Origin of the sequence: Klebsiella sp. CN_Kp066 (genome assembly GCF_040065135.1) — a bacterium.
Classification (GTDB): Bacteria; Pseudomonadota; Gammaproteobacteria; order Enterobacterales; family Enterobacteriaceae; genus Klebsiella; species Klebsiella oxytoca.
Genome location: NZ_JBEAIU010000040.1, coordinates 171,970 through 214,602, shown reverse-complemented (window position 1 = coordinate 214,602; position 42,633 = coordinate 171,970). Strand labels below are relative to the sequence as shown.

Below are 42,633 nucleotides of genomic sequence, written 5' to 3'. Positions count from 1 at the left end.
TGTTTTTGCCCGTCAGGGTCAGCAGCGGGCCGAAGGTGCTGTCCAGCGGGCCGCGCGGACCGGCTGCCTGCTGGTCAATGACCGGCTTTTTATCCTTACCCGGCAGATTTTTCGCCGTCCTCACCAGGGAATCAGAGATAGCCTCCCCCTGCTCTCCGGTCTGCCCCTGCCAGGCCAGGGTGTTCATCAGCGCAATCAGCGGCGACTGGCGGACATCGCCGGTCAGGGTGAGCTGGTCGGTGACATCGGTGATGTTGTGCGCCGGATTCAGCCGGATGCTGTTAAGGAAGTTCAGCCACGCTCCGGCAAAATCGGTAAAGTAGCGGTTCGTCAGCCGCTGTTTCAGCGCCTCCGGCGAGACATCCGTGGACACGGTGTTACGGTTGTCGCTCAGCACCCAGTCGATTTCATCGCGCCGCGAGGCCACGGCGGCGTCGATGGCGTCCTGAATCCCGCCTTCCCACGCCTGGCGGGTGAACATTCCCGGCACCACCTCGCCCGTGCTGAACAGACGGCGGGCGTCGGTCTGCGGCCTCATGTCCTCAAGCGTCATATCGGCATAGTTGCGCCGGACGGCCGTCAGCATGTTCTCATAGAGCGTGCTTTCGGCGTTGCGCTGGCCTGCCTGCTCCAGCAGCACCCTGCGCACCTGCGCCACCAGCGCCGCATCCGGCGTGATTTTCCAGGACGGCAGCGCGGGCAGGCTCTGCATGTAAAAGGTGTGCAAATCCGGCGCCATCTCCTGCCACAGCGCCGGGGACAACCCCGGACGGGACGGTTCGGCGGTTTTCATCACCTGCGCAAAAAACGCGGCGTCCGCCTTCTCCGGGTGCGCCATCATCAGGTACGCCTTCAGCTGGTCGTAGCCCCGCTTCGCCCGTTTCTCGCGCAGCGGACTGCGCGGCGGCAGGTCTGCCAGCGCGTTCAGCTGCTTTGTGAGCGCCTGCGCCGCCGCATCGCGTATCAGCCGGTTATTCGCCTGCCCGTACCACGGCATCAGGGCCGCCAGCAGCGGGGCGTTATGGTCCAGCCCGAAGCGCTGATACCAGGGCGCGCCATGCGCCTGCTGGTGCTGTAACCGTCCGATATCGTTACGCAGCGCCTGCAGCGCCATCAGCTGTTCATCATTCACCGCGGGAGAGCTCACCAGCAGCTGCGCCGCGCTGACAATATGCTGGCGGTTAACGGCGAAGGAGACCAGACTGCCCGCCCCCCACAGGGCCATCAGCGACAGGGCGATAACCCCCGATGTGCGCTGCCAGGGCAGACCGGCCCGCACGCCCCGCGCCTGAGCGCAGTCCGCCGTCACTCCCTGCCAGGCCGCCGGAGCGGACCAGCGGTGAGGATGTGGCGCTTCCCCGGCGGTCGTGTCCGGCGCCAGCGGCGGGCTGAACATCAGGCCGCGCAGCGGAACGCGCTGCAGGCGCTCCGTCAGCCAGGGCGTCAGCAGCGTACGCCAGCGGGCAATGCCGCTCCCCTCAAGCGTGCGCCCCAGGCGCAGCAGATAATCATGGGCCGGGTCGGCGCACAGCTGCTGCATTCCCCTTTCCCCCAGGGACGGCAGAATGGCGCGGAGTTGTTGCGCCACCCCCTCCGGCGTGGCGCCGGGCGGGAACAGCGCCCCCACCGTCTGACTGATGCGGGTATCCTGCGGCCAGGCGCTGTCAGTCACCTGCCACAGGTACACCGGCGGCTGCCAGCGCAGGGCCTCCCCGACCTGCTCGAGGGTGCGAAGATGGTTATCCAGGCTAGCGCTGGTCGCCTGCGCCTCATCAAGCGCCAGCACGATGCCGTCCAGCGGACGGCTGCGGCGCAGCTTGCGCAGGGCGGTCAGGCGTTCAGTATCCGGCGCCGATGACAGAGTGCCGCCGTAAATCAGCACCGTGCGGTGGCCTTCGAGCCACTGCTTTTCCGCCAGACCGGGGGCGATGGCGGCAATGTGCGCGGGTTCACCGGCCACCAGCAGCAGGCGGACTTTGTGGCGCCAGAAACGGGTATAGCGGCGGCGGAGATGGGTGGCTATTTCTTTCGATAGCATCGGGCGTTTCAACGCCAGCGTCTTTGCTGATGTACTCTGTCCAGCCGCTGATGAACGCCTGGCTCGACTGATGATCCAAAGATGTATCGCCAGAAAAACCAGAGATACGACACATACCAGCACAATCCAGAGAAGACCGCACACCAGCAGAATCGGATAGATAACCGACCATTTTGCAGCATGGTCACCTATGAAAAACCAGTACGCCAGTCCCCCCAGTAAAATAAGGAACGTGATCGCCACGGCTGTAAGTACCACCGTGAACGCAGCAGAAATAGTTTCTTTCTGATTTTTATCTGTTTTCATGAGGTTTAACAATTCCAAGCGCCAGGGGGTGTAAAGGATCAGTGGCTATCCAGCCGCAGGGTTGCGACTGGCTTTGTGCGAAAATGGCAGCAAGTGATATCACAACAAGCGCCTCAAGTTTTCCCGTATTACCCCAAAAATTGTCCTGCAAATGATGAGTAACGTTCCAGCCGCTGCCTGCCAGTTCAGATTGTTGCGGGTGAGAAAAAAGAATGCAGGCGTCAGGTGCTGAGTCAAGTTCACTTTGCTTCTGTGCTCGTTCACAGACATCCTTCAAATATTCCGTTGCCGATGGGGAAAAATATTCCCCCTGTGAGAGCAATACAGCCCCCTCAGCACTCACAAGCCACAGGGCAGCGGCTTCTCCGGCAGGCAGCAAATCCTCTGCCGAGGGGACTTCAGACTGGCACCCAGCCACCAGAATTTGCGTGCCATCGCCCTCTGAATCCAGAAAGGCTGCAATATCTGACAGTGAACGTTCTCCCTTCCACATAATCGGTAATTCAGGCAGCACAATGCCTGGAAAAGAGTCCTTTATCTGTGCAACAAACGCCTGCCATACGCTCTCGCTCCCCTGCCAGTAAAAGCGCTGCGGCGAGAGCAATTTTTTGCCTTCGCGCTGCCGTTTCCACTGTAGTACCAGCATACGAGCCAGTTGATTTTCACGTTCCGTCGCATCGGAAGAAAAAGAACGCGCCACACGCAGCGCTTTACCGTTTGCCTCCTGACGTTCTGCTGGCGCTTTTTGCTTACGCTTAAGCAAACGCAACCAGTCCATCATCTCCGCCCCGGCAGGGCCAATCAGCACCACATCCTCCAGGGAAAACTGCCGACGATGCTGATACCACCAGTGACTTTGTACCTGTGCCACCTCCGCTTTCCAGGTGGATGAGTGGTGAATTGAAAACCGGTAATACAGCAGAGAAAGAAGCCAGAAAAGCCCCATGACGGTTAACGTGAAAAGCATCGCGGCAAAAACGATCCCGGAGCTTGCATCTGTTCCCCGTAATAACGCACTCGCAGCGCCGACCGCCGGGACCAGTAATGCTCCGGCCCCCAGCCAGCGTTTTGCCGCAGGCGGTTTAGCGGTGCGATAATCAGGAAAATCAGGTAGCGGTCTCACTGTGCAATACCGCAGTCGGGAAAAGAACTCACCAGCGTACAGCCACAGGCGCAGCGGTGTCCGTGAAGAGCGACGGGCTGACCATCCACTTTTGACAGCGAACTGCCTTCAATAATCGTGGTCATACCATGCTTATTGCATTTTACCGGATCGCCTTTAGTGGCAATGCCTTTTCCAAAACACAGATAATGTCCGGCCAGAACTTTACCGCCATACTCCCGCAGGGTATCGCCTTCGCGTATTACCTGTTTCATATTTATTCCTTGTATTATTTACACAGGCATCCGTATATCAGAACGCCATTTCGTTATGGCCACAGTGAGGCTATCGCCGCTTTCGTACTGGCCAGTTTTTCCGCTTCCCGCGATTGTTGCTGCCAGGCGATTAATTCCGCTGGCTCGTTTGTCAGCGCAGGTTGAAGGGGAAGATCGGACAACATGGTAAGGGGAATATCCGCAGAGCTGTTTACCACGGATATTTTTTGTTTTATTTCAGGCGGGGAGTTTTCACCCATAATAGCCCCTCCTTTCTCAGCTCGCTCGATAATAAAATCAACGCCAGGAACCGTATCTTTAAATCTCCCCTCAATAAAGCGCCCGTATTTCACAAGAGGTGTAATATTTTTACTCATCAGCTCACCGAAATAGATCATCCGGTATAAAAAGTAACTTCCCCACGGTTCCCTGGCATCAAGCGTCGCCTGCATAAACCAGGCCCTGGAATCATGAACCTGATCGTCAAATAATGCTCTGACCAGCCCTCCGGGTTGTTGCTCGTTGCTGCTTTCCCCCTGAGGAGGAAAGAGCATTGAATATTTTTCATTGGCCTCTTTTTTTATCTTTATATATTCGCCACTTACATCATCATCGCTGAAGGTATAAACCAGGTTACTCAGTTTATCCATTCCCTTATATATCCAGTTTCCGGTTACGGCACGCTGTTTTAGCTGATAGTCCTCGCGAAATTCTTCCGCAGCCTGGCGCAGCTGCGTCTGCCCCAACGCGGGATCAAAATCTTTCGGCCCCGGCGGATAGGGGATATAGGTATCTTTTTCAGCAGACTCCTGCATTTTACGCCGTGTTTTCTCTACTTTCCGCTGTTTTATATCTCGCGCCTGTTCGGAAGCCTCTCTAATTTTGGGGTCGCTGTCTTTATCCATGCCGTTTGCGGCTGCATCAATATAAAACCGCTGTTTTGTATAGTTGCCACTCGCATAGCGACCGATACGCCAGGCGGTTATCCAGGTGATTTGAACTTCCAGCGCGGTAATAACGTTGACTGATGCACGTACAGGTTCGTATCTGGCAGCATTCTCATCATTTATTTTTTCCAGAGATGAGGGAAGGTTTAATGTTAATTCACGCCAGGCGTTGAAACTATTTATCAATGTATCAGCAACCATAAATTCTGAAATTAAGTTACCTGGCATAACACGCCAATTATCTGAAGATATTGTTGAGGGAAGTGAATCTTCAGGAACTTTCAGAGGAGCACCAGCATCAAATGCTGTAGCATATAAATCATGCAAGGCAATCTGCGATAATAAATAGCCGTCGTCATCCGCCGTTGCTTTCCCCTGTTCACCGGGCATATAACCACCACCAATATCCGAATGCATACCGGGATACACCATCTCTCTGGCATAGGACGGATAGATTCCGTCATGGCGGCAAATCGAATCCAGAGGAAAACAGAGCCGCTGCTCGTGGGCAGAAACCAGATGCACGCAATTTTTAATCAGGCCGTTATCGGGCAGCTCCATTGCATTATCGGCCCAGCCCATATGTCCTTCCGCAAGAGGGGCGATATGCGCCACGCCAACAGAGGCCACCGTATCCAGCAATCCCAGAAATTCGACGCTCAGCGGCACCTTCCAGTTAGCGCCTTCCAGCGTCAGACAGAGATCCGGCTTCGTTCCTTTTCTGAAAGAATTGGGCAGCAGTTCAACCAGCCAGTTGACAAAAGCCCTTGCCGCCGCCGCTCCGCGTGAAAAACCGTATACATACAGCTTAATCCCCAGCAGTTTCGGTTTACCGGGTTCAGGCTGATTCAGCGCCAGCTTCAGGTCGGGTTCCAGATCTTTTAAAAGCCGCCGGAATACTATTTGACGTCGGTATTGACCTGAAGTCCCGAAATCTTCTGTACGAGAGGTCATGTCTTTCACCGCTTTCCAGCTTTCATTATCGGATAAAGCAGGTTTGCCCAGCGTGCGTCTTAAGGCATCGATAATGCGAATAAGCGCCCAGTTAATTCGTTCTTCGCCATAGGTGGCAAAGGCCATGCCGGGCGTGCTGTAATTCAGATCCGACACTTCCGGAAAGGGGGTGCCGACGCCAGGGATGTAGTACTTGTAATATTTATTACCCGACGTCCCTTCCATATCCACCAGTTCCCCGGCATGTCCCTGGACGCCACCGGCGTAACCCTGGCCAATGGTTGCGCGAAAAAGACGGGCAATATTGGTGGGATGTTTAGGAACGTCGATATAAAGATCGTTGTTCAGATTATTACCGGTCCCGTCGAAAAACAGGCTGATATGCAGCGTCTTACAGCACGGCGGTTCCACCAGTCGACCCGCCGCCTGGCAAAGTTCATTGCGGTAAGCCAGTTCATGGCTGTCCTGCTGCTTACAGTTTTGTCCGACTAGCGCCGCTTGTGTGGGTAATCGTCCGTTACCTGGAAACTGCGGAGGATACCAGACTACATCAGGTTTCATTGTGGACATATTTGGGGTTCCTCCATTTTGATCGGATCTTTAATCGGATAATTTGGGTTACCGTAGTCGTAGCAGCTGGTGGTGACTTTTATTTGATCGCAGGGTAAAAAGTGGATCTTTATTCCGCAGGTTTTTTGTCCGGAATAATCGGGAACAGGGACTATTTTTGTATGCACTTTATTCAGTGCCTTAATTTTCTTATACCACTCTTCCTTTTTATCGGAATATGCTTGCCATACTTGGTAAGAGGCTTTCGTATCAGGACGTTTCGGCTCAGGGATTTCAGGTACATCATCGGCAAAAGCCACACCCGTTTCCCACTCAACTTTCACCCTCATCCCCGGTTTCCATTTCGTCGGCACGCCGTAACAGCAGCCACCGCCGCCCCCCTGCCAGGGGCCGATAATATCCAGCCCTGACTGCCCGTCTACGCTGAAATAGTTTATCGCCCAGTGGGTATGGTTAACCGCTTCTATGGTGCCGCTACCGCCACTGATGCTCTCCTCTTTCGCGGGTCGATCGCAACCTGTCAGCAATATCGCCACAGTGATAAAAACAAGGCGTGTCAGCCATCGGCCCAGTGCTGGAAATTGCGGAGGATACCAGACTACATCAGGCTTCATTGTGGACATACTTTGGGTTCCTCCATTTTGATCGGATCTTTAATCGGATAATTTGGATTGCCGTAGTCGTAGCAGCTGGTGGTGACTTTTATTTGATCGCAGGGTAAAAAGTGAACCTTTATTCCGCAGGTTTTTTGCCCGGTATAATCGGGAACAGGGACTATTTTTGTATGCGCTTTATTCAGTGCCTTAATTTTCCTATACCATTCTTGTTTTTCATCAAAATACACTTGCCATACTTGATAATAATTTTTCTCGTTCATCCCGGAGGTATCAGGTCGTTTCGGCTCAGGAATTTCAGGTACATCATCGGCAAAAGCCACACCCGTTTCCCACTCAACTTTCACCGTCATTCCCGGTTTCCATTTTGTCGGCACGCCGTAACAGCAGCCACCGCCTCCCCCTGCCAGGGGCCGATAATATCCAGCCCTGACTGCCCGTCTACGTTGAAATGGTTTATCGCCCAGTGGGTATGGTTAACCGCTTCTATGGTGCCGCTGCCGCCGCTGACACTTTCCACTTGCGCCGACTGATCGCAACCTGCCAGCAGTGTCGCCACAGCAATAAAAACAAGGCGTGTGAACCATTGTCCCTGCTTCGGAAACTGCGGAGGATACCAGACTGCATCAGGCTTCATTGTGGACATACTTTGGGTTCCTCCATTTTGATCGGATCTTTAATCGGATAATTTGGATTGCCGTAGTCGTAGCAGCTGGTGGTGACTTTTATTTGATCGCAGGGTAAAAAGTGAACCTTTATTCCGCAGGTTTTTTGCCCGGTATAATCGGGAACAGGGACTATTCGGCTATGCTCCCGATGACTTTCTTTTATTTTTTTTCCCATTCCAGATATTTATCCCAATGTTCATATCCTGGAAAATCATCTGTGGAAGCTTCTCCGGTTTGCCATTCCACTTTCACCGTCATTCCCGGTTTCCATTTCGTCGGCACGCCGTAACAGCAGCCACCGCCTCCGCCCTGCCAGGGGCCGATAATATCCAGCCCTGACTGCCCGTCTACGCTGAAATGATTTATCGCCCAGTGTGTATGGTTAATCGCTTCTATGGTACCGCCGCCGCTAACACTCTCTTCTCTGGCGGGTCTGTCACAGCCTGCCAACAATATCGCCACAGCGATAAAAACAAGGCGTGTGAACCATCGTCCCTGCTTCGGAAACTGCGGAGGATACCAGACTGCATCAGGCTTCATTGTGGACATACTTTGGGTTCCTCCATTTTGATCGGATCTTTAATCGGATAATTTGGATTGCCGTAGTCGTAGCAACTGGTGGTGACTTTTATTTGATCGCAGGGTAAAAAGTGAACCTTTATTCCGCAGTTTTTTTGCCCGGTATAATCAGGAACTGGGACTATCCGGCTATGTTCCTGGTTCTGAGCTTTTATTTTTTTTCCCATTCTAAATATTTAGCGTCATCTCCATATCCTGGAAAATCCATTGAATAACCGACACCCGTTTCCCATTCCACTTTCACCGTCATTCCCGGTTTCCATTTCGTTGGCACGCCGTAACAGCAGCCGCCACCGCCCCCCTGCCAGGGGCCGATAATATCCAGCCCTGACTGCCCGTCTACGCTGAAATGGTTTATCGCCCAGTGGGTATGGTTAACCGCTTCTATGGTGCCGCTGCCGCCGCTGACACTCTCTTCTCTGGCAGACCTGTCACAACCAGCCAGCAACATCGCCACAGCGATAAAAACAAGGCGCGTCAACCATCGTACCTGCTTCGGAAACTGCGGAGGATACCAGACTGCATCAGGCTTCATTGTGGACATACTTTGGGTTCCTCCATTTTGATCGGATCTTTAATCGGATAATTTGGATTGCCGTAGTCGTAGCAGCTGGTGGTGACTTTTATTTGATCGCAGGGTAAAAAGTGAACCTTTATTCCGCAGGTTTTTTGCCCGGTATAGTCAGGAACCGATACTGTCTGGCTATGTTTCCGGTTTTGAGCTTTGATTTTTTTTTCCCATTCTAAGTACTTATCTGTATTAGCAAATCCAGGAAAACCTTTAGACCCTCCCACACCGGTTTCCCACTCAACTTTCACCCTCATCCCCGGTTTCCATTTCGTTGGCACACCGTAACAGCAGCCACCGCCGCCCCCCTGCCAGGGGCCGATAATATCCAGCCCTGACTGCCCATCTACGCTGAAATGGTTTATCGCCCAGTGGGTATGGTTAACCGCTTCTATGGTACCGCTGCCGCCGCTAACATTCTTTTCTCTGGCAGGCCTGTCACAACCAACCAGCAATATCGCCGCAGCGATAAAAACAAAGCGTGTCAGCCATCGTCCCTGCGGTGGATACCAGCCTAAATCAGACTTTATTATAGACATATCTCAGGTTCCCTTATTTTAACCGGATAAACAGGGTTATCATTAGATTCAACCGTCATCTAATAGCCGCTTATTGTTTGGTCTTTTTTTTCCAAATATTTTTTGAATCCATGTCAGAGCCACAATGGGGACATTTATCGAATTTATAGTTAACAAAATTCATGCATGATGAACATCTGTATATGTGTCCGGTATGTTTTGGCCAACGCTTATCAGGAAAAAACACAGCGGTAAAAACACTAATAACAGGAAATATAAAATAAAAAGAATTTTCCGGCTCTCCCCAGGATAATAGCATAACTATCGCTAAAAACATCATAGACGCTTTGATAAACAAAACACAAAACACCAGAGCAATAAAAAAGCTTTGTTTTTTCCAGACAATGATTCCAACCAGTAATATTACCGCTCCAGAGATAATAACTTTTGTATCACTATCCAAATACATACCCCCTCCGATGTAAGTAGCTATGATCCCTATTGAAAATACCACTCCTGATGACTTTATAGATTATTGACACCAGAACCGCATTCATCAGAATAAATTTTATTTTTAAGAATATACTCAGCCACCCACTCATTACGTTTATCTTCGAAAAGCACACCTTCTTTTGTCGCAGCCAGCATAGCCTTAAAGCAAGCAGAAAATTCACTTTCTCTGTTCATAAAAAGGTTCTTCGGTAATGGCTGATAAACCAATAATTGTTTTGCATCACACAGACACATCAGACTTTCAAACTGATTATCAGTAAATATGATTTGCTCACTCAATTCCTCTTCACCTAATGCCGCCCCATTGCCTTCCAGCAAAACAGGTGCTTCGTCGCGATCCAGCCAGCTCCAGAATAATGTCGGTCTGTGGAGCTGACTTTGCTGTTCATCACTAAGAACATGGGTAAAAAGATACGAAAATATACGCGTATCCCAGAAGCGAAATATCCCTGCACGCCCCTCATGCTGCGCATCAATGCAACGGATCAACCATTCAGCCAAAACTTCGAACCGCCAGGATGACCCCAGCACCAGTAAAGGCGCTGTTGCCACAGCTTCACGAGCCAATGCATATAACCACTGCACCTGCTGAGCATCTTCCAGCTCAATACGTACCAGCAAAGGCGCATCGTCCGGGTAAATATTCTCCGGCAATCCCTGGTAGAGGGACTGCCATTTTATTGCCGGAGAAAACCCGGAAAGAGCCGGAATGACGGAGAAATTCACGCCGCACTGATCGATAATCATATCGACATAATTGTGACCAATCTGCTGACACGTCAGCTGGATTTTATCCAGCCAGATCTTTATGTTGTCCATTTACGCGTCCCTCGGCACAAAACCCTGAGCCAGTTCCTGAGCCCGTTTGAGGCATTCTTTACATACTGATGAAGGCAGATCGGGCAACTGAAAATCTTCGCTGGCTGGCCCCTGCAAATTATGTTGTCCTTTCAGACTTAACAGGCCAGGTCCATGAATTTCAATTTCTCCCTGCGGAGTCAAGCGAATGTAAGCGCCGCCACACCCAATAGTGATACCATTCTTCGCCGTAAGCTGAAGATGTCCCTGTGTGGACTGTACGGTAACATCCTGAAGAGACGTTAATGAGAGAATATCGCTATGAGATTCGATATTCAGCGGGCCTTTTGCAGATACCAGACGAACACCTTCCTGGCGGGAAAGTAACGATATCGCCTGGCTGGCATTCACTGCAAGCCTCTGCTCGCTGGCAATACTGACTTCTCCAATACTCTGCATATACAAACCGTTGCCACTGTGCAGAAGAATGCTTTCTGGCGTAACGCTCCCTATCCCCTCCGGTGCTTCCATCAACAATACCGGTTTCTTTATCTGGTCCGCCTTTTCAACAAACTGCTTTAACGTATCCATATCTGGTGAGAAATTACGGTGCGTTTGCGTCACACTCTCCCAACCGGCAATAAGGTTTTGCGCCCCCCTCAACAGGCTGGTTGCAGGCTCCATCGCCAGCTGCTGCCCCTGCGCTTTCATCTGTGCATCAGCGGTGATGAATATCCCTTTCCCGGCCCGTATCGCTCCGTAGCTGTCGGTACGCAGCTCGAATCCCTCCCCGCGCGGCTGTTTTCCGCCGTCCACCAGATGCCCCAGGTTCAGCTGGCTCTTGCCGCCGTACTCCGTGCTGACCTTGATGTGCTCTTTTCCCCGCGCGTCGTCGAGGCGGATTTTGTTGTTCGCCGGCGTGCGCAGCACGTTACGTTTATAGTTCCGGATGGTGACAGGGTCCGGGTGCGCCGAGTCGTGCAGGACACCGGCTATATACGGCCGGTCCGGGTCGCCCTGTTCAAAGGCGATGGCCACCTCGGTTCCCGCCAGCAGGGGCAGATGCAGGCCGTACGTGTCACCGGCATACGGGCGCGCCTGGCGTACCCACAGGCTCTCTTCCCCCGGCGGCCAGTGGTCGCGGTCGAACAGCAGGCTGACCCTGTAACGTCCGTCGCGGTCGATATGGCCGTAGATATCACTGCTTTTCGTGCTGGTGACCCGCGCCGGCAGCGTCCCGGCCATCACCGGCCTGGCGATAGTGGCCGGGCGGAAGCCGTAATCTTCTAAGTACGGGATGGCGTGGAAGGCCACCTCAAAACTGCGGTCGCGCCGGGCGCGGCTGTGGAGGTGGGTTATCATCACCCCCTCCCGGAAGGTGCCGGTGACCTCTTCGCCGCCGCTCACCTTCAGTTCCTGACCGGGGGCGAGCGTCGCGCAGCTGCTCTTTCCGCTCAGCCGGGACTGGTCGTTCAGGTAACGCTCGTGACGCAGGCGGGCATAAAACGCCCCGCTCTCCGGCGCCGGGTCGCGCGGATGGCTGTCGCCCGGCGTCAGGTAGTTACCCCCCCAGTGGTACGCCTCGCCGTAAGTGGTGCTGTCGCCCCGGCTGACATCGATGCTGAGGCTCATCTCCGCCGGCGCGTTGCGGTAGTTATAGTCCCGGGTGAACACCGACTGCGGCACCACGCGATGCCGGCTTTTCAGCGCCCACACCGACTCGGTACCGCTGTCGTGCTGGCCGGAGGGCGGCACAGACGGCAGAACCAGCCCCTGCCCGTCGTGCCGCTGGTCGTCGTAAAACTCCACCACGTCGATGTTCAGCCGGGTGTCGGCGGTGAAGCGGAACCAGATACCCACCTCACTCAGCAGGCGGGTGATAAAGCGCAGGTCGTCCTCGCCGTACTGCATCACCTGCTCGCGACGCGGGTACGCCTGCGCCAGCGTGAAGATAAAGTCCTCCCCGCGCATGCCGTGGCGGGTGCGCAGGATATGCTCCACGATATCCGGCACCGACATATCCTGGTAAATCCGGTTCTGGTGGCTCCGGGAGAGCAGCGCCAGACGCGGCTGCAGGGTCAGGGAATAATGCGTTTCGTCCCGGGAGGCGGAAAGGCGCACAAACGCCGTCACCACGCCCTGAATCGTGCGTACCGGCTGCCGGATTTTTACCCCGAAGCCCTGGTCAACCGGGGCCAGCAGGGTGAAGGCGGCATCCTGCATCAGCATCTGCTGCGGCGTGAGGGTTTTGTCGGCGCTGGTGAATTCAATCTGGTAGCTGAACGGTTCGCTCAGGGCCTCATCGCCTTCAAAGGCCAGCACGTCCAGGAGGGCGCGGCAGCCGCGCACCGTTAACAGAGGATGGTTGTGGCTGAACTGCTGTGCCGGGATATCACTCATTCGTTCACCTCTTTCTCAAACGTCATCGCAATCATTTTCTTATCGTCCCGACCCGGAGAAGGGCGCTGAGGCAACTGTCCTGCAGCCACAGGGCTTAAGCGCAGCTGGCTTACCGCCGGTAATATCTGCTGGCAGAGCAGGCTTTTTCCGACGTCAGGCGGCAGGCAGAAGAGACTTTCTGTTGCGCGGGCGCAGTTTGGGTGAAGACGACGTAACAAAATGGCGGGATTTTCCATGAGAGTTTCTCTTCAATCATTTCAGGTACGCTACCGCCCGTCGCTGTTCACTTACCAAAGCGCATCAGGCCAGCAGACCAATTTTTGTCGTTGTTGAACACTTGCCCCGCGGCTGCTCAGCAAAATAACTGCGGACAGGAAAACCTGCCCGTTTCAGGCTCATGTAGTGACACCTACGTTTGGCGAATGGGAGTCTGTGATATCCGCTCCGCCGTTGCTCTTCAGCAACAGGCAGACCGGAGTTGCCATGCTACTTCTCCGTTTCATTGATTGACGCGCCGCTCTCCCGCGATAAGGCCGAAGGCATGCCCGGTGGCTGGCAGGCATTCACCTGCGGTACCAGACTGATTTCGACACGGCGGTTCAGCGCACGCCCTTCAACCGTTTCATTGGTGGCTACAGGACGGTTCTCGCCGAAGCCCTGCACCGCAAAACAGCTCTCCGGTACATCTCCGGTGTCACGCATCCAGTCGCGCACCGATTCGGCACGCTTCAGCGAAAGTATCTGGTTGGCTTTTTCCTCACCGGTACTGTCGGTATGGCCCGCAACGACAATCAGCCAGCCGGGTTTTGCTTTGATGCCAACCAACGAGTGCACCAGCAGCTTTGTCGATCCGGGCTTAAGCGCCCACCTCCCGGTATCGAACAGCGACATGCTGTCGAGGCGGATGGTTTTCGGCACGGTTTTTTGTGCTGGTTTTTGTGGCGGAGGTGGGGGTTCCCAGGAACGAATCGCGGCCAACACCGGTATGCGTAAATAGGCCCCGTGATACAGACCGAGACTCAGGTTCAGCGGCTCACCGCGGCGCGCCCACTGATCCAGTTGAACCGCATCCCCACTCAGGATTTGCAGGGCGCGGGCTTTCGAGGCGTAGTCAACCATCGCAATCTGCTCATAGTGCTGAATATCGAACCCCACCCGCTGCAGTAGCTGGCGGTTGTTCCACGCGCTGGCGCACAGTGCGATGAGAATGGCAAGGGTGAACAGACAGAACGCCCGGCGTAAAATCCTGGCGCGTGGCGTCTCGCTGACGCCCAATGGCAACAGTGGCAGAATAAAATCCGGCAACAGGACATCCGCTGATGAGGTATCAGGCTGCCAGCCAGGTAGTGAGCCCAGAGCGGTATGATGAGACAACCAGCGCTGCCACAGATTCTGAGGCAGAACCGGTGCCCCCGACGGCGTCATGTGATACAGCATCATAGCGGGTATCACCGGGGGCGTATCAACAGAGGGCGCCGTCAGCATAGCCAGCGCCGTCTCGTGCGTCAGGCGAACCAGCGCATTCATCCTCACCTGTGTGGCCAGACGCTCCCTTCCGTTCTTTTGCGCCAGCCAGGTCCCGGTGCAGCAAGGCGCGTCATTCGCCTGCCACACCTGCATGGCTTCCCCGGTCTGCGCTGTCTGCCATAGCGAGTGAGGAACAGACGCCCCTGCCACGTGACTGCTCAGTAGTAAAGGCACCGAGCGGCGGCAGTCGCTCCGCGCCTGGTTCAGCTGCCAGCGCAGCTCATTAAGCCCGACCGCCAGCGCCGCCTCATCACCGTGCAACTGCGGGCAAACGCAGACCATCACCGCCAGCTGCGATATCAGATCCGGGCGTTTACGCAGAAGAGTACGTACCGTCTGCTGCAGTTCGGCGGTAGGAACATTTAACCAGCAGCCCTGAGCCGTACGCAAAACCACCCCGCACTCCGGCCACCTGGCGATATCACCGCAGACCAGCACCACCGGCAGGCGGTACAGCGCGTCCGGAATGTCATCCAGCCAGGCATCCTCTGTAAGTCCCCATTCCCCCTTGCGCCCGGCGACAATCAGGGCAACGATGACTGCGGTCAGGATCAGCGCAACAGCCAGAATCCGCCCGCCGGTAGCCAGCGGCAGAAACAGCAAACAGAGCAGTACCGCAAGGATCCCGGCCCAGAGCCATAACAGGCGCAAATGGTTCACGCTCATTTTTCCGCCCCGGGCAGCAGGGTTGTAATCAGGGAATCAAGCCAATGATTTAGCCCCAGCCACAGCGCGGCGATCGCAACCAGCGACAGCCCGAGGCAAACCGGCCAGCGTCGCAACCCGTCCGCCAGGCCGCTACGCCCGGATATACCCGCCAGTACAGGCTGGCTCTGGTCGGTTTCAAACGGCGAAACGCGCTCCGCCAGTCTGGTGATAAGCTGGTCGCGAACCGGCTCATCCAGGGCATAACATCCCTTAAAGCCCAGCATCAACACGCGATGGAAGCAGGTCAGTACCGCCACATCCGGCGCGGGCTCATGCAGAACCTGTCGCATCCGCTCATACAGCGCATCGCCGGCGTCCAGGGCACCGAAGTATTTCGCCTGCAGCGGACGGTCATACCAGACGATGCAGGCATCATCCTCACCTTCACGTCCTTTAGCTGTCTCATCCAGCAGCGCACACCAGGCGTAGAGAATATGCCGACGGCTCGCCTCGCTGAGGCCCGCGGTCTCCAGTTCCGCCATGACCTTTTCAATATGCTCTACGCAATGTCGCCAGAGGCGTTCGCCCTCCCCGTCGGCCAGTCTCGCCCCGCACCGCAGTTCCGTCACCGTCAACCAGGCGTCAGCCATCAGGGCGTCGATATTCGTATCCTGTTTCATGAGCGCAGTACCGCATAGAGTTCGAGTTCAGGGGCGCCCAGCAGACCGGGGACGTAAAAGACACAACTGCCTTCCAACAGCATCGCTCGCGCCGCCGGATGGGCCATATCAAGGGTGAAATACTGGTTCTCCAGGCGCAGCGGGATGGCCGCCGGAACGTGGCTCATCGCGCGCAGAGGGATGCCGGGTTGCGAACCGTTAACGACCCGGTCGACTTCATCCGGGCTGCCCGCTTTGCACTGAAGCGGAAACTGCTCCAGTAGCTGCGCTACCGGCAGCGCCGATCGTACTGAGAGATAAAAATCCGCCTCTTCACGCAGTCGTGGATCGTGCAGACGGGCATGCCAGCGCTTGCGTCGTTCATCATGAACCATGTCAATCGCCACCACCCTCGATGGCAGACTGGCTTCCAGCAGTACCCCCAGCAAGTCAAACAATGGAGGAAAGACCGCCGTTAACTGCTCATGACGATAGGCCGGAATATCGGCTGTAGTGTGTTCAAGAGAAAAGGTCAGCAGGCTACCTGCCAGACCGGCCAACGCTGTATACAGACGTTCCGGATGCACCTGCGGATGACGAACAAAATGGCCGAGCAACGGCTCAGCGCTGTTGAGCGCACTCAGCAGCCAGAACAGCGACACGTCCGCTACCGCGAAGTCGGCCATTCGCTCGTTGCTTTCCCGACGCATAGACATCAGGCGCTGCAGGCGCGCACGGAGCTGACCCGTCAACTGTTCGGTCTGTTCCCTCAACCAACGGCTGGCCTGTACGTTAAGCAGCGGCGGCAGAAAAGACTCGTCCTGCGACCAGTGTCCCTGGCTATCGCGCGTAAGACGGATCGCGGCGACGGTCTGGTAATCAGCGTTGTCGCTATCGGCCGCACGCAGCGTCAGCTCCGGCTGCATTACCGCAATCTGGCGGCAGTCCTCCCCATAGCGGTTTCGCACCTCCCGCCAGGCCAGACGCCAGCGCACGGGACGCTCCGCTCTCTGCTCCGGTTGCAGACAGTTGCCACCGTTCTCATGCTCATGGGGCAGCGCCAGAACCACCGTCAGTTCGTGATGTTCTGTTTCCGGCAGGTTCATCACCGGCGGCAACGCATCGGCGTTATCGCTATCAATGAGCGTGCCGTCGGCGAAACGCACACACAGGTGGTCGGCTTTCAGTTTCCCCTGCTTCAGCAGCGCGGTATTAAACTCCGCCCGCGCCACTCCCCAGGGATGAATCGCCCCCAGCCGGGCGACATACTCTGTCTGCCAGGCCGATTGCGCGGTTTCCTGCTGAAAATGTTGGGGAGAGATCATCTGCCCCCGTCCCCATAACGGTCGTACTGTTTTCATCCCTGCTCCTGTATTACGCTTTTGATATCAGACCCACCTGCGACAGGGTCACGTCCGTGTCTTCCAGGGCTTTGTCGGGCTGCTCCGCGCTATTTTCCGATTGACGGCCCTCACCCTTAAACTTTTCTATAACGCTTACAGACCCTCGCCTGACGGGGCGACAGAAAGCGCCTCCATATCCAGAAAGGGATTCATCTCACCCCAACAGCACGCCCGGATCAGGTTGTTGTTTAAACAGAAAACAACGAGTACTCTCTGTTTCCAGTACTGCGGCTTGCCTTTCGCGAAGCGGTGTTGATATTTACCAACATCAGCCATTTCCGGATAATTGATTAAACAACGCACCCGATTAATTCAGGGGCCAGCGTGTTCATTTCGGCACATAATTTCTGAGTCAACGCAGCGTCTTTTAGAATTTATTCAAACGCCTTTCTGAATATAGCGATATCAAAGTCTGTATTTGAGGGCGCGGGATAATTGATGTATCGCCAGAATGGCATGAAGTTAAAGTTTCACGCATGCATCCTGCTCGTACTCAAGGCCTTTAAAAACTTAGACACTCTGACGCAGATTATTTCCCGCCCGTTCTTTTAGCGCCTGCTCAGCCCAGATAAACGCTCTTCTGCACGACATTATGAAAACGCGCAGCTAAAAAGAGCTCCCATTGGCGTTGAATTTTTTTATCTTCCAGATAAAAGACGCCCCGCTTTGCCATTACTTAAGCCAGTAACGATGCAGCGCATAAGCAGAAATGCGACGCCGCTATTCGCGCCCCTCTGACGTGCAGCCTCAGCTTAAATCAGAGGCCGCCTTACAGCCGCACTCGCAATATCCTGGCCATAGCGCTTCCTTCCCTGGAGGCGTATGGGTCAAACATAACGATTTTCTTTGCACAATCATCGCAGGGCCAGACATCAGAATAGAGCAACTCATCCGTATTCAGGCCAAATATAAGACTTTGCTTAAGCATTTAAATGAAAATACAAAAAATAATAAGCATCATGCGCACAAAATCAACAAAAACATTCATCATCTGACTGCGATAAATAAAGAATTCACATCTCACAAATGAATAAATATTAAATTCACATATAAACAAACGGAGTTTATTGATGCTAATCAATGAGCGAAGGCAATCAGGCCATTCCCGAGGCGGAAAAGATTGCGCGTATCCAAAAAGATATGTTGAGTACGTTTGACCGCTCGCAAGCCATCAGCCAGCCCAACCCCGACGATAAATATAGATATCAATAATTTCAGATAGGATAAATATAGATTTTAAAAATGATATCTGATGGCCTCTACGCTGTTCATTGACCAGGAGAGTGAGAGCTGGCGAAAGTGAGGTTTGCCGCTGCGTCGGGAAATAGAATACAGGTTAGCTGGCGCTGCGGGCCGCGCTCTGGAGAGATGTGATGGTTGCCTGACGCCCGCAGGCAACCGGTGCTCATCAGTGCTTCACGATATACATCGTGCGGCTATAGGCGACGTCTTCCGGATTGGCAATCGGATACCCTTTCAGCCACGGTTTAATCAGTCGCCCGTTGGTATACTGGTAAATCGGCGCGATAGGCGCTTTCGCCATAATGATTTTTTCCGCCGCGTTGTAATCGTCATTGCGCGCCTTTTCCGACGTTTCCAGCGCCGCCTGAGTGAGAATTTTGTCGTAGGCCGGATCGTTGAAGCGGGAGATATTACCGCTGTGCGTCGAGGTTAGCAGCGACAGGAACGTTGAAGGTTCATTGTAATCCCCCACCCACGAAGCGCGAATCACATCGAAGTTGCCGGTATTACGGCTGTCGATATAGGTCTTCCACTCCTGATTTTGCAGCTTCACGTCGACGCCAAGATTCTTCTTCCACATAGACGCTACCGCAATGGCGATTTTCTGATGATTCTCCGAGGTGTTATACAACAGGCTGAGCTTCAGCGGGCGACCCGGGCCGTAGCCCGCCGCCTGCAGCAGCGCTTTGGCCTGGGCATTCAGCTCAGCCTGGCTCATGCTCTCGATTTGCGACGGCTGGGGAGTGAAGCCGGCAGTGACATCCGGAGTAAAACGCCAGGCCGGTTTCTCACCAGTACCCAGAATTTTTTCCGCCATCAGACGGCGGTCGATAGTCATACTCAACGCCAGGCGGACGCGCTCATCGGCGGTTGGCCCTTTCTGTGTGTTAAATGCGTAATAATAGGTGCCCAGCTGTGGCGGAGTGTAAACCTGCCCCGGAATATCCTTCATCAGCTTCTGATACATATTTTTCGGGAACGACTCGGTAATATCGATATCACCGGCCAGATAGCGCTTAGTTGCCGCTGACTCCTGATTAATGGGCGTAAACGTGACCTGCTGGATCACCGTTTTGCCGTTGTCCCAGTAGTGCGTATTGGGAACCACCACCAGTTTTTCATTCACCACGCGATCCTTTAAAACGTACGCGCCGTTGCCAATCAGGCTTCCCGGACGGGTCCAGCTGTCGCCGCTCTCAACATTCGCCTTCTGGACCGGATAAAACGCAAAGCTGGCGGTCAGATTGCTGAACCACGGCAGCGGTTTATCCAGCTGAACGCGCAGCGTTCTCGCGTCTACGGCGGTGACGCCAAGGGTATCCGGCGCGGCTTTACCATCAATGATATTTTGCGCATTGGCGATACCGGCCAGCGCCGCAAACCAGGCAAAGGGTGAAGTGGTTTTGGGGTCAACCAGCCGCCGCCAGCTATAGACAAAATCTTCTGCCGTCACCGGCGTTCCATCGGACCAGCGGGCATTATCGCGCAGGGTAAACGTCCAGACGCGGTTATCATTGCTCTGCCAGCGAGTCGCCACGCCTGGTATTAGGTTGCCTTTCTCATCCTGATTGACTAAACCTTCAAAAAGATCGCGGATAACCTGAATTTCAGGCAGGCCGACGGCTTTCGCGGGATCTAAGGTGGCGGGCTCATCTTTTATGTGCCGCACCAGCACCTGTTTTTCGGCTAATACGGTGCCGGGCGGGACATCCGCCGCCCAGGCAAGAGAAGAGACGCTGGCTAACCACAGCGCGCCGCATGTCAATTTGACAGGATACTTCATAAGATCCCCTTTAAAATAAAAAAACCAGAGCTGGCAGTGCGATAATTATTTGTTTCATCACCTGAAATTGCAAACAGCTTGTGAAAGAAAGTTGACATATATGCTGATTTCAACATTGCTGGAAACTATTTGATTCCGGGACGGTTTTACACAACACTGCTGAAAAATAACCTGATAACAGGATGCCCTATGCCCGTTTCTCGTCCTCGCCCCCAGCGCGGTGATTTTCCGCCTGGAACTCAACGCTACGGCCAGTCTTACCTGGGCGCGCCGCTGCTGTGGTTTCCGGCGCCGCTGGCCGATAGCCGTAGCGGCCTGATCCTTGCCGGTACTCACGGCGATGAAAACGCCTCCATCGTCACCCTCTCCTGTGCGCTACGAACCCTCAAGCCAGAGCTGCGCCGTCATCACGTAGTGCTGGCGGTCAACCCTGACGGCTGTCAGCTGGGGCTGCGGGCTAACGCACGCGGTATCGACCTGAACCGGAATTTTCCAGCGGCGAACTGGAAGGAAGGAGAAACCGTCTACCGCTGGAACAGCGCGGCAGAGCAGCGCGATGTCGTTCTACTCACCGGCGAAAAGCCAGGTTCGGAACCCGAGACCCGGGCGCTGTGCCAGTTGATCCATCAGATCCACCCGGCATGGGTAATCTCATTTCACGATCCCCTGGCCTGCATTGAAGACCCCGGCCAGAGCGAACTGGGGCACTGGCTGGCCGATGCGTTTAGCCTGCCGCTGGTGGGTAGCGTCGGCTATGAAACGCCCGGTTCTTTTGGCAGCTGGTGCGCCGATATCGGCCTGCCCTGTATCACCGCCGAATTCCCGGCAATATCCGCCGACGAAGCAACGGAGAAATATCTGCAGGCCATGACGGAGCTGCTGCACTGGCACTCTCAGAGATGAAGCACCCCGGTGCTGAAGTGCAGCGCCGGCTCGACATCCACGGCCAGCCATGTTGGACCATCAAGATCGGCAAAACGGGCCAGCGGCGCCAGCGGTAGCGCCGCGCTAATCGCTCTCGACGTACACAGCATACAGCCCAGCATCCGCGCAAACCCCAGGCGTTCTGCCTCCTCCGCCAGCAGCAGCGCTTCAGTCAGACCACCGGTCTTATCCAGCTTGATATTAACCATTTCATAGCGGCCGCGCAGCGCCGCCAGGCTATCGCGAGTATGGCAGCTCTCATCAGCGCAAATAGGCAGCGGATGGATAAAATTCGCCAGCGCTTCATCGGCCCCAGCCGGAAGGGGTTGCTCCAGCATCGCGACGCCGACGTCCGCCAGCAGCTGACAGCGCTCGGCCAGACCGTCGCTGCGCCAGGCTTCATTGGCATCGACGATGAGCGTTGCCTGCGGAACCGCCTCGCGAATGGCAATTAACCGCTCGCTAATCAGATGGTCATCAAGCTTCACTTTCAGCAGCGTGGCACCTTTCTCCCACAGGGCCGACGCGCTGGCCGCCATCTGGTCGGGGGTGCCGATCACCACCGTTTGCGCCGTAACCACCCGCTTGGGCAGCGTCACGCCTAACAGCTGCGAGATGCTTTTACCCGCGCTGCGCGCCTGCCAGTCCCAGAGCGCGCAGTCCACTGCATTACGCGCGGCCCCTGGCGGCAGCAGGCGTTGAATCTGCTCTCGAGTGACGCCCCGCTCAATCTGTTCGCCGATCGCCATAATCTGCGCCATCACCGAGGCGATACTCTCTCCATAGCGAGGATAAGGCGTGCATTCCCCCGTGCCCTTGACGCCATTCTCTTCAATTTCCACCACCACGACTTTTGCCTCGCTGCGGCTGCCGCGGGCGATCACAAAAGGGCTATGTAGCGGCCAGGCTTCTTCATAGACTCGCAGATTTCGCATTCCCTGAACCTCGCAGGTAAGTATTAAAAGGATTTGCCGTGCCGATGACGGATGTCATACACTAGCCGCGACGTTAACTATATGTAAACAGGAAGATAACCATGTCACAAACCGTGCATTTCCAGGGCAACCCCGTTTCTGTTCAAGGCACCATTCCGCAGGCAGGCGCTAAAGCGCAGCCGTTTACGCTGGTGGCCAAAGATCTCTCTGACGTCGCGCTGAGCCAGTTTGCGGGCTCCCGTAAAGTGCTGAACATTTTCCCAAGCATCGATACCGGCGTTTGCGCGGCATCGGTACGTAAATTCAACCAACTGGCGTCAGAATTGAACAACACCGTAGTGCTGTGCATTTCCGCCGACCTGCCGTTCGCCCAGTCACGCTTCTGCGGCGCTGAAGGCCTGAACAACGTCGTGACTCTGTCCACTCTGCGCGGTGCGCAGTTCCTGGCCGACTACGGCGTAGCGATCTCCGCGGGCCCGCTGGCCGGTCTGGCAGCGCGTGCTGTGGTCGTGATTGATGAAAACGACCAGGTGGTATACAGCCAGTTGGTGAATGAAATCACCGAAGAGCCGGACTACGACGCAGCCCTGGCCGCGCTGAAAGCGTAATATCCCCATCAGGTAACGTAAGTCCTCGTTAAACGGGGGCTTTTTTTATTCCCGCGTCGCATAGCGGGAGATAAAGCGCGCAATCGCCGGGCCGGTCAGCAAGATAGTGAACAGGCGCAACGTTTGCATCGCCATAATAAACGACATATCCGCCCGCGTGCCGGCAGCGATAATCGCTACCGTGTCCAGCCCGCCCGGGCTGGTCGCCAGATAGGCGGTCATAAAGTCCAGCGGTAAAACCTGCGTCAGTCCATAAGCCATCAGCGCACATAGCAGAATCAGGCCGATAATCGATGCCAGGATCTGCGGCAGGGTTTTTAACGCCAGCAGGAAGATCTGTTTATTAAACTTTAGACCAACGCTCCAGCCAACGGCGGCATAAGCCAGCGCCAGCAGCCACTCAGGGAGTTCAAGCTGCAGCCAGCCTTCTCCCTGCACCAGCGCGCCGATCAGCATCGGGAAAAGCATCGCACCGGACGGAAAGCGCAGACGCAGCCCCAGCCATCCCGCGGCCGCCGTCACCAGCAGCGTAAGCGGTAGCTGCCAGCTTATCGGGGGAAACCAGGCGACCTGCTGAGTCATCTCCTGGGCTTCGCCGCCGAGCGCAACGCGAACCACCAGCGCCGCGGCACCGGCAACAAAAAGTACGCGCAAATACTGCATCAGCGCCACCAGTCGAACGTCGGCGCCGTACTCCTGGGCCATAATAACCATCGCCGAAGCGCCGCCCGGCGAACTTCCCCACGCCCCGGTGGCGCCGGGTAGCGCGCTATAGCGCACCAGCAGCCATCCCGCCAGCGCGCTGATGGCGAGCGTGGAGAAGAGAATCAGCAGCACCAGCGCCCAGTTTGCCAGCAGAACACCGAAAATCGAGGGCGTCAGGCTACGGGCGATCATGCAGCCGATAATCATCTGAGCGGCAATAAAAAAGGGTCGGGGAACGCGGATTTCCGCGCCGCGAAGGCTCAGGCAAATGCCGGCAATCATCGGCCCTAGCAGCAGCGCGGCCGGGAGGTGAAACCAGAACAGCGCAAAAGAGATCGCGCTGGAGAGCACCAGCAGTTTCATCCACTGAAAAAAACGACTACGCCAGATCCACATGCGTATTCCTGCAAAAAAGAGGGTAAAAACGCAGTATATACAGATTCATTCGCCGCCAGGCCCCCTCCTTTTTCTGGAAATGTTCTGGAAATGCCGACCGACGGCGCAGGCAGCCGGTCGGCGGGAATTACTCGTCGCCTTTTTTCTGGCTCAGGCCGTACTCGCGAAGTTTATTGGCGATGGCGGTATGCGAGACGCCAAGCCGCCTGGCCAGTTTACGCGTGCTGGGGAAGCTACGATAAAGCTGGGTAAGCACCGAGCGCTCGAAACGGCGCGTGATATCATCCAGCGAGCCTTCCATCGCTTCTTCGCCAACCGCTAATGACGAGACGTCGTGATCCGGCAGCAGGATATCCTGAGGGCGCAGTTCAAAACCGTCCAGCTGAGTCAGGGCACGGTAAATCGCGTTTTTGAGCTGGCGCACGTTGCCTGGCCAGCTATAGCGCGTCAATACGCTGTTTAAATCGGCAGAGAGTTTCGGCCGCGGGATACCCTGCTCATCGGCGAAACGCGCCACAAACAGTTCGGTCAGCGGCATGATATCCTGCGGACAATCGCGCAGCGGTGGTAAATAGAGCGTCAGCACGTTAAGACGATAATAGAGATCTTCGCGGAACAGCCCTTTTTGCACCAGTTCCACCAGGTTTTTCTGCGTCGCGCAGATCACCCGTACATCTACGTGGACTTCATGATCTTCCCCGACCCGGCGGAAGGTTCCATCGTTGAGGAAGCGCAGCAGCTTAGTCTGCATTCGCGGCGACATTTCGCCAATTTCATCCAGCAGAACCGAACCGCCGTTAGCCTGCTCGAAGAACCCCTTTTTGCCCTGGATAGCGTCGCCAAACAGCTCGCTCTCCACCGCGTCCTCCGGAATGGAGCCGCAGTTCAGGGCCAGGTAAGGTTTCCCCGCTCGCGGGCTGGCGAGGTGGCAGGCGTGAGCGAGCAAATCTTTACCGGTACCGGTATCGCCGACGATCAGCAGCGGCGCGCTGAGCATAGCCAGCTTGCGAGCCTGCTCGACGACGTGGCGCATTTTCGGGCCTACGGCGAGGATCTGGCTGAAGGCGCTGGTATCCTGAATGGTCATCGTTTGCAGCTGACGCCCCATACGGACCGTTGAACGCAGCATCGCTACCGCGCCGGTCAGCACCTTCTCGCCGTGTTCGCCTTCGAGATAAACCGGGGTGATCTCCAGCAGGAAGTTCTGCCCGTTAACCACCACGTGCTCGGCGTGGGACTCCTGCGGACTATTTTCCAGCCAGCGCTGGACGTTAAAATCGGTAATCAGCTGTGCGACCGGATGGCTGCGCAGCTTCTCCTGGCTCTGGCCAAACAGCTGGCAGCTGGCCGGGTTAGCCAGTTCGACTTTTCCTTTGGTGTCGAGAGAGAGCACAGGCTCCGGCATCGCCACCAGCAGCGCGCTGAGCGCCAGATGTTCACGTTCTGACGGCATCCACGCCACGGTGCGCACGTCGGTGACGCCGGCGATACGACGAATTTCCGCCATCAGACTGCTGAAGCTAGCGAACTCCAGCTCGGCGAAATTGAGATAAATTCGGCCAATAGGGTCAATGTCGATACCCCGCAGGTCGATACCGCGCAGCACCAGTAAATCGAGCAATTCACGAGTCAGACCAAGACGGTCTTCACAAAAGACTTCAAGACGCATAGGAGTTTTCACCCTAAAGAGGCCAATAACGGATGAATAATAGGACAGTTATTTGCTGGCGTGAAGATAGCTGTCAACAATTATTGACAGTATGGCGGAAAAATGGCCTTTCTGCCGTAAAGTTATGCGCTCAGAGAGGAAAATGGCAATAAAGAACCGGTTGTCATCGCCGCTGCTTTTCTCCCCGGATTGCGCTGCGCATCGCCGTGAGACAAGTGACAGCCTTCTGTGGAGCGGTAGCCCGGCTAAGGCGCTCACGCCGCAAGCCGGGAATGCTTAAGCGACTTATTTTTCCGCGCCGCTTTTGCTCTTCTGCAACGTCTCTTTTAGCTGGCCGATCAGCTCGCGGCGGAAGTCCCCCAGCCGCGGTTTATCATCGGCGATCCACGGCAGCGGGCGGCAGAGCTCCATCGCCTTGATACCCAGCCGCGCGGTCAACAGCCCGGCGCCAATCCCCTGCGCCGCGCGCGCCGATAGCCTGGCTGCCAGATCCTGCGACATCCAGTCCATCCCGACTTCCCGCACCAGCTCGCTGGCGCCGGCAAAAGCGATATTCAGCAGCACCAGACGGAACAGGCGCAGGCGGCTGTAGTAGCCGAGCTCAATACCGTACAGAGTGGCGATGCGGTTGATGAGGCGTAAATTACGCCAGGCGATAAACGCCATATCCACCAGCGCCAGGGGACTGACGGCAATCATCAGCGTCGATTCCGCCGCCGAGCGGCTAATCTCACGCCGCGCCTGCGCATCCAGCACCGGCTGCACGATCTGCGCGTACAGGCTTACCACTTCACGATCGTTTTGCGTTTCGTGGATCGCTGCATACCAGCGCTGCAGCGCCGGATGCGATTGATCGAGACCCGCCTGCCGGGCCAGCTTTTCGCAAAAGGCACGCCCTTTGCCGACCGCATGACTATGCATCAGGTCCCGCGCCTCATCGCGCTCGTGCGCGCGCTGGCGTAACCGCCACAGACGGCGCCATTCGGTTGCTACCGAGCCGACGCCCGCCCCGACAATCAGCGCGCCGGCTGCGCAGCCGCCGAGGGCGATCCAGTCTTGCGTTTGCCAGGCGGTCATCGTCCACTGCACGCCCTGCGCTACGACGCTGACGCCAAAAATAGCCAGCCCGGCGCTGACCATCTTTCGCCACAGGCTGCGCTTAGGCCGCAGCACCGACTCCACTACCGCTTCCGCCGCCCCCTCTTCTTTTTCCGGCGCGTCAAGGCGCGCAGGGGCGAACTTCTCCGCATCCGCGCCGTCAAAAGCGCGAGCGGATTTCAGAATTTGCGCCTTTTCCACCTCCAGCGGGCCGTCGAAATCAATACGCGGTTTTAAGGGTTCGGTCATCGCAATTTATCTCCGATCAAAAATTCCAGCGCCGCGTCGAGGCGAATATGCGGCAGCGGTTTATCAACATCCATCACTTGCGGGCGGAAGTTTTCAAACTGAAAGCCCTGCTGCTCCCAGAAGGCCTGACCCGGCAGGCGCGCGGGCACTTCCCCGGGATAGACGGTCAGCGGCTGTCCGTCGCTTAGCCGATGCCCCCGCAGCGCAGGGATCTTCTCCCCGTTCACCTCAATAAGCCCGCTCTGCGTCGCCTGAATCGACGCCAGACCCAGGCAATCCATGCTGATGCCTTCAAACGCCGCGTTCTGCCAGGCATCCTGAATCAGCTGCTGCAGCAGCGATACCATATTGCTGTGCTGATCGACGGTGACGTGATCGGCTTTGGTCGCGGCGAACAGCAGCTTATCGATAACCGGTGAGAACAGACGACGAAACAGCGTGCGCTGGCCATAGTGGAAGCTTTGCATCAGCTGCGTCAGCGCGAGACGCATGTCGTTAAACGCCTGAGGCCCGCTGTTAAGCGGCTGCAGGCAGTCCACCAGCACAATCTGCCGGTCGAAGCGGAGAAAATGATCTTTGTAGAAGCCTTTCACCACTTTCTCGCAGTAGTATTTAAAACGCTCGCGCAGCATTCCGGCATTGGTCTGTTTGTCCGCCTGCGCCAGCTTAGCCTCACCGGCGGCATCAACGTCCGGCCAGGGGAAGAACTGCAGCGCCGGCGCGCCGGCCATTTCGCCGGGCAGCACAAAGCGCCCGGGCTGAATAAAATGCATCCCTTCGCGCTTACAGCTGTGCAGATAATCGGTCCACGCGGCGGCGATCTCCGCCAGACGGGTTTCATCGGCGGGCGCCAGCGGATCCAGCCCTTCGCAAAGCTGCCGCCAGCGCGCCGACCACGCCGCCCTCTGTCCCTGCAGCAGTCCGGTCATCTGTCGTGACCAGGTCAGGTAATCCTGGGCCAGCATCGGCAGATCCAGCAGCCACTCGCCGGGATAATCGACAATCTCCAGATACAGCGTCGAAGTCTCTTTAAAATGGCGCAGCAGCGAATCGTTAGAGCGATAGCGCAGAGCGAGGCGGATTTCGCTGACGCCGCGGGTGGGCGTCGGCCAAACCGGAGGTTGTCCATAGAGCTGGGCCAGCCCTTCGTCATAGGTAAAACGCGGAATGCCAAAATCCCGCTGCGGGACGCGCTTGACGCCCAGCAGGCGTTCTTCTCTGGCCGCGCTAAGCAGCGGCAGCCGTGCCCCGGCGTGGATATTCAGTAGCTGATTGACCAGTGCGGTGATAAACGCGGTCTTGCCGCTACGGCTAAGACCGGTGACGGCCAGACGGAGATGCCGGTCAACCCCACGATTCACCAGCGCATTAAATTCTGTTTTGAGTCGCTTCATCGCCATCCTGTTGAGCCTGAAGAACGAGGGAAATAGACATGAGGGCTAATCAATAAAGTGCATTAGCCCCGCTGCGGCGGGGCTGACGGTTAGTGGCTGGCGCTTTTCGGCATCGCTATTTGACTGAGGCCGCCGGCATTCACCACCTGCGTGTAGCCCATTTCGCTCAGCAGCTGCTGAGCCTGGCCCGACTGTCGGCCAACGTTACAATAGACGTGAATGGTATCGTTTTTATCCGGCACTTCAGCCGCAATCCGCGATTTTAAATCCGCCAGCGGTATGTTCACCGCGCCGTCAACGTGTTCTTTTTGATACTGCTGCGGAACGCGGACGTCAATCCAGTGCTCCGCCGCGAAGGCGGGTAAAGCCATCGCCAGCGCTAAACCCAGAAACAATTTTCGCATTTTATCATCCTGATAGAGTGAGTTTTTAGGCACTCATAACATACGCCATCCACGACGTTTAGAAAACCGCTGCGCCGCCCGGCTGAGCATCGGTTCCAGAACAAGCATCAGCAGCATTTTCAGCGGCCGACGCGCGACGGATTTTACCGCCCAGCCAGCGACGCCCGCCGGGCCGTAGCGCAGCACGGTGAGCAGCACCAGCTTGCCTGCGATTTTCAGACCCGGTTTAACTTTTTGCCCGGCCTGCTGCCATTTCATGTTCATTATTAACCTCAACTTTCAGTTATAGCTGACGAAAACGACTGCGTAGCGAAAAGGTGTCAGAGGTGACGTAGCGTTCCATTTCACGCAGACGGCGCTCCCCTGCAGCCAGCTCCTTATCCGCAGCAGCCAGCAGCTCTCCGCTGCTCGGCGTTTTTTCACCATACAGCTCGCTTTCCGGCATAGGATCCAGCGCAAACGAGAGAATGATGTAGGCCACCACCACAAACAGGAACAGGCCAAAAATCATTGCCAGTACGGTAATCAGGCGCACCAGCTTAACCGGCACGTCCAGGTACTGCGCGATACCGGCGCAAACGCCTTTGACCATGCCCTGCTGTGGAATGCGCCACAGTTTTTTACTCAGATCCAGTCCGCCCATTATTTTTCTCTCCAGTTCGGATGCTCAGCGTCAAGAATGGCTTCCAGCGCCTGAATACGCTCGCGCATGCGCTTTGCGTCATCGGTCAGCTGCAGCAGGCGCTGCTGCTCGTTTTGCGATAAACTGCCGCTGGCGGTGCGGTTGTTGTAATGCAGCCAAAGCCAGACCGGCAAAACAAACAGCACAAACAACGTCAAAGGGATGGCGAGAAAAAGCATGCTCATGTGAACTCCTTGCAGATGGCGGCGGCACGTCTCGGTGCCGCCCGAATACATTACTGGTTATTTTGATTCATTTTGGCTTTCAACGCCGCCAGCTGCTCGCTGATTTCATCGTCCGCTTTCAGATCGGCGAACTGCTGATCCAGCGATTTATCTTTACCGAAGCGGTGGCTTTCGGCTTCGGCTTCCATATGATCGATACGGCGTTCAAACGATTCAAAGCGCGCCATCGCCTCATCAATCTTGCCGCTGTCCAGCTGACGACGAACGTCGCGGGAGGAACTTGCGGCCTGATGGCGCAGCATCAACGCCTGCTGACGGGCGCGCGTTTCGCTCAGTTTATTCTCCAGCTCGCCAATCTCTTTTTTCATCCGCGCCAGCGTTTCATCAACCAGCTGCGCTTCATTTTCCAGGCTAGCGATCAGGTCGGTCAGCTTCTGCTTCTCGATCAGCGCCGCACGAGCCAGATCCTCTTTCTCTTTACGCAACGCCAGTTCGGCTTTCTCCTGCCATTCCGCCTGCTGCGCAACGGCCTGTTCAATACGACGGGTCAGCTGTTTCTTTTCAGCCAACGCCCGCGCCGAGGTCGAACGCACTTCAACCAACGTGTCTTCCATCTCCTGGATCATCAGTCGAACCAGCTTCTGCGGATCTTCCGCTTTCTCCAGCAGAGAGTTAATGTTGGCGTTCACGATGTCGGCAAAACGAGAAAAAATACCCATAATTTCAATCCTCATAGTTCTGGTATCAGGCACCGGCCTGTGCCATCACTAATACAAATGCCGTGCCAACTTTTTATCTTATTGATTTTAATAGGAGTGGTTGTTATCTGGCCAACGCATTGCTAAAGTGACCTGGTGAATCACACTACTTAATGGCGAAATTCATCATGGCGGAATACAAGGACAACCTGCTCGGCGAGGCCAACAGCTTCCTGGAAGTGCTGGAACAGGTCTCAAGACTGGCGCCGCTCGATAAACCGGTGCTGGTGATTGGCGAACGCGGAACCGGCAAAGAGCTGATCGCCAGCCGCCTGCACTTCCTCTCTTCCCGCTGGCAGGGGCCGTTTATCTCGCTGAACTGCGCTGCGCTGAATGAAAACCTGCTCGATTCCGAGTTATTCGGTCATGAAGCCGGGGCATTTACGGGGGCCAGTAAACGCCATCCGGGGCGCTTCGAGCGCGCCGACGGCGGTACCCTGTTTCTTGATGAGCTGGCCACCGCGCCGATGCTGGTGCAGGAAAAGCTGCTGCGCGTGATTGAGTATGGCGAACTCGAGCGCGTCGGCGGCAGCCAGCCGCTGCAGGTTAACGTCCGCCTGGTGTGCGCGACCAACGCCGATCTGCCACAAATGGTGGAAGATGGGCTCTTTCGCGCTGACCTACTCGACAGGTTGGCTTTCGATGTGGTGCAGTTGCCGCCGCTGCGCGAACGCCAGAGCGATATTATGCTGCTCGCCACCCAGTTTGCTATCCAGATGTGCCGCGAACTCGGACTGCCGTTGTTTCCCGGCTTTAGCGAACGCGCCGCCATGACGCTGCAGAACTACCGCTGGCCGGGGAATATCCGTGAATTAAAAAACGTGGTGGAACGGTCGGTTTACCGTCACGGCAGCAGTGAAAGCGAGCTGGATAATATTATTATTAACCCCTTCCGCCAGCAGCAAACTGCCCCGCCCGCTGCAGCAGAAAAGGCGCCCGGCCCCACGCTGCCGCTCGATTTGCGCGCTTTCCAGCAGGAGCAAGAAAAAAGCCTGCTCGAGAGAAGCCTTGAGCAGGCGAAGTACAATCAAAAGCAGGCGGCCGAACTACTGGGGCTAACCTATCACCAGCTGCGGGCGCTGCTGAAAAAGCATCAGCTTTGAGCTATGCGCGGCAGCAGCAGCGCGCTCAGCGTCATTGAACCGAGACAGAGCGCGGCGTTAAACCACAGCGCATACTGCGCCGCGCTGGCCATTCCCAGCGGTAAAAACAGCGCAAAAAGTGACGCTGTCACCGCTATACCCATCGCCCCGCCGAGCGAACTACCCATCTTATAAATTCCCGACGCCACCCCGACCTTATTCTCGGGAGCGTTGACCACCGCGGTGTCCGTTGACGGAGTAGCGTAGCAGCCCAGTCCAAAGCCAAACAGCACGTTGCTGAAAAAGACCGTGACGATATAGGTCGATTTATTGAGAAAGGTGCAGGAAATAAGCAGGATGCCAAGCGCGGTAAAAACCGGGCCGGCGATCATCGGCAAGCGCGCGCCGTAGCGTTGCAGCAGCTTTTCGCCCACCCGGATCATCGCCAGCACGGTGACCAGGTAGCCGAGCGTCATCATTCCGCTCTCCAGCGGGCTTAGATGGTGCCCCTGCTGGAGCCAGATGCTGGCAATCATCATGGTACCGATGGCGCCGTTGAGCAGAAAATTCGACAGCACCGCGGCGCTGTAGGCCCGGTTACGAAACAGCGCAAAATCAATCAACGCCGCGTCGCCCTTACGCCGACCGCTGCGGATAAAAAATAACCCCGCCGCCAGCGCGCCGCCCAGCATCGTCAGCGAGGTTCCGCTGCTCCAGCCCCAGCCGTGGCCTTTACTGATAAACAGATTTAACAGCACCAGCGCAAGGATCAGGCTGAGCAGGCCGCTAATGTCCAGCTTATGCTGCTGCGCGCTGGCGCTGCGGCTCTCCGGCGTACCGCGCAGTAAAAACAGCGCCGCCAGCGCTACTGCGATGGAGAAAACAAAGATCCAGCGCCAGCCCAGTCCGGTAGCAATCGCCCCGCCGACAAACGAGCACAGCCCGCTGCCGCCCCAGGAGCCGATGACCCAGAAGCTGACCGCCCGCTGGCGCGCTTTACCTTCATACCAGGTTTTTATTAACGCCAGCGTCGCCGGCATGATGCAGGCGGCCGATAGCCCCTGTAAAACGCGTCCGGCCAGGAACAGCGCGGGTCCCTGGGAGAGCACCAGCATTGCGCTGCCGGCAATGCTGAGAATCAGGCCCAGGGTGGTCATGCGCATGCGGCCGAATTTATCCGCCAGCCCGCCGCTGGCGACCACAAAGCAGCCGCTGAACAAGGCACTCAGGCTCACCGCCAGGGTCAGGGTTTCCAGCGAAATATCAAGGCTGCTTTTCATTGCCGGAACCACGTTAATCACCGACTGGGCAAACAGCCAGAAGGTCAGAACGCTCAATACAATACCCGCCAGCAGGCGATCGGTGCCGACGAACTGCGCTTCGCTTAGCGATACAGAACTCATAGCAGGGTCCTCTTCGTTGCGGAGATTAACGCAAATACTGTTCCGTCAGGGCGCACCACAGCGCGGCGCCTTTTAGCAACAGGGCATCGTTGAAGTCATATCCCGGGTTATGCACCATACAGCGATCCGCCTCATCCCCGGCTCCGATGGTGAAATAGCAGCCGTTCGGATTACGCTCGAGCATAAAAGCAAAATCTTCGCTGCCCATAAACGGCTTCACTTCGCCGACCAGCTCCTCGCCAAATAGCGAAGCCGCCACCTTCCGAACCATCTCATTGGCTGCCGGATCGTTTCTTAAAACCGGGCTGCCGTTAACGTGGGTAATGGCGGCGCTGGCGTTAAAGCTCTCGGCCTGAGCGACGGCAATATCGTGAATGCGCTGCAGTACGGTCTCGCGAACCTGTTCGTTTAAGGTGCGCACAGTGAGCTTCATTAAGGCCTTGTCATTGATAATATTCGGCGCATGCCCGGCCTGGATGCTGCCCACGGTCACGACAGCCGGCTCAAACGGCGTGATATTGCGGGAGACAATGGATTGCAGCGCCAGGGTGATATGGCATGCCACCAGCGTAGCGTCGACGGTATGCTCCGGCAGCGCGCCGTGTCCGCCAACCCCTTTGACTTCAATATGGAGAGTGTCGGATGAGGCCATCATCGCCCCGTCGCGCAGACCGATTTTGCCTAACGGTTGTCCCGGCATATTATGCAGGCCAAAAATGGCATCGCAGGGGAACTGGTCGAACAGGCCGTCTTCGAGCATAACCCGGCCGCCGTAGAGCAGTTCCTCAGCCGGCTGAAAAATAAGCTGCAGCGTGCCGTTAAACTGCCGCGTGCGCGCCAGATATTCCGCGGCGTACAATAGCGTGGTGGTATGACCGTCGTGGCCGCAGCCATGAAAACGTCCCTCTATCTGGCTGGCCCACGCTTTGCCGCTCATCTCATGCATCGGCAGCGCGTCCATATCCGCCCGAAGTCCCAACCGTTTTTGACCGTCGCCTGCGCGTAAGGTACCGACCACGCCGGTTCCCGCCAGACCACGATGGACCTGATAGCCCCACTCGCCGAGCAGTCGGGCCACCTCTTCGCTGGTTTTATGCTCTTCAAAACCGATTTCCGGCTGCTGGTGGAAACGGCGACGAAGAGCGACAAACTGCGCCTCATTAACCTGTAATGCCTCAATAATCGGGTGTGTCATTTTTATTATTCCTGTGTTGTGTTTGCACGACACTTTCGAGTTTATGCATCCATGGCGGCTTTAAAATGCGCTTTTTTGTTTTATAGTGACGGATTATTAATGAGTGTTTTTCATACAAAACGGTTATGACAAAAAACAACACGCTGTTTTTTGTCTTCAGGAGGCGGTGTGGATCATCATTCAGGCGACTTTCAGGTTACGGTTCGCGATATCCGCCAGTTGAGCCAGCAGGAAAACGAGACGCTGACGCTAATATGGCTGCTTGAGGGCAGCGTCGAACTCCGCGATGGCGAGTCGGGCCGGAACCTGCAGGCTGATGAACTGGCGATAGTGAATCGGCATCGCCGCTGGAGCCTGCACAGCAAGACGGCGAACGTCGTGATGGCGCTGTCGCTGAACGCTGGATGGCTGACCCGCCTCGACGGCGATTTTTTTGCCTCTGCCTACCAGAGCAGCAACGAAACCCGCGATGCCGAAGATACCCTGCGCTACCTGATGCGCCAGCTGCTGGTCCTCGGTCTGGTCAATCCGCAGGCCCACTACCGGCTGGAGGCCAACCGCTGGCTTAGCGAAATTGCTCTTCTGCTGGCGTCACGCTTCAGCCGTCCCCTCACCGCCCTGGCGCCTCGCGGAGCCGAACGCTGGAGTCAGCGAATAAATCGGGTAGTGGCGCGAATCGACGCCAACTATCAACGGCGCCTGTCGCTGCAGGAGATAGCCGCCGCCGAATTTGTTTCTGAGGCCTGGCTATCGCGTCTGTTCCGCAAAGAGGTGGGCGTCAGCTTTATGCAATACATCACCGGGCTTCGCCTGCGTAAAGCTACTGAGCAGTTGACGATGACGCGTAAATCGATACAGCAAATCGCTCAGCAACAGGGCTTTGCCAGCAGTCGGGTGATGAGCGACCTGTTTAAACGTGAACACGGTCTGACGCCGCGCCAGTTTCGCCAGCAGCATCCGCAAACGGCGGTTGAATCCCCTCGTCCACGCGTTCAACGGGCTGAACTATGGCAACCGGTGTCTATAGACAGGCTATATTCCCGGCTCAATGCGCCGCAGATCAATGGGTTGGATAGCCCACCGCTGCGGCTCAATCCCCAGCAAACCCGTCATCTTGATGTGCGCCAGCTACCGGCGCGCGGTACGCCGCTACGGCACACGCGCATCGTCGTTACCGTTCGGGAACTGGATGACCTGCTGCGCGAGGATGTCCGTCAGGAGCTCGAAGAACTGCACAACTCGCTGCCGATATTCGCCATCGACGTTCACGATCCGTTTCTCAGTAGCCGCCTGTTCGGTACCGGCTGGGACGATGCGCAGCTGGCCGGGTATGCCTGCTGGTATAACCTGCAGCGCATTTTTAGCTGGCTGGCGTCGATGGGCTGGGCGGTAATACTGCATACCGGTATCACCACCCGCGGCGATCTGCTACAGCGTTTTCTGCGCCTGTCCGCCAACCATTTTCCACCGGCAACCCTCGCCAGCTGGCGTTTTGTCTGGCACTGGTCCCCGCAGGCCAGCGATGAGGCGCGCCAGCATGCCTGGCGGCAACAAAAAACGATCCTCCAGGCGCTTTCGCCGCAGTCGGCGCTGGGGATCTGGCACCGCTTTTCACAAAACGTGGAGGACGATCCCCTCCTCTGTTCACCGCTGCTGGCCGAGGCGGATTTTCTTGCCTGCCAGGCAGATGCGAATGAACTGCTGGATCTGGCGCAGATTGATAGCCAGAGGCTGGCCGCCAGCGAGAATTACCCGGTGCTTAAAATGCGCAAGCTCCACAGCGCGCTGCGCCAGCGGCAGCTGTTGTTACCGCTTTGGCTACTGTCGTGGAATACCCTGACCGGCGATACTCGCGACACCAACGGCCGTTTCTTTCGCGGCGCGCTACTGATGGATAATCTGCTGGGGCTGGCAGACCAGGTGTGGCTGGCGGGGTTCTGGCTGAATTCCGGGCTGCAAGGGGAAGCCGGCGCTAACGGCAAGCTTGATACCTCCAGCCTGGCGCTGCACTATCTCCACGGTTTGCCGCGACCGGTGTATTGGGTCTTGTGGCTGTGGCACAGGCTGCGGGGCGAAGTGGTGATTAACGAAAAAAATTTGCTGCTGCTGCGCGATAACGGCCATTACCAGTTGCTGCTGCGCAATACGGTGGTTTTCAATCCCTGGCTTTCCAGCGAGGAGGCGTTTATCCAGCGCTTTAGTCAGCCATGGAGCGTGCGCCTGCTCGGCCTTGATGGACGCTGGCGCATCAAACATCATCTCTTCGATCGGCATCATGGCGCGCTCTTTCCGCTTTTCGAGGCTTTTCGCAGCCAGAGCGGCCCGGATGAAGAAGAGTATCGCTGGCTGACGCACCAGGCGCGCCCGGCCCTGCGCGTGAGCGAAGAAACGCCCGCAAGCGATCGCTGGCAGCTCGTCGATTCGCTGGAGAGCAACGCGCTGGCGCTGTATGAATTTACGCCTCTCAATAACATGAAGTGACAGTGTCACATGGATGGTTACCATGACCTGCAGCGGTAGACAGGGCGAAAGTTAAGGGTTTTGGATGCGCCCGGGCCGTCATCATGGTTAAACATTTGTAACTGGTAAGATATCCTGATGTGAACTATCATCGGCGCATGATGACTCAATGGACTGAAAATACAGATGATTCCGGTTAATTCCTCAACGCTTGGCCGCTATGCCGCGCACGTCAGCCTGGTTCATACCATGAAAAGCCACAAAGCCCCGGCGCTCACGGTCATGATGATCTTTTCAGACCTGCTTATTCGTTCAACCGAAGATTCCTATCGTCTGCAAGGCTGGGAAATCACGCCGCAAAAAAGCGGCCTGGTGCTGCGTACGTATGTCGCGAACCATCCTGATGGCGGAAAGCTTGAAATCACCCCGAAAGACTATATTGCACGTTATAACCGGCTCCTGCCGCTGTAGCGCCCCCTTCTCCGGCGGTCATGCCGGCACGGCTCGCTGGAGAATCCGCAAATAAAAAGCTACCATGTGGCAAACGTCTGGGCGTCTGCGGCGCAGAGAAGCGCTATGCTTACGACAATACGTGCCCGCGAGCCGTTCTGCATTTGAATCGATGAAATTCATATTTGCGCTTCCCGTCTCTTCGCCTGTTGCCAAACGCAGGGTGAATTAAGAGGTATACTCGAAGTTAATAAGCGGTATGAATTTGAATTAGTTGGTCAAATAACCGACGCAACCATCGCTTACATTATCTCCATAAGCAATAAGGTGGTGGTAAATGTTATTTAATATTAATAAGATAGAGCCTTGCTCTATAATCAATAAGAAACTATGCGCCTGAAATTGTCTTCTCTCCTGGCAGCGGTGTCTATGCTGTACGGGCAAGCTTTTGCCGCGCCCGCCCTGCCTGCTAACGCGGATATTCGCGATAGCGGTTTTGTTTATTGCGTAAGCGGCCAGGTTAACACCTTCAACCCACAAAAGGTCAGCAGCGGTCTGATTGTCGATACTCTTGCCGCCCAGCTGTACGACCGACTGCTTGATGTTGACCCCTATACCTACCGCCTGGTCCCGGAACTGGCAGAAAGCTGGGAGGTGCTGGATAACGGCGCCACCTACCGCTTCCACCTGCGAAACAACGTGCCGTTCCAGACTACCGCCTGGTTTAAGCCGACCCGCAATTTCAACGCTGACGACGTGATTTTTACCTTTGGCCGGATTTTTAACCGCGACCATCCGTGGCACAACGTGAACGGCAGCAGCTTCCCCTATTTCGATAGCTTACAGTTCGCCGACAGCGTCGAAAGCGTGCGTAAGCTGGATAACCACACCGTTGAATTTCGCCTCAAACGACCGGATGCTTCCTTCCTGTGGCACCTGGCTACCCACTACGCCTCGGTGATGTCGGCGGAGTATGCCGCAAAGCTGGCCCAGAGCGATCGTCAGGAGCTGATCGATCGTCAACCTGTTGGCACCGGCCCGTTCCAGCTTGAGGAATATCGCAGCGGGCAATATATTCGTCTGCAGCGCCACCCGGCCTACTGGCGAGGTAAACCGCTGATGCCGCAGGTGGTGGTCGATCTGGGCTCCGGTGGTACCGGACGACTGTCAAAACTGCTGACCGGCGAGTGTGATGTGCTGGCCTGGCCGGCTGCGAGCCAGCTCTCTATTCTGCGTGACGACCCGCGCCTTCGCCTGACCCTGCGCCCGGGAATGAACATCGCCTGGCTGGCGTTCAATACCGCTAAGCCGCCGCTCGATAATCCGGAGGTCCGTCACGCGCTGGCGTTGGCCATCAATAATCAGCGTCTGATGCAGTCAATCTATTACGGAACGGCGGAAACCGCAGCTTCAATGCTGCCTCGCGCCTCCTGGGCCTATGATAACGACGCCAGAATCACCGAATATAATCCTGCGGAAGCTCGCGCCAGGCTTAAAGCGCTGGGGCTGGAACAGCTGACGCTTAAACTATGGGTCCCGACCAGTTCGCAGGCCTGGAACCCCAGCCCCCTGAAAACCGCCGAGCTTATCCAGGCGGATATGGCGCAAATTGGCGTGAAGGTGATCATTGTGCCGGTCGAAGGGCGTTTTCAGGAAGCCAGATTAATGGATATGAGTCATGATCTGACGCTTTCCGGCTGGGCAACGGACAGTAACGATCCGGACAGCTTCTTCCGTCCGCTATTGAGCTGCGCGGCGATTGCCTCACAAACCAACTATGCTCACTGGTGTCATCGTGAATTCGACGACGTGCTGCAAAAAGCGCTGACATCCCAGCAGCTGGCTTCGCGCATTGAAGCTTATAAAGAGGCCCAACGCATTCTTGCTGATGAACTGCCGGTTCTGCCGCTGGCTTCCTCCCTGCGTCTTCAGGCCTATCGTTACGACATGAAAGGCCTGGTGCTGAGTCCGTTTGGCAACGCCTCTTTTGCCGGCGTCTCGCGGGAAAAAGAAGACGAGGTGCAAAAACCATGATTATTTTTACCCTGCGTCGCCTGCTGCTGCTGCTGATTACGCTCTTTCTGCTGACGTTTGTCGGTTTTAGCCTGAGCTATTTTACGCCTCACGCGCCGCTGCAGGGCGCCTCGCTGTGGAACGCCTGGTGGTTCTGGTTTGAGGGCGTGCTGCACTGGGATTTTGGCGTCTCCAGCATCAACGGGCAGCCGATCTCGGAGCAGCTTAAAGAGGTATTCCCTGCCACGATGGAGCTGTGTATCCTCGCCTTCGGCTTCGCGCTGGTGATCGGGATCCCCGTCGGCATGCTGGCGGGGATTATGCGCAACAAATGGCAAGATACCCTGATTAGCGCCCTGGCGCTGCTGGGCTTCTCGATCCCCGTATTCTGGCTGGCGTTGCTGTTGACCCTGTTTTTCTCCCTCACCCTGGGCTGGTTCCCGGTCTCCGGGCGCTTCGACCTGCTGTACGAAGTGAAATCGGTCACCGGCTTTGCGCTGATCGACGCGTGGCTTTCCGATTCGCCGTGGCGTCATGAAATGATCGTCAGCGCGGCGCGCCATATGGTGCTGCCGGTGCTGACCCTCGCAGTGGCGCCGACGACGGAAGTGATCCGTCTGATGCGCATCAGCACCAGCGAAGTGTACGACACCAACTATGTCAAAGCTGCGGCCACCCGCGGCGTATCGCGGCGGACAATTTTACACCGTCACGTACTGCATAACGCCCTGCCGCCGGTGATTCCGCGCCTGGGTCTGCAGTTTTCCACCATGCTAACGCTGGCGATGATTACCGAAATGGTCTTTAGCTGGCCGGGACTGGGCCGCTGGCTCATTAACGCCATTCGCCAACAGGACTACGCCGCAATCTCAGCGGGCGTGATGGTCATCGGCGCGCTGGTGATTATTGTGAACGTGATATCCGATATTTTGGGGGCTATGGCTAACCCACTGAAACATAAGGAATGGTATGCCCTACGATAGCAGTTACAAATAAAAAAATACCATTTAAATACAAAAAGTTAGGTTTTATTATTGTGATTTTTCCGGATTTTAATACACAATTTTGTACTCATTGTTTTTAACGTCCACTCCGGCAGTCATCAGTTATATGGCTGTCGGAGTTACCTTCCTACCTTTTCTCCACACCCTCTATACTTTCACTCTGATGACTGGAGGTAACCATGTGCGGACGCTTTGCTCAATCACAGACACGCGAAGAATACCTGGCTTACCTTGCCGAAGAAGCTGAGCGTGATATCGCCTATGATCCAGAACCATTCGGCCGATACAACGTGGCGCCAGTAGCAAAGGTTTTGCTCCTGAGCGAACATGATGAGCAACTGCATATCGATCCTGTCTTCTGGGGTTACGTACCAGGGGGGTGGGATAAACTATCCCTGATAAACGCACGCAAGAAATGTACGACGCCGATGTATCGCCCACGCTGATATCCAAGGTCACCGACGCCGTAAAAGAGCAGGTCACGGGGTGACAAAACCGACAACTGGATGCGCTGTATCCCATTGTTTATATGGACTGCATTGCTGTCAAAGTCCGTCAGAATGGCAGAGTAATCAACAAAGCCGTCTTCCTGGCGCTGGGTATCAACATCGAAGGCCAGAAAGAATTACTGGGTATGTGGTTGGCCGAAAATGAAGGCGCAAAGTTCTGGCTGAGTATGCTGACAGAGCTTAAAAATCACGGTCTTCAGGACATCCTGATTGCCTGCGAGGACGGTCTGAAGGGCTTCCCGGATGCGATAAACAGCGTCTACCCGCAGGCTCACATCCAGCTGTGCATCATCCATATGGTGCGTAACAGCCTGAAATACGTGTCCTGGAAGGACTACAAAGCCCTCACCAGCGGGCTAAAATCTTTATCAGGCCCCGATCGAAGAGGCGGCGCTAATGGCGCTGGATGCGTTCACAGAAGCATGGGAGGCTAAGTATCCCCAAATCAGCAAAAGCTGGCGTGCACAGTGGGAAAACTTGAACACGTTCTTCGGCTACCCACCGGATATCCGCAAGGCCATCTACACCACGAATGCTATAGAATCGCTGGACAGCGTGATCGGGCGGCGATAAAGAAACGTAAAGTATTCCCGACGGATGACTCGGTACGGAAAGTTGTTTATCGGGTGATCAAAAATGCATCAAAAAATGAGTATACCGATCCAGAACTTATGACTGGCGATGAGTCGTTTTATTATCGAGTTCGGTGACCGCATGAGCGATCACCTTTAATACAGTGGCAGTTACACAGAATTACTGACAGGCTCGTAGAATAGGTACACAGTCTGGATGTAATTGTATGTCATGACATCCGCCCCATCATAAATGACGGGGCGGATGTTAAAACATCATGACCTAAGTCCAATCCTGATAGCCATTTTCGTGAATCCAGACAAGCCCAGCAGGACAAGTATCAGATAAAAACCAATACCCATTAAAAGCGCCACACTCCATCTCTTCAGGAGAATTAGGGAAACTTTCTCTAAACTTAGAGACCTGCTCTTTTATTGTTCCCGTCCAGAACTTGCCACCGTTTCCAAGCTTTACTTTCCCTTCATACATTAAACGCTCAATAAACCAGAGAAATAACTCTTTCTCTTCATCAAATGACAGCGTTATCTTACCTGACAGGCTAGCTGGGTGAATATTTTCCCAAATCGTAACCATTGATGCCCCTTCAAGGGCTTCCTTCCTTTTTTTATATTCATCTTTTGTAATCATATATAATCTCCTATCTAAACTTGAGTTCAAACTTGTTGTCAGCGAGGTTTGAAGCTTTATTTATATCTTTATAGCCGATAATATCAATTGTCCATCGAGCTTTAGACTCTTGCGCACTAGCTGAATAATTTCTCAGATTTATAATTTTCCCGTCATACTTAGCGTAGTACACAACACCTTTTGCGTTTCTCACCTCGATAAGAGGTGTGCTTCCAGCAAGTGATTGTGCATAAGTATAGATATCTTTATCATTAAGTGATTCTGAAGCCAAAACTTTTGTTGTGCCTTTCTTGTTACTTCCTCCATCGCCTAACACTTGCGCTATGGGCTTGCCAAAAATATTAATATTACCATCTGGCTGTGATTTATCGAAAAGCTTGACTAACTGGCTAGTATTAACTTTCTGAATATCACGTACATAATCTGCCGTTTTCGTAGTAAGATTAGCCCCGGAGGCTGTTTCTCCTTTGATAAAGCTGGCAACAGATTGAATATTTAATGTTTTTTTATATTTAGTTCATCCTAGACCTTCACCAACTGCTGCGAAAGCTTCTTCAGGCTATCTTCGGTTTTCCCGATAATCAGCGTACTGGAAGTGGTAATGGCTCCGGTACCGATAAGTGCTTCTGGTGCCACAATATCTGCCGCATAAATACCCGCCTGATTCAGGCAGAGCGCAGGATTTGTTTTACAACCGGCGATAACCAGCCTTGCAGCCAGCACTAGCTCGGGAGCAGCACCAATCAGAGTCATACCACCTGCTGTCAGTGCCATACCCCCACCGCTGGCCGCTGCCACGATAATCGCCGCTTCTCTCCGGGCCTGAACACGCTTCGCCGCCGCCGCATCTCCTTTACTCGCGGCCAGAATATCCCGCTGATTATCCAGGGCATACTGCTGCAGCATATGTTCCGTCATGTTGTAGCGATAGACGTTCTGGGCACTGTCTGCACCGCTGTATACCCCTTCGGGTGTGTGCGTAATGAGTGCCCCGGTCAATGCGCCAATCATACGTGCCGTCTGCTCTTTTGCCTCGTTACTCTTTAAGACTTCCTGCAACCGCAGTATCCGGGCGGCGATAAAGAAACGCAAAGCATTCCCGACGGATGACTCGGTACGGAAAGTTGTTTATCTGGTGATCAAAAATGCATCAAAAAATGGAGTATACCGATCCAGA

39 protein-coding genes and 4 pseudogenes are annotated in these 42,633 nt (G+C 55.5%); 10 read left to right on the top strand and 33 right to left on the bottom strand.

All coding sequences use genetic code 11. The features are described 5' to 3' along the window. The 17 genes and pseudogenes from ABLV75_RS16655 to tssK all read right to left on the bottom strand — a co-directional run. Nucleotides 1–2,344: ImcF-related family protein (locus ABLV75_RS16655; RefSeq protein ID WP_348855034.1), on the bottom strand; the 2,344-nt coding region annotated here is incomplete at its 3' end. Beyond that, nucleotides 2,331–3,467 carry a hypothetical protein gene (locus tag ABLV75_RS16650; protein WP_224227003.1) on the bottom strand — a complete coding sequence of 379 codons (1,137 nt, stop codon included), beginning with the start codon at nt 3,465–3,467 and terminating at the stop codon, nt 2,331–2,333. The genes ABLV75_RS16655 and ABLV75_RS16650, both read right to left, overlap by 14 nt. Then, the gene (locus ABLV75_RS16645; protein ID WP_004101503.1) at nt 3,464–3,721 is read right to left on the bottom strand and encodes a PAAR domain-containing protein; all 258 of its coding nucleotides are present in this window, start codon (nt 3,719–3,721) and stop codon (nt 3,464–3,466) included. The genes ABLV75_RS16650 and ABLV75_RS16645 overlap by 4 nt, the downstream gene beginning before the upstream one ends. Before the next feature lie 53 nt (nt 3,722–3,774). Further along, nucleotides 3,775–6,192, bottom strand: a complete 2,418-nt coding sequence (locus tag ABLV75_RS16640; RefSeq protein WP_064356557.1) for a DUF2235 domain-containing protein — start codon at nt 6,190–6,192, stop codon at nt 3,775–3,777. Further along, nucleotides 6,180–6,815: a DUF3304 domain-containing protein gene (locus ABLV75_RS16635; RefSeq protein ID WP_017146031.1), complete on the bottom strand. Its 636-nt coding sequence runs from the start codon at nt 6,813–6,815 to the stop codon at nt 6,180–6,182. Before ABLV75_RS16635 ends, ABLV75_RS16640 begins: the two co-directional genes overlap by 13 nt. Further along, nucleotides 6,803–7,452, bottom strand: a pseudogene (locus ABLV75_RS16630) (DUF3304 domain-containing protein). Before ABLV75_RS16630 ends, ABLV75_RS16635 begins: the two are co-directional and overlap by 13 nt. Then, a pseudogene (locus ABLV75_RS16625) lies at nt 7,440–8,023 on the bottom strand (DUF3304 domain-containing protein). The pseudogenes ABLV75_RS16630 and ABLV75_RS16625 overlap by 13 nt, the downstream one beginning before the upstream one ends. Further along, on the bottom strand, nt 8,011–8,220 hold the full coding sequence (locus tag ABLV75_RS16620) for a DUF3304 domain-containing protein (RefSeq protein ID WP_348855031.1): 210 nt from the start codon (nt 8,218–8,220) through the stop codon (nt 8,011–8,013). Before ABLV75_RS16620 ends, ABLV75_RS16625 begins: the two are co-directional and overlap by 13 nt. Beyond that, on the bottom strand, nt 8,205–8,597 hold the full coding sequence (locus ABLV75_RS16615) for a DUF3304 domain-containing protein (RefSeq protein WP_275943693.1): 393 nt from the start codon (nt 8,595–8,597) through the stop codon (nt 8,205–8,207). The genes ABLV75_RS16620 and ABLV75_RS16615 overlap by 16 nt, the downstream gene beginning before the upstream one ends. Further along, nucleotides 8,585–9,160: a DUF3304 domain-containing protein gene (locus ABLV75_RS16610; protein ID WP_023320820.1), complete on the bottom strand. Its 576-nt coding sequence runs from the start codon at nt 9,158–9,160 to the stop codon at nt 8,585–8,587. The genes ABLV75_RS16615 and ABLV75_RS16610 overlap by 13 nt, the downstream gene beginning before the upstream one ends. A 70-nt stretch (nt 9,161–9,230) precedes the next feature. Continuing rightward, on the bottom strand, nt 9,231–9,602 hold the full coding sequence (locus ABLV75_RS16605) for a hypothetical protein (RefSeq protein ID WP_133497834.1): 372 nt from the start codon (nt 9,600–9,602) through the stop codon (nt 9,231–9,233). A gap of 62 nt (nt 9,603–9,664) precedes the next feature. Further along, nucleotides 9,665–10,471, bottom strand: a complete 807-nt coding sequence (locus ABLV75_RS16600; RefSeq protein WP_023320818.1) for a DUF4123 domain-containing protein — start codon at nt 10,469–10,471, stop codon at nt 9,665–9,667. Beyond that, nucleotides 10,472–12,850 carry a type VI secretion system tip protein VgrG gene (gene vgrG / locus ABLV75_RS16595; RefSeq protein ID WP_348855029.1) on the bottom strand — a complete coding sequence of 793 codons (2,379 nt, stop codon included), beginning with the start codon at nt 12,848–12,850 and terminating at the stop codon, nt 10,472–10,474. It abuts the gene before it with no gap. Then, nucleotides 12,847–13,086, bottom strand: coding sequence for a hypothetical protein (locus ABLV75_RS16590; RefSeq protein WP_004101487.1), 240 nt, complete (start codon nt 13,084–13,086; stop codon nt 12,847–12,849). Before ABLV75_RS16590 ends, vgrG begins: the two co-directional genes overlap by 4 nt. A 250-nt stretch (nt 13,087–13,336) precedes the next feature. Next, on the bottom strand, nt 13,337–15,043 hold the full coding sequence (locus ABLV75_RS16585) for an OmpA family protein (RefSeq protein WP_004101486.1): 1,707 nt from the start codon (nt 15,041–15,043) through the stop codon (nt 13,337–13,339). Continuing rightward, a complete protein-coding gene (gene tssL, locus ABLV75_RS16580; protein WP_004101485.1) occupies nt 15,040–15,705 on the bottom strand; it encodes a type VI secretion system protein TssL, short form in 666 nt (221 codons plus the stop codon). The genes ABLV75_RS16585 and tssL overlap by 4 nt, the downstream gene beginning before the upstream one ends. Beyond that, a complete protein-coding gene (gene tssK / locus ABLV75_RS16575; protein WP_049127451.1) occupies nt 15,702–17,045 on the bottom strand; it encodes a type VI secretion system baseplate subunit TssK in 1,344 nt (447 codons plus the stop codon). The genes tssL and tssK overlap by 4 nt, the downstream gene beginning before the upstream one ends. A 1,122-nt stretch (nt 17,046–18,167) precedes the next feature. Here tssK and ABLV75_RS16570 point away from each other — a divergent pair. Beyond that, nucleotides 18,168–18,299 carry a hypothetical protein gene (locus ABLV75_RS16570; protein ID WP_016808558.1) on the top strand — a complete coding sequence of 44 codons (132 nt, stop codon included), beginning with the start codon at nt 18,168–18,170 and terminating at the stop codon, nt 18,297–18,299. 196 nt (nt 18,300–18,495) lie between these two features. On the opposite strand, the gene ABLV75_RS16565 is transcribed toward ABLV75_RS16570, so the two are convergent. Then, a complete protein-coding gene (locus ABLV75_RS16565; protein ID WP_004101482.1) occupies nt 18,496–20,112 on the bottom strand; it encodes a peptide ABC transporter substrate-binding protein in 1,617 nt (538 codons plus the stop codon). 189 nt (nt 20,113–20,301) lie between these two features. On the opposite strand from ABLV75_RS16565, the gene mpaA reads away from it, so the two are divergent. Then, complete coding sequence (mpaA, locus tag ABLV75_RS16560; RefSeq protein WP_004101481.1) at nt 20,302–21,015, top strand: murein tripeptide amidase MpaA; 714 nt, start codon at nt 20,302–20,304, stop codon at nt 21,013–21,015. Here mpaA and ycjG read toward each other — a convergent pair. Next, on the bottom strand, nt 21,006–21,971 hold the full coding sequence (gene ycjG / locus ABLV75_RS16555) for an L-Ala-D/L-Glu epimerase (RefSeq protein WP_064344781.1): 966 nt from the start codon (nt 21,969–21,971) through the stop codon (nt 21,006–21,008). The two genes, mpaA and ycjG, sit on opposite strands and share 10 nt — an antisense overlap. Nucleotides 21,972–22,072: 101 nt before the next feature. Between ycjG and tpx the strand changes: the two genes are divergently transcribed. After that, nucleotides 22,073–22,579, top strand: a complete 507-nt coding sequence (gene tpx / locus ABLV75_RS16550) for a thiol peroxidase (RefSeq protein ID WP_004101479.1) — start codon at nt 22,073–22,075, stop codon at nt 22,577–22,579. A 45-nt stretch (nt 22,580–22,624) separates the two neighbouring features. On the opposite strand, the gene ABLV75_RS16545 is transcribed toward tpx, so the two are convergent. From ABLV75_RS16545 to pspA, 9 genes are all read right to left on the bottom strand, one after another. After that, the gene (locus ABLV75_RS16545) at nt 22,625–23,680 is read right to left on the bottom strand and encodes an AbrB family transcriptional regulator (protein ID WP_004101477.1); all 1,056 of its coding nucleotides are present in this window, start codon (nt 23,678–23,680) and stop codon (nt 22,625–22,627) included. Nucleotides 23,681–23,807: 127 nt separating this feature from the next. Next, nucleotides 23,808–25,349 (bottom strand): transcriptional regulator TyrR, encoded by a 1,542-nt coding sequence (tyrR, locus tag ABLV75_RS16540; RefSeq protein ID WP_004101475.1) that lies wholly within the window; start codon nt 25,347–25,349, stop codon nt 23,808–23,810. 285 nt (nt 25,350–25,634) lie between these two features. After that, nucleotides 25,635–26,696 carry a YcjF family protein gene (locus ABLV75_RS16535; protein WP_047719914.1) on the bottom strand — a complete coding sequence of 354 codons (1,062 nt, stop codon included), beginning with the start codon at nt 26,694–26,696 and terminating at the stop codon, nt 25,635–25,637. Then, a complete protein-coding gene (locus tag ABLV75_RS16530) occupies nt 26,693–28,090 on the bottom strand; it encodes a YcjX family protein (protein WP_004101472.1) in 1,398 nt (465 codons plus the stop codon). The genes ABLV75_RS16535 and ABLV75_RS16530 overlap by 4 nt, the downstream gene beginning before the upstream one ends. 89 nt (nt 28,091–28,179) lie before the next feature. Next, a complete protein-coding gene (gene pspE / locus ABLV75_RS16525; RefSeq protein ID WP_004112461.1) occupies nt 28,180–28,494 on the bottom strand; it encodes a thiosulfate sulfurtransferase PspE in 315 nt (104 codons plus the stop codon). Nucleotides 28,495–28,527: 33 nt separating this feature from the next. Continuing rightward, a complete protein-coding gene (pspD, locus tag ABLV75_RS16520; RefSeq protein WP_047719915.1) occupies nt 28,528–28,758 on the bottom strand; it encodes a phage shock protein PspD in 231 nt (76 codons plus the stop codon). Nucleotides 28,759–28,777: 19 nt separating this feature from the next. Continuing rightward, nucleotides 28,778–29,137, bottom strand: a complete 360-nt coding sequence (gene pspC, locus ABLV75_RS16515) for an envelope stress response membrane protein PspC (RefSeq protein ID WP_004101461.1) — start codon at nt 29,135–29,137, stop codon at nt 28,778–28,780. Beyond that, entirely contained in the window at nt 29,137–29,361 is a 225-nt protein-coding gene (gene pspB / locus ABLV75_RS16510) for an envelope stress response membrane protein PspB (protein WP_004101459.1), read from the bottom strand. Before pspB ends, pspC begins: the two co-directional genes overlap by 1 nt. A gap of 50 nt (nt 29,362–29,411) precedes the next feature. Next, complete coding sequence (pspA, locus tag ABLV75_RS16505; RefSeq protein ID WP_004101456.1) at nt 29,412–30,080, bottom strand: phage shock protein PspA; 669 nt, start codon at nt 30,078–30,080, stop codon at nt 29,412–29,414. Between the two features lie 152 nt (nt 30,081–30,232). On the opposite strand from pspA, the gene pspF reads away from it, so the two are divergent. After that, nucleotides 30,233–31,222 carry a phage shock protein operon transcriptional activator gene (pspF, locus tag ABLV75_RS16500; RefSeq protein WP_163530023.1) on the top strand — a complete coding sequence of 330 codons (990 nt, stop codon included), beginning with the start codon at nt 30,233–30,235 and terminating at the stop codon, nt 31,220–31,222. Here pspF and ABLV75_RS16495 read toward each other — a convergent pair. Beyond that, nucleotides 31,213–32,604, bottom strand: a complete 1,392-nt coding sequence (locus tag ABLV75_RS16495) for an MFS transporter (protein ID WP_047719916.1) — start codon at nt 32,602–32,604, stop codon at nt 31,213–31,215. The two genes, pspF and ABLV75_RS16495, sit on opposite strands and share 10 nt — an antisense overlap. 25 nt (nt 32,605–32,629) lie before the next feature. Further along, on the bottom strand, nt 32,630–33,799 hold the full coding sequence (locus ABLV75_RS16490) for a M20 aminoacylase family protein (protein ID WP_047719918.1): 1,170 nt from the start codon (nt 33,797–33,799) through the stop codon (nt 32,630–32,632). Between the two features lie 168 nt (nt 33,800–33,967). Between ABLV75_RS16490 and ABLV75_RS16485 the strand changes: the two genes are divergently transcribed. The 6 genes and pseudogenes from ABLV75_RS16485 to ABLV75_RS16460 form a co-directional block, all read left to right on the top strand. Further along, nucleotides 33,968–36,280: a helix-turn-helix domain-containing protein gene (locus tag ABLV75_RS16485; RefSeq protein ID WP_047719920.1), complete on the top strand. Its 2,313-nt coding sequence runs from the start codon at nt 33,968–33,970 to the stop codon at nt 36,278–36,280. A 165-nt stretch (nt 36,281–36,445) separates the two neighbouring features. Beyond that, nucleotides 36,446–36,730 carry a hypothetical protein gene (locus ABLV75_RS16480; RefSeq protein WP_016808546.1) on the top strand — a complete coding sequence of 95 codons (285 nt, stop codon included), beginning with the start codon at nt 36,446–36,448 and terminating at the stop codon, nt 36,728–36,730. A gap of 369 nt (nt 36,731–37,099) precedes the next feature. After that, entirely contained in the window at nt 37,100–38,743 is a 1,644-nt protein-coding gene (sapA, locus tag ABLV75_RS16475) for an ABC transporter substrate-binding protein SapA (protein WP_004101448.1), read from the top strand. Beyond that, the gene (sapB, locus tag ABLV75_RS16470) at nt 38,740–39,705 is read left to right on the top strand and encodes a putrescine export ABC transporter permease SapB (RefSeq protein WP_004101442.1); all 966 of its coding nucleotides are present in this window, start codon (nt 38,740–38,742) and stop codon (nt 39,703–39,705) included. The genes sapA and sapB overlap by 4 nt, the downstream gene beginning before the upstream one ends. A gap of 200 nt (nt 39,706–39,905) precedes the next feature. After that, nucleotides 39,906–40,166: pseudogene (locus tag ABLV75_RS16465) on the top strand (SOS response-associated peptidase family protein); the annotation flags it as partial. Beyond that, nucleotides 40,136–40,910 (top strand): annotated as a pseudogene (locus ABLV75_RS16460) (IS256 family transposase); the annotation flags it as partial. The pseudogenes ABLV75_RS16465 and ABLV75_RS16460, both read left to right, overlap by 31 nt. A 180-nt stretch (nt 40,911–41,090) precedes the next feature. On the opposite strand, the gene ABLV75_RS16455 reads toward ABLV75_RS16460, so the two are convergent. The 3 genes from ABLV75_RS16455 to ABLV75_RS16445 form a co-directional block, all read right to left on the bottom strand. Then, complete coding sequence (locus ABLV75_RS16455; protein ID WP_017146051.1) at nt 41,091–41,456, bottom strand: DUF596 domain-containing protein; 366 nt, start codon at nt 41,454–41,456, stop codon at nt 41,091–41,093. A gap of 10 nt (nt 41,457–41,466) precedes the next feature. Beyond that, the gene (locus ABLV75_RS16450; protein WP_047719922.1) at nt 41,467–41,772 is read right to left on the bottom strand and encodes a hypothetical protein; all 306 of its coding nucleotides are present in this window, start codon (nt 41,770–41,772) and stop codon (nt 41,467–41,469) included. A gap of 206 nt (nt 41,773–41,978) precedes the next feature. Beyond that, the gene (locus ABLV75_RS16445) at nt 41,979–42,548 is read right to left on the bottom strand and encodes a hypothetical protein (protein WP_017146053.1); all 570 of its coding nucleotides are present in this window, start codon (nt 42,546–42,548) and stop codon (nt 41,979–41,981) included. Between the last annotated feature and the right edge of the window lie 85 nt (nt 42,549–42,633).

What these genes read in the sequence shown, in the direction of transcription:
- ABLV75_RS16645 (WP_004101503.1), bottom strand. Translation starts at nt 3,721, where the DNA reads ATGAAACAGGTAATACGCGAAGGCGATACCCTGCGGGAGTATGGCGGT.
- ABLV75_RS16640 (WP_064356557.1), bottom strand. Translation starts at nt 6,192, where the DNA reads ATGTCCACAATGAAACCTGATGTAGTCTGGTATCCTCCGCAGTTTCCA.
- ABLV75_RS16635 (WP_017146031.1), bottom strand. Translation starts at nt 6,815, where the DNA reads ATGTCCACAATGAAGCCTGATGTAGTCTGGTATCCTCCGCAATTTCCA.
- ABLV75_RS16620 (WP_348855031.1), bottom strand. Translation starts at nt 8,220, where the DNA reads ATGGGAAAAAAAATAAAAGCTCAGAACCAGGAACATAGCCGGATAGTC.
- ABLV75_RS16615 (WP_275943693.1), bottom strand. Translation starts at nt 8,597, where the DNA reads ATGTCCACAATGAAGCCTGATGCAGTCTGGTATCCTCCGCAGTTTCCG.
- ABLV75_RS16610 (WP_023320820.1), bottom strand. Translation starts at nt 9,160, where the DNA reads ATGTCTATAATAAAGTCTGATTTAGGCTGGTATCCACCGCAGGGACGA.
- ABLV75_RS16600 (WP_023320818.1), bottom strand. Translation starts at nt 10,471, where the DNA reads ATGGACAACATAAAGATCTGGCTGGATAAAATCCAGCTGACGTGTCAG.
- vgrG (WP_348855029.1), bottom strand. Translation starts at nt 12,850, where the DNA reads ATGAGTGATATCCCGGCACAGCAGTTCAGCCACAACCATCCTCTGTTA.
- ABLV75_RS16590 (WP_004101487.1), bottom strand. Translation starts at nt 13,086, where the DNA reads ATGGAAAATCCCGCCATTTTGTTACGTCGTCTTCACCCAAACTGCGCC.
- ABLV75_RS16585 (WP_004101486.1), bottom strand. Translation starts at nt 15,043, where the DNA reads ATGAGCGTGAACCATTTGCGCCTGTTATGGCTCTGGGCCGGGATCCTT.
- tssL (WP_004101485.1), bottom strand. Translation starts at nt 15,705, where the DNA reads ATGAAACAGGATACGAATATCGACGCCCTGATGGCTGACGCCTGGTTG.
- tssK (WP_049127451.1), bottom strand. Translation starts at nt 17,045, where the DNA reads ATGAAAACAGTACGACCGTTATGGGGACGGGGGCAGATGATCTCTCCC.
- ABLV75_RS16570 (WP_016808558.1), top strand. Translation starts at nt 18,168, where the DNA reads ATGAGCGAAGGCAATCAGGCCATTCCCGAGGCGGAAAAGATTGCGCGT.
- ABLV75_RS16565 (WP_004101482.1), bottom strand. Translation starts at nt 20,112, where the DNA reads ATGAAGTATCCTGTCAAATTGACATGCGGCGCGCTGTGGTTAGCCAGC.
- mpaA (WP_004101481.1), top strand. Translation starts at nt 20,302, where the DNA reads ATGCCCGTTTCTCGTCCTCGCCCCCAGCGCGGTGATTTTCCGCCTGGA.
- ycjG (WP_064344781.1), bottom strand. Translation starts at nt 21,971, where the DNA reads ATGCGAAATCTGCGAGTCTATGAAGAAGCCTGGCCGCTACATAGCCCT.
- tpx (WP_004101479.1), top strand. Translation starts at nt 22,073, where the DNA reads ATGTCACAAACCGTGCATTTCCAGGGCAACCCCGTTTCTGTTCAAGGC.
- ABLV75_RS16545 (WP_004101477.1), bottom strand. Translation starts at nt 23,680, where the DNA reads ATGTGGATCTGGCGTAGTCGTTTTTTTCAGTGGATGAAACTGCTGGTG.
- tyrR (WP_004101475.1), bottom strand. Translation starts at nt 25,349, where the DNA reads ATGCGTCTTGAAGTCTTTTGTGAAGACCGTCTTGGTCTGACTCGTGAA.
- ABLV75_RS16535 (WP_047719914.1), bottom strand. Translation starts at nt 26,696, where the DNA reads ATGACCGAACCCTTAAAACCGCGTATTGATTTCGACGGCCCGCTGGAG.
- ABLV75_RS16530 (WP_004101472.1), bottom strand. Translation starts at nt 28,090, where the DNA reads ATGAAGCGACTCAAAACAGAATTTAATGCGCTGGTGAATCGTGGGGTT.
- pspE (WP_004112461.1), bottom strand. Translation starts at nt 28,494, where the DNA reads ATGCGAAAATTGTTTCTGGGTTTAGCGCTGGCGATGGCTTTACCCGCC.
- pspD (WP_047719915.1), bottom strand. Translation starts at nt 28,758, where the DNA reads ATGAACATGAAATGGCAGCAGGCCGGGCAAAAAGTTAAACCGGGTCTG.
- pspC (WP_004101461.1), bottom strand. Translation starts at nt 29,137, where the DNA reads ATGGGCGGACTGGATCTGAGTAAAAAACTGTGGCGCATTCCACAGCAG.
- pspB (WP_004101459.1), bottom strand. Translation starts at nt 29,361, where the DNA reads ATGAGCATGCTTTTTCTCGCCATCCCTTTGACGTTGTTTGTGCTGTTT.
- pspA (WP_004101456.1), bottom strand. Translation starts at nt 30,080, where the DNA reads ATGGGTATTTTTTCTCGTTTTGCCGACATCGTGAACGCCAACATTAAC.
- pspF (WP_163530023.1), top strand. Translation starts at nt 30,233, where the DNA reads ATGGCGAAATTCATCATGGCGGAATACAAGGACAACCTGCTCGGCGAG.
- ABLV75_RS16495 (WP_047719916.1), bottom strand. Translation starts at nt 32,604, where the DNA reads ATGAGTTCTGTATCGCTAAGCGAAGCGCAGTTCGTCGGCACCGATCGC.
- ABLV75_RS16490 (WP_047719918.1), bottom strand. Translation starts at nt 33,799, where the DNA reads ATGACACACCCGATTATTGAGGCATTACAGGTTAATGAGGCGCAGTTT.
- ABLV75_RS16480 (WP_016808546.1), top strand. Translation starts at nt 36,446, where the DNA reads ATGATTCCGGTTAATTCCTCAACGCTTGGCCGCTATGCCGCGCACGTC.
- sapA (WP_004101448.1), top strand. Translation starts at nt 37,100, where the DNA reads ATGCGCCTGAAATTGTCTTCTCTCCTGGCAGCGGTGTCTATGCTGTAC.
- sapB (WP_004101442.1), top strand. Translation starts at nt 38,740, where the DNA reads ATGATTATTTTTACCCTGCGTCGCCTGCTGCTGCTGCTGATTACGCTC.
- ABLV75_RS16455 (WP_017146051.1), bottom strand. Translation starts at nt 41,456, where the DNA reads ATGATTACAAAAGATGAATATAAAAAAAGGAAGGAAGCCCTTGAAGGG.